Below are 56,767 nucleotides of genomic sequence, written 5' to 3'. Positions count from 1 at the left end.
GCCATCGAAGGCAAGGAAGCGGACCTGAACGCGTTCTGGGAAGTGTCGGCGCGCCGCGCCCAGGCGCTGGTGTTCACCTCGCGCAAGCTGCGCATCGCCCCGCCGGACATCGCCCACACCTTCGGCCTGTTCTGCGACATCGGCGTGCCGCTGCTGATGAACCGCTTCACCGACTACGCCGACACCTACGCCGACGCCTGCGACGAGGCCGCGCTGCCGTTCACCGCCGTCGAGGACCAGCGCTACAGCACCAACCACGCCGCCATCGGCTGCCTGCTGGCGCGCAACTGGGGGCTGTCGCCGGACGTTTCCTGGGCCATCCTGCTGCACCACGACTACCGCGTGCTCGACGACCCGGCCACCGACGACGCCGTGCGCTCGCTGGTGGCGCTGTCGCTGCTGGCCGAAAAGGGCATCGAACGCTTCCACGGCCGCCCCATGTCGTATGAATGGGAAAAAGGCGGCGCGCTGGCCTGCCAGCACCTCGGCCTGAGCGAGGACGAAACCGCCGACCTGCTCGACGAACTGCACGAAGCCTTCCACCACGAACGATAAGACACACCTACATGCCTAAGAACAAGCGCCCCGTACCGCGCAAATCCGCCAGCTCGCCGGAACTCAAGGACGAGCAGCAAACCACCGAACTGTGCGCGCTCGCGCTGGACCTGTCGGACGGTGAATTCAACAACGACATCGTGGCCGACAGCACCCGCGCCGAACTGGCGCAAAAGGCGCTCGACTTCCAGCGCCTGCTGCGCAAGCTGCTCAACCAGGGCAAGGACGAGGTGCTGTACGGCGCCATCGAGCTGGCGCGCGACGAATCGGTCGACGGCTACCGCTACCTGCGCAACGCCGTCGAGGAAGGCGCCGCCAGCCTGCTGCTGCGGCGCGAGGGCGCGCCCGAGATGGAGATCGACGCCTTCGCCATTCCGGTGTTCGTGCACAGCCAGGGCGGGCTCGACCCGGCGGCCGACTTCCAGGACGGCGACGCCTACGACGCGCTGCTCGCCAGCTTCAACGACGCCGGGCTGGAAAGCCCCAAGGCCAAGGTGGTGCTGGTCAGCCACGCCTACGACCTGACCGAGTTCGAACGGGTCAGCTACGGCCAGCTGCACAGCATGGTGCGCGAGGCGGCGCAGTCGCTGACGGAGAAGAAAATCGCCGCCGCGCCGGCGCTCGAGCGCAGCATGGCGGCCGGCTGGACGCCGGCCGGCTTCGGCCCGGACGACAGCGCCGTCGAATTGCGCTTCCTGCTCGGCTTCGCGCTCAAGCGCGCCGACGACGCCTTCTACAAGGTGCCGGCCGGCGAGAAGGCGGCCGACGCCTACTTCGCCAAGCGCGCCGAGCGCTACCAGAAATGGACCGAGCAGTACGGCGCGCTGGTGGCGCGCTGCCTGGGACGCGGCCGTGGCGCCGATCCCGCGCTTACGCTCAACTTCCTGTACCAGGACCTGTTCTTCGGCGCCCGCGCGCAGGGGCAGGCCGAGTACGACATGCTGCGCATCCTGTCCGAGCTCAACCAGGCGCTGGGATCGCACGCGCCGGAGCGGGTCAGCGCCATCATCGCGCCGACCGATGTCGATGATGAAATGCTGCTGCGCGTGCAATTGTCTGCCGGCGCCGACGTGCTGGCCACGTGCGACAAGCCGCTCGACATCACCGCCGACCTCGAAGTGGAGGTCGACGACCTGCGCGACGCGCTGGCCAGCATCGGCATCGAAGCGGTGTCGGTCGCGCTGCGCTTCGACGGCCAGGGGCAGCCGGTCGATGTGCGGCCGCTGGGGTGATTCGGGGCCGCTGGCGGCTCATGGCGGATTACGGCGTGCCGCCTAATCCGCCCTACGTGTCTCAGCGTGCCCCATGCTCCGCCGGCCGTTCCCGGCGGCCGCTGTCTTGCGCGTTAACGCGGAGACACGTAGGGCGGATTAGCGCGGCGTAATCCGCCACCGCGCCGCCCGCGACGCAACATGGATACCCGTTGACAGCACCGGATTAGCGGCAGATACTTTCCCCAAGCGGAACCCAGAGTCCGCTGCCTGGTGCGGCGCCGGCCTTGTGCTCCGCAGCAAAGGGAGACATGTCATGAAGCCATGGGCCATGCTCTGGTGCGCCGCCGCGCTCCTTGTCGGCGGCTGCGCCACCCAATCGCCGGCGCAACGCGCGCCCGCATCCGAACTATTCCACGACCAGCTGTTCAAGGCCCCCGCCGCGCCGATCGACACCAACGCCATCTTCGCCCTGAACGACCGCATGCGCGACTACCTCAAGCACGACCTCGGCCGGCACGGCGTCGGCCAGGACGCGCGCCGCGCGCTGTTCGACGCGCTCTACACGCGCGACCAGCTCAAGCTCGAATACGACTCGGCCATGACGCGCAACGCCGCCGAAACCTTCGACGCGCGCGCCGGCAACTGCCTATCGCTGGTGATCATGACGGCCGCGCTGGCGCGCGAGCTCAACTTCACGGTCCAGTTCCAGCAAATCCAGATGGACGAAAGCTGGAGCCGCTCGGGCAACCTGTACTTCGCCGCCAACCACGTCAACCTGGTGCTCGGCAAGAAGCGCACCTCCTACCTCGACGGCTACCAGGTCAACAACGCGAACGCGCTGACGGTCGACTTCATCCCGATCCCGCCCAAGGCGCGCGAAACCGCCCGCCTGCTCGAGGAACCGACCATCGTCGCCATGTACCTCAACAACCGCGCCGCCGAACTGCTGTCGGCCGGCAGCATCGACGACGCCTACTGGGCCGCGCGGCAAGCCGTCCAGGCGGACCCGGCCTTCATGAACGCCTACAACACGCTGGCCGTCATCTACCAGAACCACGGCGACCAGATGCAGGCCGAGCAGACGCTGCGCCACGCGCTGCGGTACGCGCCCAACAACACCATCTACCTGTCGAACCTGGCGCAGACGCTGGAGTCGCTGCAGCGTCCGGCCGAGGCGGCGGCGGTGCGCGAGCGGCTGGCGCGGCTCGAGCCTTACCCGCCGTTCCACTTCTTCCACCTGGGCATGGAGGCCATGCATCTCGGCGACTACGTGCGCGCCCGCAACCTGTTCGAGCGCGAGCTGGAGCGCGCGCCCGACTACCACGAGTTCCACTACTGGCTGGCGGTGAGCCACTACCAGCTGGGCAACCTGCGCGCCGCCGACAAGCACATGAAGAAGGCGCTGGAGAACAGCACCACGCGCGGGCAAAACGACCTGTACGCCGCCAAGCTCGACCGCATCCGCGCCTATGAAGCGAAAGTGATCAAGTAATGATATTCTGGAGGCAATGAAAGACAATGAACTCCTCGACCGCATCTTCTGGCACACGCTGACCGGCGCGCACGCCCGCCACGCCAGCGGCGACGGCGGCGCGCGGCGCTACACCGCCGGGTTCTCGCCCATCCTCGCCTTCGCCGACAGCGCCGCGCCGGACTTCGACGCGCTGCTTCCCCACTGCGCGCCGGGCGAACACTTCTACTGCGAAAACTGGACCGGCGCCGCCCCGCCCGGCTGGCGCATCGACGCGGAGACCACCATGTTCCGCATGGTGTGGGCCGGCGAAACGCCGGCCGAAGATCCCGCGCCCGAGGCGCTGCCGCTGCAAGCGCACCACGCGCAGCAGGCGCTGGAACTGGCCACCTTGTGCAAACCGGGACCGTTCGGCATCCGCACCATCGAACTGGGCGACTACTTCGGCTACTTCGACGGCGAGCGGCTGATGGCGATGGCCGGCGAGCGCCTGCGCGCGCCGGGGCTGTGCGAGATCAGCGGCGTGTGCACGCACCCGGACTACCAGGGACGCCGGCTGGCCAAGCAACTGATCGGCAAGCTGATCCGGCGCCACGCGCTGCGCGGCGACACGTCCTTCCTGCACGTGATGCGCGCCAACCCGGCGCACCAGGTCTATCTGCGCATGGGGTTCGAGGATTATCTGGAGACGGTGGTGCGGGTGGTGGTGCGGGAAGGCGCATGATTCGCCAAACCCGTTCGCTTGCGAGGCCAAGCCGCCCACCCTCTTCACCTTCGCGAATGCCGGGGGGCTATGTGCGGGATCTGCGCGTGCGCTGGGCGCTGGCGGAAGCCGGGGGCTCAAGCACCTCGACACTGTGCTGGCCGGGTGCTACTCTAATCACACCAACACCTCTACAAAACAGCCTATGTCTACCACATCACTCAAACTTTCAGAGGAACTCAAGCAGCGCGTTGTGACGGCGGCCGGCAAGCTGGGAATCAGCACGCACGCGTTCATGGTCGACGCGATCCGACAGGCAACCGATGAGGCCGAGCAACGTGCACAGTTTGTGGCAGAGGCTCATGCCGCGCGCGCTGACATGCAAAAAAGCGGATTGGGGTATGAGGCAGCCGACGTTCGCAGCTATCTGCGCGAACGACTCACCAACCAAAAATCTGAAAAACCTGTCGCGAAGTCATGGCGCAAGTAAGTTATTCGGATCAGGCGCTTGCCAACCTTGAATACATCAGCTGACTTTCTTTCCGATAACGGTTCCGATGCAATGGAAGCGCTCGATTTGATTGACGAAGCGATCGCAATCCTCGCCCGTCATCCTATGATTGGACGGTTAGTAGAATCGGGAATGCGTGAACTCGTTATATCCCGTAGCAAAACAGGCTATGTCGCGCTTTATGATTATGACCCGACCCACGATGCCATTCTGGTGCTCGCAATCCGTCATCAGCGCGAAGCGGGCTTCAAAAGGTAGCACCATAAATCTCGGAGTATTAAAGTACAACTCTCCAGCGCTCTAGCTTTTCCTCAAACGTCAGCGAAGCATGGGCGGGCGATGTCGACGGCAACACCACGGTGCGATAGCCCTCCGCCGCGAACTGCGGCGCGAACTTGCCCGAGGTCTGGCCGTTGAAGCCGACCGTCTCCAGCAACGGACACAACTCGCGCAACCGCGCGAAGTCGTTGGCCGCCGGCTTGCGGATCGCCGAGTCGAGACTCCCCTCGCGCTCGCACGCCCCCAGCACATCCCACAGCCCGAACCCATGCGCGAGCAGACGCGGCAGCCGCTGGGGGTACGGCAACGCCGCCAGCGGCTCGCCCGTCAACGCCGACAGGATCGGCCACAGCAAATTGCGCGGATGCGCGTAGTACTGCTGCGCGGCCAGCGAGGCGGCGCCGGGAAAGCTGCCCAGCACGAGGATGCGCGTGCGCGCGTCGATCACGGGCGCGAGGCCGGTCAGCGCGGAGGAAATCAAATCGGTGTCATCGGGCATGCCGGCATTTTACCGGAGCCGGCCACGGCGCGGCGCCCGCACAAGCGACCTCGGCCGCAGGCCCGAAAAACGGGTGTAGAATTTACCGGCGGCCAGACCGCGCCATAAAAACAATCGCAGGAGACCACCATGCCGCAACCGCGCACCATCGATCTGCTGCTCGCCAAGTACAGCGAGAGCCATCTGCATCCCACCAACGAAGTGATCCATTTCATCTGCGTGCCCGTCATCGTGTTCACCCTGCTCGGGCTGGTGTGGGCCATCCATCCGCTGGCGGCGGTGGCGGTGACCGTGGCCTCGCTGTGCTACTACTTCACGCTGTCCAAACCCTTCGCGCTGGGCATGCTGGTGATGGCCGCCGTCATGCTCGCCGTGCTGGCCGCGCTGCCGCAGCAGGCGGTCTTGCCGCTGTCGCTGGCGATCTTCGTGCTGGCGTGGATCGGCCAGTTCATCGGCCACAAAATCGAAGGTAAGAAGCCGTCGTTCTTCGACGACCTGCGCTTCCTGCTGATCGGGCCGCTGTTCGTGCTGGGCTTCCTGTACCGCCGCTTCCGGCTCGCCTACTAACTCGGGCTTGTCAACGAAGGGACCTCGCCAAAAAGATGGCCGCTAGGCAAGTTGCCAATAAGCCAGCTATACTTGTTCGATGTCCTCTCCATTGCTCTTCGTTATCGCCTGCCTAATCTGGGGCTCCACTTTCTTCGCCATCACCTTGCAATTGGGCGACGTCGCGCCGGCCGTCTCGGTGGCCTACCGCTTCGGCCTGGCCGCCGCCGCGCTGTTCGCCTGGTGCGCCGTGCGCGGCGACAAGCTGATGCTGCCATGGCGCGCCCAGCGCTGGCTGATGCTGCAGGGCGGCGCCACTTTCGCGCTCAGTTACATCTGCACGTATTCGTCCGAGCAATATCTGGTGTCCGGCCTGGTCGCGGTGCTGTTCGCGCTGATGGTGTTCTGGAGCCCCATCCTCAACCGCATCGCCTTCGGCACGCCGGTCAGCTGGCGCACCTGGAACGCCGGCATCATCGCCATCGCCGGCGTCACGCTGCTGTTCTTCCACTCGATCCGGGGCGCCTGGCACGACATCATGACCGGCGGCGAAGGCCATTTCCTGCTCGGCCTGGGGCTGGCGCTGACGGCCACCATCGCCAGCACCGTCGGCAACCTGATCGTCGTCAAGGTGCGCGTGGAGTCGTCCAACGTGCTGCTGACGATGGCCTGGTCGATGATGTGGGGCAGCCTGATCGTCGCCGCCTGGGTGCTCGCCAGCGGCCAGGCATTCACCCTGTCGAGCGAGCCGAAGTACTGGGGCGGCCTGCTCTACCTGTCGCTGTTCGGCTCGGTCATCGCGTTCGCCGCCTATTTCACCCTGATCCACCGCATCGGTTCGGACAAGGCCGTCTACATCGGCGTCGTCACGCCGGTGATCTCGGTGCTGTTGTCGATCCAGCTCGAACACTTCCGTCCCGGGCCGCTGGAATGGGCCGGCATGGTATTGTGTTTGGCGAGCGTCGCCTGGGCGCTCAAATCCGATTCCCCCGTCATAAAAGAAAGTGTAGAAGCAGCCTGATGAACAACTCCGACCTGACCATCCGCCCGGCCGAGCCGGCCGACGTCTCCGCCATTTTCGGCATGATCTTCGAGCTGGCGGTGTTTGAAAAACTCGAACACATGGTGGTGGCCAACGAGGCCATGCTGCACGAGAGCCTGTTCGGCGACAAGCCGGGCTGCGAGGCGCTGGTCGGCGAGGCCAACGGCGAGGTCGTCGCCTTCGCGCTGTTCTTCCACAACTTCTCCACCTTCCTGTGCAAGAAGGGGCTGTACCTGGAGGACTTGTACGTCAAGCAAGCCTGTCGTGGCCGGGGCTATGGCAAGCAGATGCTGGTGGCGCTGGCGCGGCTGGCGGTCGAGCGCGACTGCGGCCGCTTCGAATGGTCGGTGCTGGACTGGAACACCAACGCCATCAAGCTCTACGAGGGCATGGGCGCCACCGTCATGCCGGAGTGGCGCATCTGCCGCGTCACCGGCGAGGCGCTCACCGAGCTGTCGGCGCAAGCGTAAAAAAAATCCCACGCAGCGTCGCCGCTCGTGGGAGGAACCCGGTGTCAGTGGGAGGGAGATTGAATCAACGAGTTCACTATAGCCGCGCCGCCGGCGACTCGCCTCCCGCCTTACAAAACCTTACCCACCTTCAAATCTGCTTACATTTGCTTTACAAAAACGAACAGCTTGATTTAGCGAAAGATTGTCTGCGGGAATTACGGCCGATGTGAGCGGGACCGGACGGCGAACCGCTCCAGCAGCTCGAAGGCGGCCTGCGTCAGCAAGGCCAGCACGGCCGCCGGAATGGCGCCGGCCAGCAGCATGTCGTTGTCGTTCAGCGCCAGGCCGATGGTGATGCGCTCGCCGTAGCCGCCCGCGCCGATGAAGGCGGCGATGGTCGCCGTGCCCACGCTCATCACCGCCGCCGTTTTGACGCCGGCGAGGATCACCGGCAGCGCCAGCGGCAGCTCGACCAGCATCATGCGCTGCGACGGCCGCAAGCCCAGCGCCAACGCCGCCATGCGCAGCCCCGCCGACACCTGCAGCAGGCCGGTGCAGGTGTTGCGCACGATCGGCAACAGCGCGTAGACCACCAGCGCCACCAGCGCCGGCACGGTGCCTATGCGGCCCAGCAAGGGAATCAGCAGCGCCAGCAAGGCCAGCGACGGCACGGTTTGCAGCACACCCGTCAATCCCAGCACCAGTTGTCGCAGACGCGGAAACACCGCCGCCATCACGCCCAGCGGAATGCCGATCACGCACGCCATCGCCACCGCGAACAGCACCAGCGTCAAGTGCTGGCGCGTCAGCGGCCACAGATTGCGGTCGAATATCTTGGCCAGCAGGCCATCGCGCGCGGCCGGTGGCGCTTTGGCGTCAATGGCGACGGGCGCGGTTCCCGCTGCTTTGGCGCCGCGCGCCGCCAGCCACTCGCGCGCGACATTGGTAAAGCTCTTGCCGTCGATTTCGGCGGCGGCGTTCATGGCGATCATGTCGTCCGCGCCGATGCGTCCCTCCAGCTGACCGATCGCCTTCCACGCGGCGGGAAAGCGCCGCGCCGCGTCGAGCCGGTACAGCAACACCGCGTCATAGCGCGGGAAGTAGGCGCGGTCGTCGTCCAGCACACGCAGTCCGTACTGGCGTATCTTGGCGTCGGTCGAATAGATGTCGATGACGTCGACCTGGCGCTGCATCAAGGCCTCGTAGGCGATGCCGTGATCCAGTCCCTCCGGCCGCTGCTTCAATCCATAGCGCGCGGCCAGTCCCGGCCAGCCGTCGGCGCGGCCGATGAATTCATGCGAGAGCCCGAAACGCAGCTTGTCGCGCGCGACCAGATCGCTCAGCTTGTGCACGCCCTCGGCGTCGCCGCGCGTCGCCAGCGCGTAGGTGTTGTTGAACCCCAGCGGCACCGCCACGCCCAGCCCCATCGGCGCCAGCTCGCGCCGTATCTGCTCCAGCGGCGCGGCCTTCGTATGTTTGAGTATCTCGAGATCGATGGTGCCCAGGTACTCCGGATAGACATCGATGCGGCCCGCCTGCAAGGCCGCCAGCACGATGGCCGTGTTGCCCAGCCCTTGCAGGTGGACGACCTTGGCGTGCGGCGCGGCCGTCTGCGTCAGCACCTCGCCGAGGATATAGGATTCGGTGAAGCGCTTGGAGCCTACGTGCAGCGTGCCCCCGTCCTGCGCGGTGGCCGCGCCGCCGATCGACAGTCCAAGCGTTAAGAGCGCCCCGCCCAGCCAGCCCCGCATCAGGTCCCCACCCGCAGCATCGGCGCCTTCAGCGCCTGGCTGAGCGTCTCGTAGCTTTCCGACAGATGCGCCTTGACCTCGCGACTGGCCTGCCGCGCCATCGCGCCGCGCAGCTCGCGCTGCAACGTCAGCGCGTTCTCGCGTTGCAGGCTACGCGCGTCGGCCGGCATCGACGGCGTGGCGCGCAGCAGCATGACGGCGACGCGCTTCAGATGCTCGCGTTGAAGATTGCGGCGCATGCCGGTGATCTCCTTGCCGGTCTTGAGTTCGCTCCACACCGCGTCCTGAACGGTGGTGTACAACTCGTCGAGGCCCAGGCCAAGCTTGGGGTTGTCCAGCTTCTCGCGCGAATCGACCAGCCGTATGGCGACGGCGTCGGACATCAGCTGATCGAGCACGCCGGCCTGCAAGCCCAGCACCCTGCCACCCACCGACACGTCGGCCTTGCCACGCGTGGTGAAGGTATCGGCGCCCAGGCGGCTGATCATCGCCGGGGTAAAGGTGAAGCTGTCGGTCTTGAACAGGCTATTGGTCAGCATCTGCAACGCCGCCCGCTGGCGCGGCAGCGGCACCGGGGTGAAAGTGGCGCGGCCGGTGCCGGCATGATCGCGCAGATAGGTCACCCCGCCCACATACTTGACCACCACCGGCATCGTGCGCGCGAACTGCTGGAAGCCGTAGTCGAAGCTGCGGCGCAGCGATTCATAGCTCTCGCCGGGTTTGAGCGTGCGGTTTTGTATCCGGTCCCACAGCTCGCGCGAAATCGCCAGACGGCGCTGGAAATAGGCCAGCGGATCGCTGCCCAGATCGAACACGTTCACGTCCGGATCGGAGTTGAAACCTCCCGCATCCTGGTCGGTGCCGAAGGCCAGCAGCGGTTCATTCGACCGGGCGGCGATCCTCGCCAGCTCCTGCTTCTCCCGCGCCGGCTCGATCGGCTTGTATGCGTACTCGATCGCCCAGTAGTCGTAAGGCCCCAGCGCGGACGTCACATACTCGCCCTGCCGCTCCCCTTTGAGCGCCAGGTTGAACGGCGTGTAATCCATCACCGAGCCGGTCATGCCGTTTTGTTTCGTGAAGGCCGGGTCCTGCAACTGCTTGATGCTGTAGATCGTCGACGAGCGGAAGTTGTGCCGCAAACCCAGGGTGTGGCCCACCTCGTGCATGATCACCGAGCGCACATACGCCTGCGCCACGGCGTCGGCCTCGGGGCTGCCCATTTCCAGCTCGCCGCGCGCCTCCAGCAGGCCCATGGCAAAGCCCATCTCGTCCCCGGATTGGAGCATGTAGTCGCAACGGTCTTCGTGCGCGGCGCCGTCGCCATGGGACGCGAAAGCGGCCGTCCCGTCCATCGCATCCTCGCTCACCACGCGCCGCACGGTGCGCGAAAAGCCGTCGGACATGCCGATGTCGGCATCGAGTATCTCGCCGGTGCGCGGATCGACCTGGCGCGGTCCGATGGCGAAGCCGACATCGCTGCCGACGAACCAGCGCACCGACGCGTGGCGAGCGTCCATGGTGTCGAAGTGGTCGGCGGCGGTCTGCTGCTTGACCACCAGCGCGTTCTTGAAGCCGATCCGTTCGAACGCGGCGTTCCAGGCCAGGATGCCCTGGCGCACCGACTCGCGGTACTTCTCCGGGATGTTCGCGTCCATCCAGTAGACGATGGGCTGCTTCGGCTCCGACAACGCCTGCGCCGGGTCCTGCTTTTCCAGGCGCCAGCGCGACACCATGTGCACCGCCGCCGTCGGCGTCACGTCATCCGAAAAATCCTGGTTGGTGGTGACGAAATGACCGACGCGATCATCCGCGCGGCGGCTCGCCATCGGTTCGGCCGGCAGCGGCATGAACGTGTAGTAGAAACCCAGGAACATGCTGCGCGGGTCCGGCAGCGTGGTCGGCGGACTGGCGATCGCCGCCGGGACGGTGGGCATGACCGGCGGCGGCGCCGGTATGCGCGGCACCGCATAATGCGCGTTGACCTGGAATCCCGTCATGGTCTCGTCGCTGCGCACCGACGTGAAGCTGCTGTTGCGCGCATCCATCGCGTACGGCAAGCGGAAGGCCGATTCCAGCTTGGTGGAGAAGCCGGGAATGTCGCCGAACAGCAGAATGTTCGCGTCCACCAGCACCGACTGGTTTTTCGGATTGGGCCCGCTCGATACCGGCGTGATCGCCAGCAGGCTGTCCGAGAACCCCTGCGCCACCACCTTCGCCTCGGGCGTGCCGCCGATGGCCTTGAACTGCGTGTTCTTGGCGATCATCTGCACCAGGTTGCCGATGCGGTGGAACGTCACCACCCGGCTGAAGCCCATCTGGCTGCCGTACACGCCCCGCTCGCCCAGCCCGTTGGGCATGTTCACGGACATGAACAGCGGACGGTCGAACTGGTCGGGCCGCAGCTCGATCCAGACCTTTTCTTCTTTTTGATACAGGTTGAGGAAGCCAGCATGCTGCTTGGCGCCGCGCACCAGCTCCGCGAAAGGCCGGGTGGCAGCGGGAGGCGCCACGGCCGGCGCGGGTGCGGCGGCCGGTTGCAGCGGCGTGGTGGCGACCACCGGCACGTCGGTCGAGGGCGCCGGCGCCGGTGGCGCGGGTGGCGCCGGCGGCACCGGCTCCTGCGCGAACGCCAGCGCTTGCGCGCCAAATGACAGCAGAACGGCGACGCGCAGCGATTTCAGGGCAAACATGGTGTTCCTGTTACAGGTTGGGGAATCCGGATAATGTAACCGAAAGCCCCGGCAACGGAACGTTTTTTTTAACCTGCACGGCCTGTGAAACCCGCAGGGCCGAGCGGGGTCGTACCCCTCGGGGTACGACCCCTAAGTGGTGACGCGCGCGTATCGCTGAAGGCTGGCCGGGTTTTCACGCCCGTGGCGAACGCCATACGCCGGCGTTGACGACGCCCGCGCACGGATTCATGCCGATGGCGTAGGACAGGTCGGCCGGCCGGGCAATGCGCCACAGCGCGAAGTCGGCGCGCTTGCCCACTTCCAGGGTGCCGATATCGCCCTGCCGCCCCAGCGCGCGTGCCGCGTGCGCGGTGCAGCCGGCCAGCGCCTCGAGCGGCGTCAGTCGCCACAGCGTGCAGGCCATGTTCATCGCCAGCAGCAGGGACGTCATCGGCGACGTGCCGGGATTGCAGTCGGTGGCGACGGCCATCGGCACGCCGGCCGAGCGCAAGGCGGCCACCGGCGGCGGCGTGGTATCGCGCAGGAAGTAGTAGGCGCCCGGCAGCAGCACCGCCACCGTGCCGGCGGCGGCCATCGCGGCGATCCCATCGTCGGTCAAATGTTCGAGGTGGTCGGCCGACAGGCCGCCATAGCGCGCCACCAGTTGCGCGCCGCGCTGGTCGGACAGCTGCTCGGCGTGCAGCTTGACCGGCAAGCCATGGGCCCGCGCCGCCTGGAACACACGCTCGGTCTGATCGTGCGAAAACCCGATCCGCTCGCAGAAGGCGTCGACCGCATCGACCAGGCCCTCCCGGGCCAGCGGCGCGATCATGGCGCTGACTTCGGCGATGTAGTCGTCGGCGCGGCCGGCGAACTCCGGCGGCAGCGCATGCGCGCCAAGGAAGGTGGTGGCGACATCGACTGGATAGTCGCGGCCGATGCGGCGCGCCACGCGCAGCATCTTCGCCTCCGATTCCAGGGTCAGCCCGTAGCCGGATTTGATCTCTATCGTCGTCACGCCCTCGGCCAGCAGGCTGCGCACACGCGGCAGGCTTTGCGCCAGCAATTCATCCTCCGACGCGGCGCGGGTGGCGCGCACGGTGGACATGATGCCGCCGCCGGCGCGGGAGATATCCTCGTAGGTGGCGCCGTTCAGGCGCGCCTCGAATTCATCGCTGCGGTTGCCTGCATGGACGATGTGGGTGTGGCAGTCGATCAGGCCCGGCGTCAGCCAGCAGCCATCGCAGTCATGCGTGGCGGCCGCCCGCGCATCGTCCGGCAGCGCGGCCCGTGGTCCCAGCCATGCGATGCGGCCGTCCTTGACGGCGATGGCGGCATCGCGGATTTCGCCGTAGCCCCCGTCCATGGTGGCCAGGTGCACATTGGTAAACAACACATCCCACGCGGTCATGCCATGCCTTCGGATTATTCTAGTTATTGATGATGTCGACCACGAACACGGTCGCCTGCGCCGCCTCGATGCTCCACACCTCTTCGGATTCGATCACCAGCATGTCGTAGCGCACCATGGCGATGCGCTCGCGCGCGCTGCTGACGGACAGGCTTTCTCCGTCGGCCAGGAACACCAGGGTGGTGCTGGCGCGCCGGTTCAGCTCCAGCGTGCCGCGCACGACGCACGCTTCGAGCCGGTGGCGGCAACGGCCGCGCCGCGTCATCACATTGAAATCGGTGGTGTTGGCGCCGGTGACGGTGGCGTGCACCGCATCCTCGCCGGCGAACTCGATCAGCGGCTCGCTGGGGCTGAGCACCACGCGCTCGTCGCCGAAATCGAGCAGCACGCCGTCGCCGTCGACCAGCGCCAGCGTGCGGTCGATGCCGGGAAAGGCGGAGAACGGGCCGTCCTGGGTGATCGTCGCCAGGCTGACGCGCCAGTCGAAATCGTCAAAACCGGCGCCGGGGGGAGCGACGGCGATTTCCGTCGTGCTGCCGCCGCCGTTCTTCCATGGCGCGGGCATCAGGCTTGCATACTGGATCAGCTGGGTCATCGGAACTCCCTCAGTTCGGCCATCGTCTGCTTGAAGCGCGCAGCGATCGCCTGCTGCGCCACGTGCTGCTGGTTGCGTACTACCCACTGGCCGCCGACCATGACGTCCTTGACCAGATTGTCGTTGCCGCTGAAGACGAAACTGCCGAGTATCTCGTCCAGCGCCAAGCCATACAGATTCGGGTGATCGTCATCGAGCACGATCACGTCGGCGCGGCGTCCGGGCGCCAATGCGCCCACCGGCCGTCCCGCCGCCTGCGCGCCGCCGCGCAAGGCGCCCTGCCACAAAAAGTCGCCGACATTGCGCTCCGTGGCCGACACCGCGATATTGCGGCGCTGGTGCTGCAGGCGCTGGCCGTATTCCAGCCAGCGCAGTTCCTCCACCGGGCTTTGCGAAATATGGCTGTCGCTGCCGATGCCGAAGCGGCCGCCCGCCGCCAGGAAATCCTCCAGCGGGAACAGGCCGTCGCCCAGGTTCGCCTCGGTGGTCAGGCACAGGCCGGCCACCGCGCCGCTGCCCGCAATCCGGTCGACCTCGTCGCGCGTCAGATGGGTGGCGTGCACCAGGCACCAGCGCTCGTCGACGGCCACATGGTCGAACAGCCACTCGACCGGCCGGCGCCCGCTCCAGTCCAGCGACTGCCGCACCTCCGGCTGCTGCTCGGCGATGTGGATATGCACCGGGCGGTCCGGCGGCAATGCCGCCAGCACGGCGTTGATCTGCCCCACCGACGCCGCGCGCAGCGAATGCGGCGCCACGCCGACCTCGGTTTGCGCGTCGCGCAACGGTTCCAGCGCCTCGATCACGCGCAGCACATCCTCGACGTCGGTCTTGAAACGCTGCTGTTCGGGTTTCAGGGCGCTTTCGCCAAAACCTGAATAACTATACAACACCGGCAGCATCGTCACGCCGATTCCGGCCAACCGTGCGGCGGCCAGCACCCGCTCCGCCGTCTCGGCCGGGCGCGGATACATGGCGCCGTCCGGCGCCCGTTGCACATAGTGGAATTCGCACAGCGAGGTGTAGCCGTGGCGCAGGCATTCGGAGAACAGCTGGGCCGCGATGGCCTCGATGTGCGCGGGGGTGATGTTGCGGGCGAAGCGGTACATCAGGTCGCGCCAGGTCCAGAAACTGTCCTGGACGCCGCCGGCCTGGTGCGGCCCGGCCTTTTCCGTGCGCCCGCCCAGCGCCCGCTGGAAGCTGTGCGAATGCAGGTTGATCATGCCGGGCAGCGCATATTCGACGGTTTCGACGGTTTCGGCGCCCTCCACGGCGGCGCCTTCGCGCACCGCCGTGATGGCGCCCGCCGCGTCCCACTCGATCAGCACATCGGCGCGCCAGCCATCGGGCAGCAGTGCATTCCGGGCAAAGAGCTTGCTCATCGGCGCACCCAGTCGGCGGCCGCCTGCGTCATCTCGCGCAGCAGCCCCCTCACCTGCCCGGCGCGGTCGGTCCGGTAACCGTACGGCGCTTCCTCATCCATATAGGTCGACTGGCACATCTCCAGCTGGATCGCGTGCACGTTCGCACCCGGTTTGCCGTAGAAGCGCGTGATATGCCCGCCCTTGAAGCGGCCGTTGACGGCCACGCTGAAGCGCTGCTGCGCCAGCGCGCGCGACACCACCGCTTCGCTCAGCCCCGGCGCGCAGCTGACGCCGTCGGCGGTGCCGAAGTTCAGGTCCGGCAGCTTGCCCTCGAAGAAGCGCGGCACGTGGGAGGCGATCGAATGCGCGTCCCACAGCGCCACAGCGCCGTGCAGCGCCAGCAACCGGTCCAGCTCCGCGCGCAGACGCTCGTGATACGGTTTCCAGTAGAGGCCCAGGCGGCGCTCGACCTCGGCCTGGTCCGGCACGCGGCCCTCCAGGTACAGCGGCTCGCGATGGAAGGTATCGACCGGGCACAAACCCGTCGTGTCCTGCCCGGGGTACAGGTTGGTGTTCTCCGGCGGCCGGTTCAAATCGATGACGTAGCGCGACCAGCGCGCCGACAAGGTCGACGCCTCCATCTCGCCGAGGAAATCGTACAGGCGCGCCAGATGCCAGTCCGTGTCCTGCTTGTCGACCGCGGCCGGCGTCATCGCCGCCGCCACGTCGTCCGGAATGTCCGTGCCCACGTGCGGCATGGACACCAGCAAGGGAATGCTACCTGCGTTGAACTGATAATCCATGGCGCTCCCCGGTTATGGATGCAGCGATGTGAACAACTCCTTGCACGACGCGCTCAACTCGCCGCGCATGACCATGCCCTTGGCGGCCTCGATATCCGGCGCGAAGAAGCGGTCCTGGTCGTAGACGGCCACCTTCCGGCGCAGCTGCGCATGCACATGCTCCAGATGCGGCGAGGTCGTCAGCGGACGATGGAAATCGATCCCCTGCGCCGCCGCCAGCAGCTCGATACCGATGATCACCGCCGTATTCTGCGCCATGTCGTCCAGACGGCGCGCCGCGTACGTCGCCATGCTGACATGGTCCTCCTGGTTGGCGGAGGTCGGGATGGTGTCGACGCTGCCCGGATGGGCCAGCGACTTGTTCTCCGAAGCCAGCGCGGCGGCGGTGACATGGGCGATCATGAAGCCCGAATTCAGGCCCGGCTCGCGCACCAGGAACGGCGGCAGGCCGGACAAGGTGGCGTCGATCAGCAGCGCGATGCGGCGCTCCGAGATGCTGCCGATTTCGGCGATCGCCAGCGCCAGCGTGTCGGCGGCGAAGGCCACCGGCTCGGCGTGGAAATTACCGCCCGAGACCACCACCGACAGCTCGCCGTCCTTGAACAGCAGCGGATTGTCGGTCACGGCGTTGGCCTCGATCAGCAGGGTGCGGGCGGCGTTGCCGATGATGTCCCAGCAGGCGCCCATGACTTGCGGCTGGCAGCGCAGGCAGTACGGGTCTTGCACGCGCTCGTCGCCGACCAGGTGCGAGGCGCGGATCGCGCTGTCGCTCACCAGTTGGCGGTAGATCGACGCGGCGGCGATCTGGCCCGGCTGGCCGCGCACTTCGTGCACGCGGGCGTCGAACGGCGAATCGCTGCCCTTGGCGGCGTCCAGCGACAAGGCGCCGGAGACCATGCCCGCCTCCAGCAGCCGCTCGGCCATGAACAGGCCATGCAGCGCCAGCGCCGTCGAGACCTGGGTGCCGTTGATCAGCGCCAGACCCTCCTTGGCGGCCAGCACCACCGGCGCGATGCCGGCGGCCTTGAGCGCGTCGGCGGCCGGCGTGATCTCGCCATTGAAGCGCACGTCGCCCACGCCCAGCATGGCCAGGGTCATGTGCGACAGCGGCGCCAGGTCGCCCGAGGCGCCGACCGAACCCTTGGCCGGGATGGCGGGCATGATGCCGGCGTTGTACAGCGCGACCAGGGTCTCGACGATCAGCGGACGCACGCCGGAGTAACCGCGCGCCAGGCTGCCGATCTTCATCAGCATGATCAGGCGGCAGACGGCGTCCGACAACAGCTCGCCGGTGCCGACCGAATGCGACAGGATCAGGTTGCGCTGCAGCTGTTCCAGCTTGTCGTCCGGGATGCGGGTCTTGGCCAGCAGGCCGAAACCGGTGTTGATGCCGTAGGCGGCGTCGCCCTTGGCCACGATGGCGCGCACGGCGGCGGCGGATGCCTCGATCACCGGCCAGGCTTCGGCCGCCAGCGACAGCGGGCTGGCGGCGGTCCATACGGCGCGCAGTTCGGACAGCGTCATCGCGCCGGGCTTCAAGGTCAATGCATTGGTGGTCATGTAGGTTCTCTGTTTACTTGATCATCGGGAGATCGAGGCCGTTGCGCTTGGCGCAGGCGACCGCCGTCTCGTATCCCGCGTCGGCGTGGCGCATCACGCCGGTGCCGCTGTCGTTGACCAGCACCCGCGCCAGCCGGCGCGCGGCGGCATCGGTGCCGTCGGCGACGATCACCACCCCGGAGTGCTGCGAATAGCCCATGCCGACACCGCCGCCGTGGTGCAGCGACACCCACGTCGCGCCGCCGGCGGTGTTCAGCAAGGCGTTCAGCAGCGGCCAGTCGGAGACGGCGTCGGTGCCGTCCTTCATGCTCTCGGTCTCGCGGTTGGGGCTGGCGACCGAGCCGGTGTCCAGATGGTCGCGGCCGATGACGACCGGCGCTTTCAGCTCGCCGCTGCGCACCATCTCGTTGAAGGCCAGGCCGGCGATGTGGCGCTCGCCCAGTCCCAGCCAGCAGATGCGCGCCGGCAGGCCCTGGAAGGCGATGCGCTCGCGCGCCATGTCCAGCCAGCGGTGCACCTGCGCGTGGTGCGGGAACAGCTCCTTGATCTTGGCGTCGGTCTTGTAGATATCCTCCGGATCGCCGGACAGCGCCACCCAGCGGAACGGACCGCGTCCTTCGCAGAACTGCGGCCGGATATAGGCCGGCACGAAGCCCGGGAAGTCGAAGGCGTTTTGCACGCCGTGGTCGAACGCCACCTGGCGGATGTTATTACCGTAGTCGACCACCTTGGCGCCCAGGGTCTGGAAGTCTAGCATCGCTTGCACGTGCACCGCGCACGAGGCGGTGGCCGCGTCCTTCAGCGCCGCGTGGCGCGCCCCGTCGTGCTGCGCGGCCTTCCATTCGTCCACGCTCCAGCCTTGCGGCAGGTAGCCGTTGATCAGGTCATGGGCGGAAGTCTGGTCGGTGACGATGTCCGGGATGATGCCGCCGGCCTTGGCGCGGCGCACCAGTTCCGGCAGCACGTCGGCGGCATTGCCCAGCAGGCCGATCGAAATCGCGTCGCCATTGGCCTTGTGCAGTTTGATCATCTCCAGCGCCTCGTCGATGCTGGCGGCCTGCTTGTCCAGGTAGCGGGTGCGCAGGCGGAAGTCGATGCTGCTTTGCTGGCACTCGACGGTCAGCGACACCGCGCCGGCCATGGTCGCGGCCAGCGGCTGCGCGCCGCCCATGCCGCCCAGGCCCGCCGTCAGCACCCAGCGGCCTTTGAGGTCGCCGCCGAAATGCTGGCGGCCCGCCTCGGCGAAGGTTTCGTAGGTGCCCTGCACGATGCCCTGGGTGCCGATGTAGATCCAGCTGCCGGCGGTCATCTGGCCGTACATGAACAGGCCCTTGCGGTCCAGTTCATTGAAATGCTCCCAGTTGGCCCACTTCGGCACCAGGTTCGAATTGGCGATCAGCACCCGCGGCGCGTCCTCGTGGGTCTGGAACACGCCGACCGGCTTGCCGGACTGGATCAACAGGGTTTGATTGTCTTCCAGCTCGCGCAGCGAGGCCAGGATCTGGTCGTAGCATTCCCAGTTGCGCGCGGCGCGGCCGATGCCGCCGTACACCACCAGGTGCTTGGGATTTTCCGCCACTTCCTTGTCCAGATTGTTCTGGATCATGCGGTAGGCGGCCTCGGCGCCCCAGTTCTTGCAAGTCAGTTCCGGCCCGCGCGGCGCGCGTATCTCGCGGCTGGCGTCGAAACGGGGATCGTGGTCCAGATGGTTGCTACCGCTAACTGGGGTGGGCATGGTATCTCGCTCCTTGAATAAGTGGGACCGATGGCGTGCGGACCGCCGCACGCCATCGGCGCATTCTCAAAGCATAAGTTGTCTATACAACTAAGTCAACCTTTTTTACGCCTCCCCGCCGTCCGCTGCTCAGGCGTGGGTTTGCACGTCCAGGTACACGAGCGTCTGGTTCAACAACTGATAGGCCACTTCGCCGAACGTGACCGGGCCGCTCAGGTCACCTGTCTTGCGGCCCCGCAACTCGCCGTACAGATAGTTGAGGATGCAGTTGCAACTGAACTCCACGTCGCCGTGCCGGCCGTCGGCCAGCGCCTCGAAACCGTGCACATAGTCGCCCACGGGCGCCGCCTGACGATACTCGATTCCGGCGAACACCGGCGCATAGAAATGAACGGTGCGGCCGTCCTGGTCGACGTTCTGGAACGAGGTGTTGATCTGCGCGCCGTTGTAGTCGGCGACCAGCGGCAACTTCAGGTCGAGCTTCCGCGCCGCCATGTAGTCGGCCAGCACGGTTTCTTCGCCGTTGACGTAGCAGGTCGACGCGCTAAACCCGGTGGTGGCGAAGGTGATGACGTCGGCGTCCGGATTTTGCTTAAACAGGTTCAAGATATGCACCACCGCCATCTGCTCGTCCGGCAAGCTCACGTGCAAGGCCACCGCCTCGGCGTCGCGCAACGTGCCGTCGGCGCCATTGACCACCTTGGCGGTGGCGCTGTCGAGGTCGGACAGATGGACGCCGGCGATCCAGCCGACGATCGGCTTCATGAACATGTCGTCGTAGTCGCGGCCATGGTTGGCGTATTCGGTGTGCACGGCGCTCCTGGCCGGGATGATGACGACCGTGTAGCCGTTGGCCGGGGCGTCGGTGGCGATGTTTTTGATGGTGTCGAGCGTGTAGGTCTTGAGCGTGGTGGTGGTGGCGGCCGCGCGCGTCAGCTCGGTGGCGAAGAGCTTGTCGCGCGTCTCGATGCCGCCATCGTCGGCGATGAAATACGGGATGGTGCCGGCGATCCAGCTGCCCTTGGGCAGCCGCGCCAGCAGCGCTTCGTCACCGGCCAGGGCCAATACTTTTCCCGCGTCGATCAATGCCGTCGCTTCCTCGACGGTCAGCAGAGTAGATGTTTTCATGGCTTCCTTTTATTTCGAAATGATGGCAATTTCTTTTGCCAGAACGCGCTCGTATTTGACGAAGAACCCATGGAGTTCCGCGACCGTCTTTTCCAGTTCGCCTGGATCCTGCGCGCTTGAAAACCGCGTCACCGCGCGTTTGAGAAACATCTGCAAACCAAAATTGTCCGTCTTCAATTCAAGCTTGCCGGTGACAATGTCTTTCCACTTTCTATTGCTTTTATCGAGCATGTCGCTCCCCCCCTGAAATATAGATGCTGACGATGGCGAGATCGTCAGTCCGGGCGGCCCGATGACTTCGTCCTCATCTTGATGCCGCATGGAAATAGTAAAAAATGGGGAGTGAAAAACATTTGATCCAGATCAAAATGGACCTGAAGCGTGCGAGTTGGCTGCACGACGCGCAACACTCGTTGCGAAAGAGGAATAATTGAATTTCCGGCCAGTGTGGCGGTTCCAGCGGCGGCCGGGCGTGCCGGCCGCGCCGGTTATCACTTCTTGTACACCCGCTTGCCGCCCATCCAGGTCTGCAGCACCACGGTCTTGCCAATCTGCTCGGGCGCCACCTTGAAGATATCGCGGTCGATCAGGATGAAATCGGCCCATTTGCCCGGCTCCAGCGAACCGATGACGTTCTCCTGGTTGGCCGCGTAGGCCGCGTCCAGCGTGAAGCAGCGGAACGCCTCGTTCATCGTCATCGCCTGGTTCTTGTACCAGCCGCCGGCCGGCACGCCGGCGTTGTTCTGCCGCGTGACGGCGGCGTGCAAGCCTTCGAACGGATTGGGCGACTCCACCGGGAAGTCCGATCCGCAGGCGATCTTCGAACCCTGGTCCAAAAAGGTGCGCCAGGCGTAGGCGCCCTTGATGCGCTCCGGGCCGACGCGGTGTTCGGCCATGTTCTGGTCGGACGTCGCGTGCGTCGGCTGCATCGACGGGATCACCCCCAGTTTCTTGAAACGCGGGATGTCGTCCAATGCCACCACCTGCGCGTGTTCGATGCGGTGGCGCAGCTGCGCGTTGTTATATTTGGGGATCAGCTGCGCGTAGGCGTCGAGGATCTGGCGGTTGCCGGCGTCGCCGATGGCGTGGATATTGACCTGATAGCCGGCCTTCATCGCCTTGTTCATCTTCGCAAGCATCTCGTCGTTCGGGTGGAACAGCAGGCCCTTGGTCGACGGCATATCGCTGTAGGGCGACATCAAGGCCGCGCCACGGCTGCCCAGCGCGCCGTCCGCGTACAGCTTGACCGCCGCCAGCGCGTAGACGTCGTTGGCATAGGACTTGAGCGGGCCTTCCTTGGCCAGTTCGTCGAAGTCGGCGCCGGTGTCGCCGATCATCGCGTACACCCGCGCGGTCAGCTTGCCGTGGTCGGCGTAGTCGCGATACAGATCGTCCTGCGCCACCTTGATGCCGGCGTCGTGCACGCTCGTCAGCCCCACCCTGGCCAGCGCCGCCAGCGCGTTGTCCAAGGTGCCGCGCGCTTGCGCCGGCGTCGGCAGCGGCACCACCTTGTTCACCAGCTCCATGGCGCTGTCGACCAGCACCCCGGTCGGTTTGCCGTTGGCGTCGCGCTCGATCTTGCCGCCGGCCGGATCGGGCGTGTCCTTGCCGATGCCGGCCATCTCCAGCGCCTTGGTGTTGACCCAGCTGGCGTGGGCGTCGACCCGGTGCAGCAGCACCGGCCGGTCGTTGACCACGGCGTCGAGCTCGGCGGCGGTCGGGAAGCGGCCCAGCTTCCACACCTCCTGGTTCCAGCCGTAGCCGACGATCCAGGCGTTCTTCGGATGGTTCCGGCTGAATTCGGCCACCGCGCGCACCGCGCCACCCAGGCTCGTCGCGCCGAACAGGTCGACGCCGGAGGCGATCTCGCCCAGCTCGAACACGTGGCCGTGGGCGTCGATCAGCCCGGGCAGCAGGGTTTTGCCCTGGGCGTCGATGTGCTGCGCGTCCGGCAGCCTGGCCGCCGTGTCCTTCTCGCCGCCCACCACGATCACCCGCCCCAGATCGTCGAACCCCAGCGACGTGAAGCGCTGCAGGGTGCCCGCCGCCGTCAGCGTGTAGCCGTTGGCGTGGTCGATGATGGTGTCGGCGTGGGCCGGCGCCAGCAGGGTGGACAGGGCAAAAGTCATGGCCGCTGCCAGCGGGGAACGTTGCAAAGGGGCGGTACGCATCAAATCTCTCCATTCGGAAGCAAGATCAGAGTGTAACCAAGTTTGCGCCGGGGTCAATCGAACTCGCGCCGGGTGTCGGGGTTTTACACGCTGGCGCCCGGGCGGGAGGGGTACAATGGCGGATTCGCCGCTCTCAGAACGCCACACGTGTCCAGCCGCCTACTCTATATCCGCCTGCTCAACCAGTTCCGTCCCTACGCCGGGATCGTCGCCGTCACCCTGTTCGCGGTCGGTGTGGCGGCGGCCACCGACGTGCTGCTGATCAACCAGTTGAAGAACGTGATCGACGCGCTGGCGCCGGCCCACAACGCGGCCGGCGCCCCCGCCACCGGCATCCTCGCCTGGGTGCGGGAATTGCTCGCCCCCCTGCTGCCGAGCGACCCGGCGCGCGTGGCGCTGTGGACCATCCCGGCGGTGATCCTCGGCCTGGCGGTGATGCGCATGGTCTCCAGCTTCGTCGGCGAATACGGCGCCGCGTGGCTCAGCAGCCGCGTGCAGGCCAACCTGCGCGAGCAGATGTTCGCCCGCATCATGCGCCTGCCGAACGGCTACTTCGACCAGTCCTCGACCGGCACCACGCTCTCGCGCGTGGCCTTCGACGCCGCCCAGGTGTCGCAGGCCGTGCTCAACGTCGTCAACGTCGCCGTGCGCGATTCGGTGGCCACCATCGGCTACCTGATCACGCTGTTCGTCGTCGACTGGCAGCTGGCGGTGTTCTGCCTCGGCCTGCTGCCGCTGGTGGCGGCCATCGTCACCTTCACCGGGCGCCGCATGCGCCACCTGAGCAAAAGCGCGCAGGCGGCCATGGGCGACCTGACCAATGTGCTCGACGAGAGCATCAGCGGCCAGCGCGTGGTGAAGATCTTCGGCGGCCAGGAATACGAGCAGACCCGCTTCGACAGCGTGGTCAAGACCAACCGCCAGCTGGCCGTCAAGCACGCGGCGACGTCGGCGCTCAACTCGGGCATCATCATGCTGCTGATCGGAATCACGCTGTCGTCGTTGATCTACTTCGCGCTGATCCGCAACCAGGCCGGCGCGCTGTCGCCGGGCGACTTCGTCGCCTTCATGTCGGCGCTGATGGCGATGCAGTCGCCGATCAAGAACCTGACCAAGATTAACGAACCGATGCAGCGCGGCCTGGCCGCCGCCGAATCGGTGTTTGGCCTGATCGACACCGAGACCGAGGCCGACACCGGCACCAAAACGCTGGAGCGCGCCGAAGGCCGACTGCAATTGGAGAACGTCAGCTTCCACTATCGCGGCGCCGACGGCAAGCCGCTGTCGCCGGACGCGCGCCCCGCGCTGGACCGAGTCTCGCTCGATATCGCCGCCGGAGAGACGGTGGCGCTCGTCGGCAGCTCCGGCAGCGGCAAGACCACGCTGGCCGGCCTGCTGCCACGCTTCTACGACGTCAGTTCGGGTGGCATCAAGCTCGATGGCGTCGACCTGCGCGAATACACGCTGGCGTCGCTGCGCAGTCAGATCGCGCTGGTGAGCCAGGACGTGGTGCTGTTCAACGATACGCTGGCGGCCAACATCGCCTATGGCGACCCGGCACCGTCGATGGAGCGCATCGAGGCGGCGGCGCGCGCGGCGCACGCGCACGAATTCATCGAGCGCCAGCCGGGCGGCTACCTGGCGCCGGTGGGTGAAAATGGTTTGCGTCTGTCCGGCGGCCAGCGCCAGCGCCTGGCCATCGCCCGCGCCCTGTACAAGAACGCGCCGATCCTGATCCTCGACGAGGCCACCAGCGCGCTCGACACCGAATCGGAGCGGCTGGTGCAGTCGGCGCTGGAAGTGCTGATGAAGGGCCGCACCACGGTGGTCATCGCGCACCGCCTGTCGACCATCGAGAACGCCGACCGCATCGTGGTGCTCGACGGCGGCCGCATCGCCGAAGCGGGCAGCCACGCGGCGCTGCTGGCGCAAAACGGTATTTACTCGCGCTTATATCAGACGCAAAAAAGCGTCCAAATCGCTTAAAGCAGGCGCAGCGTCTGCTGCAGCTCGTCGAGCGCGGCCGGTTTGACCAGGTGGAAATCGAAGCCGGCGGCGGCGGTCTTCTCCCGGTCCTGCGCCGAGCCGAAGCCGGTGTGCGCGATCAGCCGGATGCGCGACAGCGCCGAATCGGCGCGCAGCATGCGCGCCAGCGCGTAGCCGTCGACGTTCGGCATGCCGATATCGAGGATCATCGCGTGCGGCGCGAAGTCGCGCGCGCTCGCCAGCGCGGTCGCGGCGTCGTGCGCCAGCCGCACCTCGTAGCCCAGAACCTGCAGCAGGTCGCTCAGCACCTCGCCCGAATCGATGTTGTCGTCGACCACCAGCAGCCGGTTCAGGCCCCTGGCCGCCGCCGGCACCGGCGCACCGGCGGCGCCGGCGAAAGGTGCCTCGGCCTGCGCCGTGCCGGGCGCGACCAGCACCGGCAGCTCGATGACGAAGCTACTGCCCTGGTCGGCGCCCGCGCTTTCGGCGTACACCGTCCCGCCATGCATCTGCACCATTTTCGACACCAGCGACAGGCCGATGCCCAGGCCGTCGTGCGCGCGGTCGTGCGCCGACGCGCCCTGCGCGAACATGTCGAAGATGCGCGGCAGGTTTTCGGTCGAGATGCCGATGCCATTGTCGCGCACGGCGATGCGCACGCGGTCCGGCGCCGGCAACGCCACCTCCAGCCGGATCTCGCCGCCGACGACGGTGAACTTGGCCGCGTTGTGCAGCAGGTTGCCGACCGCCTGCGCCAGCCGCACCGGGTCGCCGTGCAGGCGGATCGGCTGCGGCGGCACCGCCACCGTCAAGGTGTGACCGCGCGATTCCATCAGCGGCCGGGCCGTCTCCAGCGCCGGTTCGAGCACCGATTGCAACTCCAGGTCCTCCAGCTTCAACGCCAGCTTGCCCTCGGAGATGCGGGCCACGTCGAGCAAATCGTCCACCAGCCGCGCCAGATGGCCCACCTGGCGCATGATCACCTGGCGCGCCTTGCGGTGCACCTCCACCTGGCTGGCGTCGGCCACGCCCATCAGCGCGACCGCGTTGCGGATCGGGCTCAATGGGTTGCGCAGCTCGTGCGCCAGGGTCGCCAGGAAGTCGTTCTTGTTGTCGTCGGCCGCCCGCAGCAGGCCTTCCATGGTTTTACGCTGCGTGATGTCGCTGCTGATGCGGGCGATCCGGTACGGCGTGTGGCCGGCGTCGCGCACCTGGAAGGCGCGGTCGCGTACCCAGCGCAGGGTGCCGTCTGCCAGCAGCAGCCGGTACTCCTCGTCGTAATGCTCGCCGTGCTGCGCGCCCTCCCAGCGGGCGGCGACGGCGATGCGGTCGTCGGCATGGATGGCGTTGAGCCAGTCGCCGGTGTTTTGCTGCAGCTGCGCCGCCGCCCGTCCCCAGAAGGAATCGTAGGCGTTGTTCACGTACAGCACGGCACGGCTTTGCAGGTCGAACATCCAGAACACGTCCTCGATGTTCTCGGTCAGCTGGCGGAAGCGCTCCTCGCTGTTGCGCAGCTCCGTCTGCGTGCGCTGAAGGCGCAGCAGCGCATTGACGTTGGCCACCAGCTCGTCGGCCTCGATCGGCGCGGCCAGGTAGTTGTCGGCGCCGCCCTCCAGGCCGCGGATCTTGTCGTCGCGCCCCGTCAGCGCGGCCGACGTTTGCAGCACCAGCACGCCGGCCGTCAGCGGATCGTTCTTGATGCGGCGACACACCTCGATGCCGTTGATGTCGGGCAGCTTAACGTCCAGCAGCACCAGCGCCGGCAGCATCTGGCGCGTCAGCGCCAGGCCGTCGGTGCCGTTGGCCGCCTCCACCACCCGGAAGCCGGCGCCGTGCAGGATGCGCGTCTTGACGTAGCGCGCGCCGTCGTTGTCGTCGACATTCAGGATCAATATGCTGTCATTGTTCATGGAGTTGTCCTTCATGGCGCGTCGTCGATGGCGCCCTCGGGCCGGCGCGGCAGGTGCAGCGAAAAGGTCGAACCGGCGCCGATCACGCTGGCCACGTCCACCGAGCCGCCCAGCAGCTGCGCCAGCTGGCGGCACAGCGGCAGCCCCAGGCCGGTGCCCTTGGCGCCGGCCTGCAGCGGATGGGCGATCTGGCTGAATTCCTCGAAAATCAGTTGCAGGTTGTCGGCCTCGATGCCGATGCCGGTGTCGCTGACGGTGAACGTGACCTGGTCGCCGCCATGGTCGTGCAGCGCCACCTCCACCTGGCCGGCCTGGGTGAACTTGAGCGCGTTGGAGATGAAGTTGCGCAGGATCTGCGCCACCTTGGGCTCGTCCGACAGCAGCGGGCGTGGCGCGGCGGGCGCGACGAACACCAGTTCCACGTCGGGATTGCGCGTCAGCGGCCGCAGCATGCCCTTGAGGGTGCTGAACAGATTGTCGATGTCGATCGGCGCGATCACCAGTTCGACCTTGCCCGCCTCGATCTTGGCCAGGTCCAGCAGGTCGTTGACCAGCTCCGACAGGTCGAAGGCGGCGCTGGCGATGAAGCCGACCTGGCGCTCCTGCTCGGGGGTCAGGTCGCCGTCCATGCGGTCGAGCAGCAGCTTGGCCAGCGCCCGGATCGAACTCAGTGGCGTGCGCAGTTCGTGGCTGGTGTTGGACAGGAAGCGCGACTTCATCTCGTCGGCCTTGCGCAGGCGCTCGGCCTTTTCCTCGATCTCGGCGTACAGCGCCACCACGCCGCGGTTGGTGTCCTCCAGCTCGCGCGTGAGCGACAGCAGGTCGTCCTGGCGTTCGCGCAGCTCGGCCAGGGCGGCCCCCAGCTCGCGGTTTTGCTGCTGCATCTCCGAATACGTGTTCTGCACCGGGCTGGCCGCCAGCTCGGCGCCGATGCGCGCCAGGCCGGCGGCGTCGATGCGCTGGCCGGCCGGCAGATCCTTGCGCATGACCACCGTCAGGCCGCCGCCGTCCGCGTGTTCGACCTCGCAGTCGTCCATCAGCCGCCGGGCGGTGAGGACGGCGTTGTCGAACTGCGCGGCCGCCGATTCGGGCTCCAGGCCCGCCGCCGTCGACACTGGCGGCGGCGCCGACGCCGGCCGGGCCTCGGCGCGGATCGACACCGTCAGTCGCGCGACCGGACCGCGCTGGTCGAGCGCGAACTGCCCGCGCCCGCCGGACAGCCGGCCGTAGGCGCAGCGCGCCACCTCGGAGACCGCCGTCGCCACCCGCACCTGGTCCTGCACGCCGAAGCCGAGCAGGCCGGAGATCTGGCGCGCGCGCTGGCGCACCAGCACCACGTCAGGCTCGCTGTCGATGCCGACTTGCAGGATGCGGGTAAGCGACATCAGCGTTCTCCCGGACAGCGTTGCACCAGCACGCAGGCGTCGTCGCGCACGCGCGCGTGGTCGCGCAGCAGCACCGCCGCCACGATGGCCGGGTCGCACGCGGCCAGGCCCGGATACTGCGCCAGGTCCCACTGGGTGGCGATGCCGTCGCTGGCCAGGATCACCAGCGCGCCGGGCGGACATGGCAGCACGAACTCCTGCACCTTGCGGATGTTGTGGCCGACGATGCCGTTGTGCGACATCATCTGGCGGCGCTCGTCGCCGTCGATAATGCAGGCGCCGATGTTGCCGACGCCGGCGAACGACAGCTCGCGCGCCTCCAGGTCCAGCAGCGCGACCGCCTGCGCCGCGCCGCGGGTGGGCCGCAGCGCCGCGTGGCACACTTCGATCTGCTGGGCCGGACGCATGCCCGGCTGCAGCGCCACCGTATCGACGGCGGCGCGGCCGGCCTTGGCCGCCTCCGGTCCGTGTCCGAGGCCGTCGACCACCATCAGCGCGATGGCGTGGCGCTGGCGCGCCACCAGCCAGGCGTCGCCGCTGTCGGCCTCGCCGGCCAGCGGCAGGCACACCGCGCCCGACAAGGACGGCGACGCCGGCGAACCGCCGCCCGTGCGCGGCCACAGCCGCATGCAGAACACCGCGCCCTTGCCCGGAAGGGCGTAGACGTCGAATTCGTCGGCCAGGCGGCGCATCGCCCCCAGGCCGGTGCCGGCGGTGCCGGCGCTGGAGACGCCGTCGCGCAGCGCCTGGCCCAGGTTGGCGATGCCGGGCCCCTTGTCGAGCGCCAGCACCTCGATGCCGGCGGTCTCGCCGCTAAACACCGGCAACAGCGCGATGCGCCCCTCGCCGGCGTGCTTCAGGATGTTGGTGGCGGCCTCGCTGATGACGATGGCCACCTGGCCGCTGCGCACGTCGTCGAAGCCGGCGTCCTGCGCCAGGCGCTGGCCGCAACGGCGGGCGGTGGCGATGTCACTCGGATGAACAATCGAAATCCACTGCTGACCGTCGAACGAACTGGCTATTTTTTCCATTTGACGACCGCGACCGCGGTGCCCTCTCCGCTACGTGAATCGATGTCGAACTCGTCAACAAGCCTTTTGGCGCCGCCCAGGCCGAGGCCCAGGCCGCCGCCGCTGGTGTAACCGTCGCGCAGCGCCTGCGTGACGTCGGCGATGCCGGGACCGTCGTCGGCGAACACCAGCCGCAGACCCTGGCGCACGCCGTCCGTCAATTGCTGCGCGACAACCATGCCGCCGCCGCCATATTTAATGGTGTTGCGCGCCAGCTCGCTGGCCGCCGTCACCAGCTTGGTCTGCTCGACCAGGCTCAGTTTGAGCGCCAGCGCCTGCTCGCGCACCACCCGGCGCACGGCCACGACATGCTCGTCGGTACGCAGCGGCAAGGTCTGGCTGGTGCGCACCAGCCGGTCCGCTTCCAGCAACGGCGAGGCGAAGCGGACCGGGTCCGCTAACGGCGCACCGTTCATTGATAACTCTTGCCGAGCAGCGACATGCCTTTTTCGACATTGAGCGCGGTTTTCACGCCTGGCAAGGTCAAGCCCAGCTCGACCAGGGTGATGGCGACGGCCGGCTGCATGCCCACCAGCACCGTCTGGGCGTCGAGCACGCGCGCCATCGCCGCCGTGTTGCTGATCATGCGGCCGATGAAGGAGTCGACCAGGTCGAGCGCCGAGATATCGATCAGCACGCCCTTGGCCTGGTCCTTGACGATGCGCTCGGTCAGGTCGTCCTGCAACGTCATCGCCAGGCGGTCATGCATGTCGACCTGGATCGTCACCAGCAGCAGGTCGCCGATGCGCAGAATAGGTATGCGTTCCATCGGCGGCTCAGGCTTTGCGGCTGATGGTCGAGCCGACCCGCGCCAGCGCCACGATGAAGGCGTCGGCCAGGGTCGCCTTGGTCACCACGTCGTCCAGGTTCACGCCCAGGTGGACGATGGTCTGGGCGATCTGCGGGCGGATGCCGCTGATGATGCAGTCGGCGCCCATCAGGCGGGCGGCGGCGATGGTCTTCATCAGATGCTGGGCCACCAGGGTGTCGACGGTCGGCACGCCGGTGATGTCGATGATGGCGATGGCGGCGCCGGTTTCGACGATCTTCTCGAGCAGGCTCTCCATCACCACCTGGGTGCGGGCGCTGTCGAGGGTGCCGATCAGCGGCAGCGCCAGGATGTCGGTCCACAGCTTTACGACCGGCGTCGACAGCTCCAGCAGCTCCTGCTGCTGGCGCACGATGATCTGGTCGCGGCTCTTCTGGAACACCTCGATGGTGAACAGGCCAAGCTTGTCGAGCAGGGTGCTGACGTTCCACAGCGCCTCGGCCAGCAGTTCCGGCTCGGCCGCCAGCGACTGGCGCAGGCTGCCGAACAGCGACTGCTTGAGCGAGAACACGAAGGTCGCCGTCTCGCTCGGCGTCGAGCCCTGCTTGGCGCGCTGGCCCGAGATCTCGGTCAACTGGTCGCGCACCTCGTCCCAGGCGCGGCCCTCGATGCTGTCGAAGCCGCCGCCCAGGGTGGCCTCCGGCAGCAATGCCAGCAACTGCCGGCAGTGCCGCCGCAATTGCTCCTGCGAAGCACTGTCGCTGCGGAAGGCCATGCTTTCCAAATTGGTGATCCAGTCGGCGCCGATGTCGGCCTGGTGCTGTTGTATCAGGGCGCTGATACGGCGCGCGTTATCGTTGGTGGTCATCAAATCCCCGGAGTGGTTTCCTGCAAATTAAGTAGTAGCAACTAATAGTAACAAGCATTGCGCCTTTTCGATGTTCAATTGACCACGCGCGCGCAGCCGCGCGGGCAGCATAACAGGTGGACGGGCGGTGTGGAGGGAAAATCGAAGGAATCTTCGAATATCAGGTGGCGTCGTGGAAAATGATACCCAAGGTATGGCGCAGCGGCCCGGCATTGGCGCCGGCGGCGGCAGCGGCCACCGCGCGCACCCGGCTGACGCCGTGCCGCATGGCGACCCGGTAGACCCCGCGCGCGCCCTGCACCGGCCGGTGGTTGACGGGGAAAATCACCATGTCGCCGCGGCGCAACGGCACCACCTCCACCCGCGACTGCATGCGCGGGCGCTGCTCGGTCAGCACGAACTCGCCGCCGCCGAAATCTTTTCCCGGCTCGCTCAGCAAAATGGCCGCCTGCAGCGGGAACACGTGTTCGCCGTACAGGTCCTGGTGCAGGCAGTTGTAGTCCCCCGCCCCGTATTGCAGCAGCAGCGGCGTCGGGCGGTTCTGGCCGGCGGCGTGGCAGCGCGCCAGGAAGGCGGCGTGGTCGGCCGGGAAGCGGGTGTCGATGTCCATCGCCTCGTGCCAGCGATTGGCGATGGCGGCCAACGGGCCGTACAGCGCCTGCCGCAGCGCCGAGATCATCGACGGCAGCGGGTAGCGGAAGTACTGGTACTCGCCGCTGCCGAAGCCGTGGCGCGCCATCACCACGCGGCTGCGGAACAGCTGCGCTTGGGCGTACTGCGCCGCCATGGCGGCGCTTTCGTCGGCGCCCAGCATGCCGGGGACGATCGCGTGGCCGTGCGCGTTGAGTTCATCGGCGATGGCTTGCCAGTCCAGCCCCGCCACGTGCACGGCGATGCCGGCCGCCGCCCCCACCGCCCGGCGCGCGTTGGCCAGCGCCAGCGCATCGTCCGCGGGGACGGCGGCGGCGCCGGCCGGCGCCACGCTGACCGGCGGCGTCTTGCGCGGCTGGCGCGCCGGCGCGCCGGCGCTGAAATCGAACTCCCCGTTGTCGCTACTCATGACCCGGCCGCTCCCTGTCCAACAACGCCGCCTTGCGGTCCACGCCCCAGCGGTAGCCGGAGATCGAGCCATCGTTGCGCACCACCCGGTGGCAGGGAATCGCCACCGCCAGCGCGTTGGCGGCGCAGGCGCCGGCCACCGCGCGCGCGCCCTTGGGCGAGCCCACCAGCTCCGCCAGCTCGGCGTAGCTGACCGTGCGGCCGGCCGGTATCCCGCGCAGCACCTGCCACACCCGCTGCTGGAACGCCGTCCCGCGCACGTCCAGCGGCAGATCGAGGCCGATGTCGGGCCGTTCGACCATGCCCACCACGCGCGAGACCACCTGTTCATACTCCGCCTCGGCGCCGATCAGCTCCGCCCTGGGAAAGCGGTCCTGCAGGTCGCGCACCAGGAAGTCGGGATCGTCGTCGATCAGGATCGCGCAAATGCCCCGCGCGGTGCTGGCCACCAGGATCGCGCCCAGCGAACAGGCGCCGATGGCGAAGCGGATCACCGTGCCGGCGCCGCCGGCGCGGAAGGCGGTCGGCGTCATGCCCAGCACCGCCGGCGAGCTGGCGTAAAAGCGGCCGCTGGAATTGAAGCCGGCGTCGTAGATCGCCTCGGTGACCGACGCCTGCCGCGTCAACCCGTCCTGCACCCGCCGCGCGCGCCGCGCCTGGGCGTACGCTTTCGGGGTGATCCCGGTCACCGCCTTGAACAGCCGGTGGAAATGGAAGCGGCTGACGCCGACGGCGGCGGCCAGGCTGTCGAGGTCGGGCGCCTCGTCGGCGGCGTCGATCAGGCGGCAAGCCTCCGCCACCAGCGCGGCCCGGCGCTCGGCCAGCGGCGGCTGCTCGGGCTTGCAGCGCAGGCAGGGCCGGAAACCGGCTTGCAGCGCCTCCTCGCGGCTGTCGTGGAAGGCCACGTTCTTGCGCAGCGCCGGCCGCGCGCCGCACGACGGCCGGCAGTACACGCCGGTGCTGCGCACCGAATACCAGAATACGCCGTCGGCGCCGGCGTCGCGCCGCCGCACCGCCTCCCAGCGCGACTGCTCGTCGGCGTAGGGGACGCCCGTTTTGGCCGTTTTGTCGATTACCTTGTCCATCGCGGACTCCATCGTTGAATTGGAATGATGCCATCCTATCGGGCGGCGCGTGGCGGCACACTCCAGGTCTTGCTTTTGAATTGCTTTTGAATTGCTTTTGCATCGGTGCTTTGAATTGTACCCGTGCCGGATGCTAAAATGCCCGCTCCGCCGCCCGCGGAGGCGCGCCAGGAGAACCCGTTTGAACGATCAAAGCGATCAACAGCAGCAAGACAATTCGCCGGCCGGCCCGGACGGCACCCCTATTTTCCAGCGCATCAAAGACCATTTGCTGGCGCAGATCGCGGCCGGCGTCTGGAAGGAAGGCGACGTGATCCCGTCCGAACAGGCGCTGGTCAAACAATTCGGCGTCTCCCGCATGACCGTCAACCGCGCCGTGCGCGAGCTCACGGCCGAACAGGTGCTGACGCGCCGCCAGGGCTCCGGCACCTACGTCGCCCAGCAAAAATACCAGGCCACGCTGCTGGAGATCAAATCGATCGCCGACGAGGTGCGCGCGCGCGGCCACGTCCACCGCAGCAGTCTGCAACAACTCGAACGCGGCAAGGCCAGCGATCTGATGGCCAAGCAGTTCGACCTGCCGGCCGGCCACCCGCTGTTCCATTCGGTGATCATCCATTTCGAGAACGGCGTGCCGATCCAGGTCGAGGACCGCTGGGTCAACCCGCTGTGCGCGCCCGACTACATGGAACAGGACTTCGCCAGCACCACCCCCAACGAATACCTGATGAAGGCGGCGCCGCTGCAGGGCGCCACCTACAGCATCGAGGCGCTGGCCACGCCGCGCGACATCGCCGACATGCTGGCCATCGACACCCGCCAGGCCTGCCTGGTGCTCAAGCGCCAGACGCTGTCGGGCGGGCGCATCGCCAGCATCGCCACCATGTGGCACCCCGGCCACCGCTACCAGTTCGCCGGCAGCTTCGCCCAATAAGCGGCGGCGCCGGCGCGTGACTCCCAGCCGGCAAGTCGCGCCGCGCGCCGCTTTCTCACCGAATGTCACGCCCGGTGCCGGATGGGGGGCGTTTTAGGGCGTCAAATGTGTCTTTTTCCAGACGCGGCGGCCCCGCCACGACGCAATTCCCTTCTTTTCTTGTCGATGAGATCACGGCGGTTAAAACTGCTATAGTTGGCTGCCTCCAGGCCCCCACTGTCATCGGAAAGGGAAGCTCTTGTTGCACAGCCGTCCCCGCGTTCGCCCGAGCTCCTGGCGCCGTTTTCCGCGCAAGGTGGCGGCGCTCGTCCTGATGCTGGCCGGCGCGCTCCACGGCGCCCTGGCCGCCGAAAAAGTCACCATCCAGCTCAAATGGCGGCACCAGTTCCAGTTCGCCGGCTACTACGCCGCGCAGGACCAGGGCTACTATCGCGACGCCGGCCTCGATGTCACCCTGGCCGAGGCGGTGCCCGGCGGCGACCCGCTGCAAAACGTCGCCGGCGGCGGCGCCCAGTACGGCGTCGGCAACACCGGCTTGCTGCTGGCGCGCGGCGCCGGCCAGCCGGTGGTGGTGCTGGCCTCGATCTTCCAGCATTCCGGCGCGGCGCTGCTGGTGCGCCGTGGCCCCGACGGCAAGCCGCGCCCGTGGGCCGGCAGCCGCGTCATGTTGGCGCCGAACAACGAAGAACTGACCGTCTACCTGAAGAAGCTGGGGGTGCGCAGCGACAGCGTGTACCAACTCGCCCACACCCACAACTACGACGACCTGCTGCAGGGCCGCGTCGACGCCATGTCGGTCTACACCACCGAGGCGCCGTTCGTCCTCGAACGCACCAGCCTGTCCTATGAGATCCAGTCGCCGCGCGCCATCGGCCTCGATTTCTACGGCGACGTGCTCTATACCACCGAAAGCGAATTGCGCGAGCATCCGGCGCGCGCGCGCGCGGTGCGCGAGGCGACCCTGCGCGGCTGGCGCTACGCCATGGCCCACCAGGGCGAAATCGCCGACCTGATACGGGCCCGCTACCCGGAGCGCAGCAACCGCGAGCTGCTGATGTTCGAGGCGCGCCAGATCGCCTCGCTGCTGGAACAGGACCTGATCGAACCGGGCTACAGCAACCCGGAACGCTGGAGCGCCATCGCCCGCGCCTACGCCCAGCAAGGCATGCTGCCGGCCGACTTCAAGCTCGACGGCTTCCTGTACCAGCCCGAGGGACCGAATCGCCTGCTGCGCTACGGCGGCTTCGCGCTCGGCGCGCTGCTGCTGCTGGTGACCGTGGGCGGCGCCTGGCGCCTGCGCAAACAATCGGCCGCGCTGAGCGCCGCGCGCGCCGAACAAAACAGCGCCGAACGCATCGCCGGCCTGGCGCTGGAAGGCTCCGGCGCCGGCATGTGGGAATGGCGCATCGATACCGGCGCGCTGAAACTGTCGGCGCGCTATTGCGAACTGCTCGGCTACGGGACGTCCGCGCCGGCGCCGGCGCAACCGCCCGCACAGCCGTTCGCGCAGTCGATGGAGCAATGGCGCGGCCACGTCCATCCCGACGACCTGGCGCAGGTCGAACGCGGCATCCAGGACTGCCTGGGCGCCCCGCCCGACGGCAACGTCCAGATCAACAGCGAGCACCGCATGCGCTGCAAGAACGGCGCCTGGAAGTGGGTGCTCATGCGCGGCATGGTGATCGGGCGCGACGCCGCCGGCAAGCCGCTGCGCGCGGTCGGCACCCTGGCCGACATCAGCGACCGCGCCGCCGCCGAGCAGGCGCGCCTGTGCGCCGTGGTCGACGCCACGCCGGGCGCGGTGCTGATCGCCGACAAGAGCGGGCGGGTGCGCCACGCCAACCCCGCCTGCGCCGCCAGCTTCGGCTACGACGGCGACATGGCCGGGCGCTCGGTCGACCAGCTGGCGCCGGAGGCGATGCGCAGCAACGGCCGCGGACGCGAGCTGTTCGCCCGTCCCAACCTGCCGGGCCGGGTGCTGAGCGCCCACCGCGCCGACGGCAGCACCTTCCCGGCCATGGTCCATATCTCGCAGGTGGAGCTGGGCGGCCAGGAACTGGTGATCATGGCGCTGCGCGACATGACCCAGCGCCAGCGCGCCGAGGAGGCGCTGCAGGCGAGCTCCGAGCGCTACCGCCTGATCGTGCAGACCGCCGCCGAGGGCATCTGGATGAGCGACGCCGACGACCGCACCACCTTCGTCAATCCGACCATGGCGCGCATGCTCGACTACGACGTCGAGCAGATCATGGGCCGCGCCATGACCGACTTCATGGACGCCGACGGCCGCCTGCAGCTGCACCACCACCTGCAACGGCGCCTGGCCGGCGAGGCGATCCAGGGCGACGTCAGCTTCCGCCGCAGCGACGGCAGCACCGTCTGGTGCCTGCTGTCGACCACCGTCATCAATTCCGACGCCGGCCATTACGCCGGCACCCTGGCCATGCTGACCGACATCACGGCGCGCCGCCAGGCCGAGGGCGCGCTGCGCGGCTCGAGCCAGCGCCTGGCGTCGATCTTCAACGCCGTCACCAACGGCCTGGTGATGGTCGACGGCAACGGCGCCATCCTCGAGCGCAACGCCGCCGCCGCGCGCATGCTGGCGCACGCGCTGCCGATCGAGTCCAAGGGCGGCGACGGCGGCGGCCTGTGGTGCGGCGTGCGCGAGGACGGCACGCGCTTCGACGCCGCCAGCCATCCGGTGCGCCTGGCCATCGTCACCGGCCTGTCGGTGCGCGACGTGGTGATGGGCATCGCCCAGCCCGACGGCGCGATGCACTGGCTGTCGGTCAACGCCGAACCGATTCCCGACCAGGGCGGCGCCGTGCCGCTGGTGGTGGCCAGCCTGACCGACATCACCGACCGCAAACGCGGCGAGGACGCGCTGCGCGAGTTGAACGAGCATCTGGAGGAGCGCGTCGCCCAGCGCACCCGCGAGCTCGACCAGGCGCGCCAGGTGGCCGAGGAGGCCAGCCAGACCAAGGGCCAGTTCCTGGCCAACATGAGCCACGAGATCCGCACGCCGATGAACGGCGTGATCGGCATGGCCTACCTGGCGCTCAAGACCGACCTCGATCCGCGCCAGCGCGACTACCTGGAAAAGATCCGCTTCGCCGGCGAGCACCTGCTGGGCATCATCGACGACATCCTCGACATCTCCAAGATCGAGGCCGGCAAGCTGGCGATCGAACAGGTCGACTTCGCGCTCGAACACGTGATCCAGACCCTGACCACGGTGGTCGCGCCCAAGGCCGCCAGCCGGGAGCTGGAACTGGTGTTCGACCTCGATCCGACCCTGCCCAAGGTGCTGCGCGGCGACCCGCTGCGGCTCGGCCAGGTGCTGATCAACTACACCAACAACGCCATCAAGTTCAGCGAAAAAGGCCGGATCGACGTGCGCGTGCGCCAGGTCGTCGGCGACGCCACCGGCTGCCTGCTGCGCTTCGAGGTGAGCGACTGCGGCATCGGCCTGTCCGAACGCGAGATCGAGAAGCTGTTCCAGTCGTTCCAGCAGGCCGACACCTCCACCACGCGCGAATACGGCGGCACCGGCCTCGGGTTGTCGATCTGCAAGCAATTGGCGCAACTGATGGGCGGCGAGGTCGGGGTGCGCAGCCGGCCGGGCCACGGCAGCACCTTCTGGTTCACCGCCCGCCTGGGCGTGTCGAGCGCCAGCGTGCCGGCACTGATCGACCGCGTCAAGGACGCCGCCGCCGAGCTGCTGGCGTCCTCGCGCAGCGCGGCGGTGATGGCCGCGCTCAAGAACGCCCGCATCCTGCTGGTCGAGGACAACACCTTCAACCAGCAGATCGCGCTGGAGATGCTGGAGGAGGTCGGCTCGTCGGTGTGCCTGGCCGCCAACGGCATGGAGGCGCTCGAGCTGCTGCGCCAGACCGCCTTCGACTGCGTGCTGATGGACGTGCAGATGCCACTGATGGACGGTCTGGAGGCGACCCGCCGCATCCGCGCCGACCCGCGCCTGGCCGACATCCGGGTGCTGGCCATGACGGCGACGGCCACCAGCGAGGACCGGGTGCGCTGCATCGAGGCCGGCATGGACGATTTCATCTCCAAGCCGATCCAGCCGGCGCTGATGTACCAGACCATCGCCAACTGGCTGCCCGAGCGCGACACCCCGCGCGAACGGCCGGCGGCGCCGGCGCGGCCGGCCTTCAAGACCACGCTGGGCGGCGATCCGGCGGTGATCGACCTGTCGATCCTGGCCAAGCTGCTGGGCTACCACCCGCACAAGGTGCGCAAGTTCGCCTTCAAGTTCCTGCAAAACAGCCAGGACGTCATCACCCGCATGGAGGCGGCGCTGCGGCGCGGCGACATGACGACGGTGCGCGACCTGAGCCACCGCCTGAAGTCGCCGGCGCGCACCGTGGGCGCGCTGGGCATGGGCGAGCTGCTGCACGAGCTCGAGGAGCTGCCGCTGGACGATCCGGCCGGCGCGGCCAGGGCGCGGGCGCTGCTGGCCGACCTGTGGCCGCTGCTGGAAAAGATCACCGAGCAGATCATGACCAACACCACCTTCGCCGACGACAATTGAGGCCTTTCGACAATCCGCCGCACATTTTTAAAAAATGGGTTATTATTTGAGCCATCCCCGCCTGCCGACCTTGTTGCCATCCCATCCAAGACATTGAATTCGCGCAATTGGCCACCATCTGTTGCCTGTAACCGGCAACGTTGTAGGCGATTGCGGACAACATGGCATAATCTCCAGGCGTTATTGACCCACAGACCTCGATTGAGGAATATATGAGCGAAAATATCAAACACATCACCGATACTTCTTTTGACGCCGACGTCCTGAAGTCCGACCGTCCCGTGCTGGTCGACTTCTGGGCCGAATGGTGCGGTCCTTGCAAGAGCATCGCCCCGATCCTGGAAGAAGTGGCCAAGGAATACGACGGCAAGATCCTGATCGCCAAGATGGACGTCGATTCGAACCAGGCGGTGCCCGCCAAGTTCGGCATCCGCGGCATCCCGACCCTGATCCTGTTCAAGAACGGCGTTCCCGCCGCTCAAAAAGTGGGCGCGATGGCAAAAGGTCAACTGACTTCTTTCATCGACAGCAATATCTAAGTACGATAGTATTTGCCTGCATCGACGGTGCCGCGCCCGCGGCGCCGTCGCTCACCAGGCGGAAAACGATGGCCCGGCCAGACCGCGGCCCGTTTTATAATTAAACAGACAACACCACGCAGTTCCCTCCCCTACCTTTACTTTCCCGTCACGGGACACTCAACACATATGCATCTATCTGAATTAAAGGCCCTACACGTCTCGGCATTGCTGGAGATGGCCATCGGTCTTGATATCGACAACGCGGCGCGTTTGCGCAAACAGGAACTGATGTTCGCGATCCTGAAAAAGCGCGCGAAATCCGGTGAACAGATCTTCGGCGACGGCGCCCTGGAAGTGCTGCCCGACGGCTTCGGCTTCCTGCGCTCGCCGGACGCCAGCTACATGGCCTCCACCGACGATATCTACATTTCCCCCTCCCAGATCCGCCGCTTCAACCTGCACACCGGCGATTCGATCGAGGGCGAAGTGCGGACCCCCAAGGATGGCGAGCGCTACTTCGCGCTGGTCAAGGTCGACAAGGTCAACGGCGAATCGCCGGAAGCCTCGAAACACCGCATATTGTTCGAGAACCTGACGCCGCTGCACCCGAACGAGCCGCTGCGCCTGGAACGTGACATCAACGGCACCGAAAACATCACCGGCCGCATCGTCGACCTGATCGCGCCGATCGGCAAGGGCCAGCGCGGCCTGCTGGTGGCGTCGCCGAAGTCCGGCAAGTCGGTGCTGCTGCAGCACATCGCCCACGCGATCACCGCCAACCACCCGGACGTGACCCTGATCGTGCTGCTGATCGACGAACGCCCGGAGGAAGTGACCGAGATGCAGCGTTCGGTGCGCGGCGAAGTGGTCGCCTCGACCTTCGACGAACCGGCCACCCGCCACGTGCAGGTCGCCGAGATGGTGCTGGAAAAAGCCAAGCGCCTGGTCGAGATGAAAAAAGACGTGGTCATCCTGCTCGACTCGATCACCCGCCTGGCGCGCGCCTACAACACCGTGATCCCGGCCTCGGGCAAGGTGCTGACCGGTGGTGTCGACGCCAACGCGCTGCAGCGTCCGAAGCGTTTCTTCGGCGCCGCCCGCAACATCGAGGAAGGCGGCTCGCTGACCATCGTCGCCACCGCGCTGATCGAGACCGGTTCGCGCATGGATGACGTCATCTACGAGGAATTCAAGGGTACCGGCAACATGGAGGTGCACCTGGAGCGCCGCCTGGCCGAGAAACGCGTCTACCCGGCGATCAACCTGAACAAATCGGGCACCCGCCGCGAGGAACTGCTGATCAAGCCGGACCAGCTGCAGAAGATCTGGATCCTGCGCAAGTTGCTGTACTCGATGGACGAGATCGAGGCGATGGAGTTCATCCTCGACAAGATGAAGGCCACTAAAAACAACGGTGAGTTCTTCGACATGATGCGCCGGGGCGGATAACCCTTCCCTCATCATGACAAACAGGCAACCTCGGTTGCCTGTTTCCGTTTACGGCTGTATAATCCCCGGTCGCACTATCTAAACCACTGGCAAGTGATCGGCAATCGGGTCAAGAAGCAGGATCGACCGACGAAGTGCTGTTTGGCTACCTAACCTACCGAGGCTTCAACATGAAACCAGAAATCCATCCAGAATACCGCGAAGTCGTGTTCCACGACCTGTCGTGCGACTTCAAATTCGTTACCCGTTCGACCATCCAGACCCGCGAAAAGATCCAGCACGAAGGTAAAGAATACCCGCTGATCAAGATCGAGGTGTCGGCTGAATCGCACCCGTTCTACACCGGCAAGCACAAAATCGTCGACACCGCTGGCCGCGTTGAGAAATTCCGCCAGAAATTCGGCGCCGTCGGTTCGAAGACCCAAATCGCCCAAGGTTAATTCCTTCCCGCGATCGAAAAAAGCAGCCTCTGGCTGCTTTTTTTGTTTGTCGGCCTCGCCGCTCGCCGGTTTTCCTTCATACTCCCGTCTACCTCAATTTGCACACTGATCGATGAAGCCAGTCCGTCTTCCCGCCGCCGCCACCCTGGCATTGCCACGCTGGGCCCTGTTCGCCCTGGGCCTGCTCTACATCCTGCCCGGCCTGATCGGCCGCGACCCGTGGAAGAACGACGATGCCGCCAGCTTCGGCATCATGTGGACGATGGCGCACGGCACCTGGCAGGACTGGCTGTGGCCCAACATCGCCGGCCTGTCGATGCCCGACGAGGGCCCGCTGGCGTTCTGGATCGGCGCGCTCGGCATCAAGCTGTTCGGCTGGCTGCTGGGCGACGTCATGGCCGCCCGCGTCGGCACCGTCGCCATCTTCCTGATCGGCGTGTCGTCGCTGTGGTTCGCCACCTTCAACCTGGGCCGCCGCCAGGACGCCCAACCGCTGCGCCTGGCCTTCGGCGGCCAGCCCGAGCCGGACGACTTCGGCCGCACGCTGGCCGACGCCGCCGTCCTGATCTACCTCGGCTGCCTGGGCTTGCTGCTGCACAGCCACGAAACCACCTCCGAGGCGCTGCAGGTGTCGCTGACGGCGTTCATGCTGTACCGCACCGTGCGCTACGTCGAGGCGCCGTCGCTGCGCAATGCCGCCCTCAGCGGCCTGGCGATCGGCCTGCTGACCCTGACGCGCGGCTGGGTCACGCCGGTGTTCCTCATGCTGGCGGTGTTCGCCTGCACCCGCCTGCTGGCCCAGCCGGTCCTACGCGCGCTGCGCGACCTCGGCCTGGCGCTGCTGGTGGCGGCCGCCGTGGCCGCCGTGTGGCTGGTGCCGGCCGAGGCGCTGCGGCCCTACGACCAGCAGCCGCTGCAGGCGTGGATGGGCTGGAACCTGAACCAGGTCGCGCTGCCCACCATCGCCGCCTTCAAATACTTCTTCCGGGTCGGGGTCTGGTTCTTCTGGCCGGCCTGGCCGTTCGCCGGCTGGGCCGTCTGGGCCTGGCGCCGCCAGCGCTTGGCGCTGCACATCGTCGTGCCGCTGGCCTTCGTCACCATGGGTACGCTGCTGAGCTTGTCCACCGAGGTGCCCGAGCAGGGCCAGTTGCTGGTGCTGCTGCCGCCGCTGGCCGTCATGGCCGCCTTCGGCCTGCTGACGATGAAGCGCGGCGCCATCAACGCCATCGACTGGTTCTCGGTCATGGCGCTGACCTTGTGCGGGGCCGTCATCTGGCTGTTCTGGATCGCCAAGCTGACCGGCTGGCCGGCGCAGTTCGCCAAGAACGCGTTGAAACTGGTGCCGGGGTTCACGCCGGAGGTGGGCTTGGTGGCCGTGCCGGTGGCGCTGCTGGCCACCGCCGGCTGGTTCGTGCTGGTGCACTGGCGCGTGTCGCGCCGTCCGACCGTGCTATGGCGCGCCGTGGTGCTGTCGTCCGGCGGCGTGATCCTGATCTGGATCCTGCTGATGACATTGTTCCTGCCGGACGTCAACTACAGCAAGAGCTACGCCAGCGTGGCGCGCCAGATCGCCGAGAAGATTCCGTCGAAGGCCGATTGCATCGAAACGAATGTGGGACCGGCGCAACGCGCCTCGTTCGCGTATTACGCGCAACTGCCGTTCACCGGTGTCGAGGGCGGGCGCTGCAACCTGTTGTTGCTGCAGGACAGCACCAAGGTGCGCGACAACCGCGAGATCCAGCCGCAGCATCGCGGCAAACAGTGGGTATTGATCTGGGAAGGTCGCCGCCCGGCAGACCGCTCCGAGCGCTTCCGCCTGTACCGCCGGGTCGACTAAAAGAGAAAAGCGTGGCGCGCCGGCGGCCGCTACGCCGCCGCCCGCCCCGCGCGAGGCCGCATCAGCGGCGCGCCATCATCATCGTGTTGGCGGGCAGCTTGGCGGCCATCGGCAGCTTTTCAAAGTTGCTGATGCCGACCGTTTGCGCCTCGTCGCTAAAGACGATGCGGGTGCCCTCCTCGGTGACGAACTCGGTCGGCGAGGCGGCGAAGATGCGCACGCGCTGGCCCTTGTCGATCTGCGTGTAGTAATGGTTGCCGCTCTGCGTGAACCGCAGGACCTGGCCATTGGTCAACTGGTAGGCGTTTTTGAAATCGGCGAACTCGCCCGGCGTCACGTAGTAGCGGGCCGGCTTGGCCTTGATCTGCACGCTGCTGTCGTCGGCGCGGGCGGCGGACATCGAGGTGAGGACGAGGGCGGCGGCGGCGATGCTGAACAGGGTCTTTTTCATGGTGTGCTCCGTAAGGTTGTCGGTTCAATAAACTGCTCGGGGATCACCGCTGGAATGTGCTGTTCAGCGGCTGACGTGATCACATTAACAAAAGCCGCCGCCGATATCCGGCGTTTGCGACGAGCTGTAAAACGACGGTCTTCAAAAGCAAAAAAACGCGACGAACGGAATGCGCCCGGGGCCGCCCCGCACCGGCGGCCGCGCGCGCCGCCGGCTGTTGCGCGAGACGCTTATTTGTTGAGCAAACGCGAGACAAAACGAAAAAGGACCGCTATAGTTCGCATAGGACGAGTTGCCGCACGGCATGTTAGTTTCACAAGATTCGGCCCACGATAACCCTTAGCAACACCCGGCTGCGCCACACCGCGCACCGGCAACGGCGGCCTCGGCTGCTGCGCCCCACTCCCGCGCACCAGCCCGACACTCAGCTGCCCACTCCAGGTTGGATAGCACATGTTTACTCTTCACAAACTTCAATCCGCACTCCGCAACAATTACGTCCGCGCCGCGTTGCTGCTGCTGGCGGTCGCCGCCGCCGCGCTGTTCAGCTGGCGCAGCGACGTGCCGCAGGACACCGGCCCGATCATGCGTTCGCAGGACATTTCGCAGATCACCGCGCTGGCGGCGCAGCGCGAGAAGCTGGAATACCTGATGGTGGCCGCGCCGCTGTCGGAGGCACCGCGCTATATCTTCAAGCTCAAGGGCGACCCGATGCTGCGCGTGATCAAGGTGCCGAGCACCTCGCACCTGAGCCTGGAGCGCGAAGTCCTGCTGCGCAATAACATTCCCTATTCCATCGCGCGCGAGGACTACCTGGCGTCGCACAAGGCGGTGCTGGTCGACGAGGACGACAGCAAGCTGGCGCGCGCCGGCGGCTTCCTGCGCCGCCACGCGGTCGATATCCTGCTGATCGGCCTGGTGCTGTTCCTGCTGCGCCATGGCATCCCCGGCACCGGCGTCAGCGCCACCGTGCTCAATCCCGAGCAGCTCAAGGGCAATATGGACGACCTGATCGGCATGGAAGATATCAAACAGGAAGTGCTGCACCTGGAGGACATGATCCGCAACCGCGCGGTGTACCGCGAGCACGACATCGACAAGCCGTTCAACGTCATGCTCACCGGCCCGGCCGGCACCGGCAAGACCAAGCTGGCCGGCTACCTGGCCAAGCGCCTCAACGTGCCGCTGATCCAGGCGTCGGCCTCGGCGCTCGAATCGGGCTACATCGGCGGCGGCTCCAAGGCGCTGCACGCGCTGCACCGCAAGGCCTGCGCGCGCGGCAGCTGCATCATCTTCCTTGACGAGGCGCAGGGCTTGTTCATGCCGCGCGGGCGCGGCGAAAAGAAATGGGAAGACGACACCGCCAACACGCTGCTGGGCCTGCTCGACGGCGTGCGCAGCGACCAGGGCGCCGGCGTCATCTGGGTGGTGGCCTCCAACTTCGACGACGCCTCCTCGCAGATGGACGAGGCGATGCTGCGCCGCTTCTCCGTCAAGATCAACTTCCGCCTGCCCAACAAGGGCGAGCGTAGCGAACTGCTGCGCTCCTTCCTGTCGCGCAAAGCGGAGGGCTGCGTCGACTGGGACGCGCTCAACCTCGACCACGTGGCCGAGATCACCGCCAACCTCAGCCCGGCGCTGTTGCAGACGGTGGTCGAGCGCGCCAGCATGATCGCCATCCAGGAAAAGACCATCATCAACACCGACCTGATGTTCCGCGCCTTCGAGCGCGCCACCATCGGCCTGACCGACCGCGCCACCACGGCCGAGAAGACCCGCCAGCGCGAACGGGTCGCGCTGCACGAGCTGGGCCACTTCTTCATGCAGATCGATCCGTGGCTGCGCGAGGGCCTGCCGCTGGCCGAGGTGAAGGAACGCTCGCCGCTGCTCAAGATCAGCACCGAGTCGGTGTCCAAGCTCGGCGCGCTCGGCTATGTGCTGTCGGCGTCGGACGACGTCGCGCTCCGCACGCTCGAGGAGCTCGAGCGCGACGTGATCCAGCTGTACGGCGGCGTGGCGGCGGAGGAGTTGTTTTATGGCGCGCGCGGCATCTCGGTCGGCAGCCAGAACGACATCCAGAAGGCCACCTCGATGCTCGACATGATGGTCAACAAGCTGTCGATGTACTCGCGCTCCAAGCTGGACTACTCGCAATTCAAGAACAAGGAAAACGACCTCGACCAGGTTCAGGCCAAGGCGGACGAGCTCTACACGTACACCTTGCAATCGATCAACGACTACCGCGAGCAGATCAGCGAACTCAAGGATGTACTGATGGACCAGTATGTGCTGTCGAAGGACGCCATCTTCGCGCTGCTGGAGCAGCAGCATCAACAGCGTTTGTTGAAGGCCGCATAACGGTTAGCGGCTGACGACGAAGATCATCTGCGAGATGTTGGCTGCCGCGAGCAGCCACATCGCGAACTCGACCCGGCCCACGCGCCGCTCAGCCCTATCGACGCTGGCGGACAAATGCCCGACCATGACGGACAGCGCCGTTAACTCCGCACGCAGTAGGGAAAGCTCATGCTCGAGCGTTTGAACCCGTGCCACCAACGCATTCAGCCGCTCCTCCAGCACCGCCACTTTAAAGGTCAACGCCGCCACTTCCTTGCGCAAGGCGGCCACTTCCCTGCGCAAAGCGGCCAACTGTTCCCCGTGGTTGCCCAGTCTGCGCTCAAGCGCATCCAGGCGCTCGCCGTGCTCCGCCAGCTGTGCGCCATGCGTTTCCAACTGCTCGCCATGGGCCGCTTTGACCAACTCGGCCAGCGCATCGACCCGCGCCGCCAGCATATCCACTTTCTGCGACAATTCCATCGCGCCCTCCGCCCCTTGCGGTGCATGATTGAAGTTTATACGGTTTACGGGAATATGTCGGTCGTTCATGCATCCATTGTGACGCCTGGAAAAACGGACTCATCCGAAGAAAACGGCGCCGTTTGATCTGCGTCGAACGGGGGTGTGGGCTGCCCGGGATGATAGGTCACTTGCTTAAAAACCAAATAGTGCGGATCAAGGCTTGCGGCTGCGGGGCAAATCAGTGATAATGCGGGTCGCGTTGCCGGGATGGCGGAATAGGTAGACGCACGGGACTCAAAATCCCGCGCCGCAAGGCGTGCCGGTTCGATTCCGGCTCCCGGCACCACTATACATATGTCAATATGAATCAAATCGCCTCACACACTCTCGAAACCCGCATGCCTCCTAGGCAGAGCGGGTTTTTTGTTATGTCGTGGCGTCTCATGAAATCTTATCCCAGCTCAACACTTGGGCGGTACCTCTGGCGGTACCTCTCAGGACTACGGATTAAGTACCGTCACTCCGACTGGTACGTCCGTAGGCTCCCTAGAGCTTCTAAAAAGGATAAGATTTATGGCTTTGACCGATACCTTCGTTCGCCAAGTTAAACCTATTGGTAACAGCAATAAGAAGTATCAAGATGGTGACGGCATGTACTTGCTCGTCAAATCTGCTGGCAAATACTGGCGCTTCGATTACCGTTTCAACGGTAGCCGGAAAACTGCTGCGTTCGGCACTTACCCGGAGGTGACCTTGGCGAAGGCCCGTCAGCGCCTTCAAGACGCTCGGGCACTGCTGGCCGATGGTGTCGATCCATCGAGTGCAAAACGCGCCAAAAAGCAGGAGCAAATTCTGCTTGAACAACAGACGTTTGAATCGATCGCGCGGGAATGGCTGATCAAGACCAAGGTACTCCGGGCGGAAACGACGCAGATTAAGGTAGAAAGCTGGCTGACCCGCAATATCTTCCCACACATTGGCAGCTTGGCCGTTTCGCAGATCAAGCCGCGTGATGTACTGCTGGCAGTCCAGCGCCTGGAGGCCCGGGGCGCTATCGAATCCGCGCACCGGGTAAAACAGTTGTGTGGCCAAGTTTTCCGCTACGCCGTCGCTTTGGGGCTGGCCGAACGCGATGTGACTCAGGACCTCCGTGGCGCACTTTCACCCGTTCCGCCAAACCACTACGCCGCAATCACCGATCCTGGTGAGGTTGCCTTGCTCATGCGCGCTATTCATGGGTATTCCGGTCACCAATATGCTGCGGCCGCGCTGAAGTTGTCGCCCCTCCTCTTCGTCCGCCCCGGCGAATTGCGCAGCGCTGAATGGCGTGAAATTGACCTCGCAGCTGGCGAGTGGCGCATCCCCGGAGCCAAAATGAAGATGAAGAATGACCATATTGTCCCGTTGGCAACCCAAGCCGTTGCGATTTTGACGCGCCTAAATACGATGACCGGGCACGGCCGGTACGTTTTCCCGAGCATTCGCACTGAAGACCGCTGCATGAGCGAAAACACCATCAATGCCTGTCTACGCGGCTTGGGGTACGCAAAAGAGGTCATGACGGCGCACGGCTTTCGAGCCACTGCTCGTACAATCCTCGACGAGGTGCTGGAGGAGCGCGTGGACTTGATTGAACACCAGCTCGCGCACGCTGTGAAAGACGTCAACGGCCGGGCGTACAACCGCACCGCGCACCTCCCCGCCCGTCGGTTGATGATGCAGCGCTGGGCAGATTATCTTGATGGACTGCGCGCCGGTGCTGACGTTATCAAAATGATTGCATAGCGGGAGCCAAGATGAGCGAAAATACAAAAAAGAACAGAGGCGTCTTGGCGCGGGAGCGCCCGAGTGGACGATACATTTCGGATTATGAGCGGGGTCTGGCGTCGACGCTCTTGGATACCTACACAGCTGCGCTTAGCAGCCCCGATAGACGTTATTGCCCCAATCCTGATGATCCTGAAGAAGAGCAGGTCACGCTGTATGCTGACCAAGTTGTCGACTACTTGCTCGCCGACTTGGCCCGCATAAGAGACCACGGCACTTTGCATTTCTCGGAAATCGATACGAACGCCATCCTGATCCGCGCATTCGTACGTGAACGACGCGCTGCGGGTGATACGTATGAGAAAGCTGTTGAAGCAGGGGCGCAACGCTACCCAATGGGGGAGCGCACAATTCGACGCGTGGTCAAGGCCAAAAGCTGACAGAGTTTGGCCGTGACCACCACAGCCGCAACTGGTGTAATGGATTCCTCACCGCTTCATAGCGGATCATGTGAAGGAAACCAATGACCACCCGTATCATCCGCATCGCAGACATCGCGACGACCCCCACCAAGGCCGGCATCCTGCCGGTCAGTCCTGCGACCGTCTGGCGCTGGGTCCGCGACGGCAAGTTCCCGCAGCCGTTCAAACTCAGCGCAGGCGTCACCGCGTGGCGTCTGTCAGACGTCGAGCAGTTCATCGCGGCCAGCTCGGTCACGACCGCGTAATCACAAGCGCGGGCCGATACTCATGACCTACCCAATTACCTACCGACCTACCCAGCCGCCGTAACAAGCAATCCGGGCACAAGCCCAATCTTCGCATTTAGAAATTATCGCCCCGTTGCGAGGGGTACTTTTACGCCTAAATTAGGCAGAATAGATCACTCATGAACATTAGTAACATCGCATCTGTCCCAGCCGTTACAGCTGGTTTCCCTGTAACTAAGCACGCTGAGGCAGCGTGCGACAAGAAATATCCAGTCCAGTTGAAAGAATGGCTGGAGCGTCGAGCTTTCACCATGAGCATGCAAGCGTTTGGCATGTGCGTTGCGCCCGTGCGCTCGGGTCGCCTGCACGCCCTTAAAGATCACGTGGCAGACGTTGCGACACAACTGATTGCGGAGGATGACTCGGCTATTGATACGCTCCGCAGCGCGCCGCTGGAATTCAAGCGTGAGGTTCTGCGCTACATGCAAATCATCCCAGCAGCGATTGCTGCGGCGTTCCTGGGCGTGTCCGAAAAGAACCTCACCAACTGGCAGCAATGCTGGTCGATCTTCGGGAAAAGCTACGCTGGTGCACACTGCTACTCGCTTAAAGAGCTGCACATGATCGCGGAAAATCGCGGCCAGATCTATACCGGTCTCGTCTCTGACGATATTCGCGCAGTAGCAAGCGTCGCTGATACCGCGCTCGACGAAGTTGTCATGGTAGAGGAAGAAGTCGCAGCAGCATTCGTCGATATGAGCCGCATAGAGATCCATGCCGAACTCCCACGTAACGCACTGATGCGGCGCCCGTACCGCCTGGCCGACCTGGAAAAAATCCGTGTCGCCAAGCTGAACGCTTCCGCCTAGACCTCAACCGACGTGGGCTGGGAGGTCCACGTCATTCTCGGAGAATTAATGAGTACTAATCAACCAATCGTCGCCTCTGACGATAACCAGCCGAATATCGGCGCCGCCGTGACCGTTCTGACCAACAGCGTTGGCAACCTGACCAAGACCTTCTCGAAGCCGAACGGCAAGATCGAAAAAAAATCCGCCGCCTTCCTCAAAGAAGGTTTCTTTAACGTGTTCATCGTCGCTACCCTGAAAGCGCTCGACATCTTGCTTAGCGGCCTGAAACCGAACCAAGCAGTGACGTACGGCCGGCCAGAGCTGGATGCGGGCAACGTAACCGTTCAAAGCTCCATCACGCCACCACCGGATACCGTGTTCCGCACACGTGACTACTTCGCGTTCAGCACCGGACCGGGCATCTTGATGTTGGATTACGACCCACCGAAGAATGCGCCGGCGGTCTCGCAGTACGAGCTGATCGCCATGCTGCACAAGGCGTGCCCTGCGCTGAAAGGCGTGGGTATGCTATGGCGCCCAAGCTCTTCGTCCGGTGTGGATGGGGCGGAAATTCGCGGGCAGCGCTTGTACATTCAAGTGAGCGACGCGAGCCAAATTCCACGCATCGGTCAGGTGCTGTTCGACCGCTTGTGGCTGGGAGGATTCGGCTACTACACCATCAGTAAGTCGGGCCAGTTGCTGGAGCGAGGCCCCATTGACACCGCAGTATGGCGCCCAGAAGGGATGGACTTCGCTGCGGCTCCGGTTCTGGGCGCGGGCGTCACCCGTACGCAATACGACAGTATGGTCATCGACGGATGCATGTTACAGGTTGCTGACTGCGAGGACCTGTCCGCATCTGAAGCAGTCGAGCTGAAGAAAATCAAGGATGGCGCACGCAAGGCCATCCAGCCCGAAGTACTCGCAGTGAAGAGCCAGTACATCGAAGAGGAAAAATCGAAAATGCCCGTTCGCTTGAAGCAACTGGGCATCGAGTCGGACGACAAAGCAATTGGCGCAATGATCGAGCGCGCGGTCAACCAGCGCGTGCTGATGGGCGACTGGCTGTTGACTACGCAAGACGGCAAGGCGGTTACGGTGGGTATGGTGATGGACAAGCCGGAAAAGTACCACAGCACCCGTTTCGCAGATCCGCTGGAGCCTGACTATGATCTGCGCGTCGCAGTTGCGAACTTGCACAGCGGCGGCCGTCCATACATCTACTCGCACGCCCACCACGGCGTGCGGTACGACCTGGACCGTGCGCCATCAGTCGTGGGGGTGAACAATGCGGAACTGCCACGGATGGTGGATCAGACCGCCGTCATCCTCAAAAAATCAAGCCAGATTTACGAGCGCGCTGGCGCAATGGTTTACGTGAATGGTGACGGCAAAATCATCCCTGCCAAGCCGCAATGGTTGGCCGTACAGATTCAGCGCCTGTGCCGCTTCGAGGGCTGGGACAACCGTAAGAGTGAGCTGGTCGCTGTCGCTTGCCCAGCAGCGGTCATCCAAGGCTTGTTGACCGATGCCGCAAACCTGCGCATGAACAAACTCACTGCTGTGCGCAACGCACCGACGATGGATTGCGATGGCCGCCTGATCGTGGTGCCCGGCTACGACGAGAAGACGGCCCTGCTGCTTACCAATGACCAGGACGGAAACTGGCCGGCTGTGCCCTCGTCTCCGACTCACATGCAACTCAAAGCAGCATTTGCTGAGCTGTGGGTGCCGTTCAGCCAGTTTCCATATGCGTCTACCGCCGACATGTCCGTCGCACTGGCCGCCGTGCTGACATCGGCCGTGCGGAGCTGCTTGCGTACCGCGCCCGGATTCGGTTTCAGCGCGACAGCAGCAGGTACTGGCAAAACGCTGCTTGCGCAGTGCATCGGCGCGCTGTATGACGGTGTAGCTCCCGCAGTCAGCCCGCCATGCCCAGACGAAGCTGAGTGGTCCAAGAGCCTGTTCAGTGCCGCAATGGGTGGCTCCGGCACGATGCTGTTCGACAATGCCGAGCACGCTATCGAATCAGCATCACTGTGTGCCGTCACGACAGCGCCATCAATCAAAAGCCGCGTGCTCGGCGAGTCCCGCGAGGCTGAGGCGGAACACCGTATGCTGGTTCTCGCCACGGGTAACGGGTTGCAATTCGTGGGCGACCTGAACCGGCGCTTCTTCATCTGTCGGTTGGACGCGAAAATGGAAGCGTCGACGGTGTCCGCGCGCGAATTTCAACTTGAACCCTTGGGCTACTGCCTCAAGCATCGCCTCAAGTTGATCGCCGCCGCGCTGACTCTGATTCAAGGTTATGCCTGCGCAGGATTACCGCGTGTTTGCGATGGCCTGGCGTCGATGGATGACTGGAACAAGTTGGTCCGCTCGGCCATTGTCTGGCTGGTGCACCAAGGCGTCCTGGATGGCTTCGTCGACCCCAAAGCGGCGCTGATTCGTGACGGTCAGAACGACCCCGATGCCGCGCAGTTGATGGGCGTGCTGGAGATCGTGAAGAGCGCCTTCGGCACCGGCACCCGCTTTACCGTTGCTGATCTGGTCAAGCGTTCAGGGAAAGCGCAGGGAGGAAGCCGTGACATCCTGCTCGATATCGCCGGCGACCGTGGCGACATAAGCACCCGAAAGTTGGGGCAGTTCTTCCAAAAGCGTGAAGGGCGCATCATGAACGGCATGCGTATCAAGCGAGGCCCGTTGGATCGCCAGAAAACGGCCACCTGGGAGGTGACCATGAACTAACCACCTCGACAACGCCCCGGATGCGGGGATGTGCAGGGACCTTTTAACCCCGAATGAACTTTGATTTTATTATTTTATTGATATGGTGATACATCCGCCAGTGGTGGAAATGATCCCCGCACATCCCCGCAAGCCCTGCAACAACGAAAATCTGACGGTCGAATTGCTGGTGGCCGGCCAGAATAGAGATCAAAACCGATTCAAAATTATCCTTACGGAGAATGTATGGCCATTTGTACGAAACCTGCGCCACAGAGCGCACAAATCGAAGTATCCGCCGACGGCGTCCGCGCCATCCCAACCGACATCGGCATCAAGCTGGTACGTGACCTGTTTGAAGGCATCGGCGTTGATCGCCTGCGTGAAGATCGCTACTTCATGAATTTGTCTTTCGAGGATGTCAGCGAGCTGGTAGATGATGAACTCACCGAGGCCGTCGCGGTCGGCCTCGACTATCTGGCTGCTGAGCCTGCCAACGAGCGCTCTGCTGTGAAGGCTGCGCTGGTAGCGCGTGTAGAAGCTCAACTCGGTGATCTGAACGAACGCCTCCACTTCCGCGTAGGCGCCTACCACAGCAAGGCGTGCCCGAAGCCGGCGATGCCTGCCGCCTAGTCGTCGCAGGACCTTGCTCAACCCGCGAACCGCGCATGAAGGTGCCCGGTTCGCTTTTTATTTTGGTGGTGAAGATGAAGAAACCCAAAGCACCCCGAGTACCGGTCCTTGAGGCCGCATTCGAGATCAACTTGGCCAAGATCCTGCGCGCCGCAAAGGCGTCTAGCAGCTCCCTGGTGACATTGGACGACGGCGAGGTGCGCACCGTCGTGGCGCTGACCGAAACGCGCCTGGCGGTCCATCTGGGCGGCCGGGTGTGGATGGCGGATATCGTGGCCGTTCCCTGTCTGAATGACCGGGTACGCCCGCTCCTCAAGTGCCCTCGCGCGCATGAGGGGAATTTTCAATCGCTTTACTTCCGTGGCGGCGAGCTGGCTTGCCGGCATTGTCATGCGCTTCGGTATCGGAGCACGCTCGCGTCGTCAGCGGCGGACCGCGCCCGACTTGCTCGGCTAAAGCTTGTAGACCGTATGGGCGGACTTCCAGGAAACGCAATACCCGAGCGGCTACCCAAGGGTTGGCGCGTCCGATACCGGCGCCTGGCGGGCCGCTTATCGACCCTGACGAGCCTGCATCACGATCAAATGCGCCATTGGTTGAACCGTGACCGGTCTTGAGCGATGCGGCTGGCTCGGCGCACGCGGATCGACCGCATCACCCGATACGATTGCCATAGAAATCGCACTGCGCCGTACTCGCCGCACTGGTGTGGGTGTTTGCCCGTCGCAAGCTTGCAGCCAAGGGCATGCGCTGCATGCATGGCGCCGCAGAGGAGAGCGCGCGCCTTGCTCGGCTCAAGCTTTTAGACCGCATGGGAGAAATTACTGGCGGCGCTATACCGTTGGCTTGGCAAGCACGCTAGAAGCGCGTGGCGCGCCGCTTGGGTGTTCTGACGGCGGTCCACCATGGCGAAATGGGTCGGTGGCTGGAGTCTAGCCATATTGAGCGAGCGGGCTGATGCTGGTCAAGATTACTGACGGCATCACTAACGCGAGTGATCGTCGATGCACAACGGCTACCTCGGCCTGGCCACCGATTAGGTAGCCCAGCGGGCACTGCTGCGGCCTCGACGCCCATGCGTCATAGTCATGTTCGTCAGAAGCGGGAGCGGAGCCTATGTAGAGCGCGTGGGGCTAACCCGATCATGCTGCTAGGCCGGGTCAACAGCAACGATGTTGGGAAGCACCGCGCCGGGCTGACGTATCGCTGACAACACGTTACCTTCGGCACGCGAAGATCTACTATGCCCATCCGCAATCATCTCCAAGTGCAGGACTGGAATTCAAGGCGCTCTACTATTTGGCCGCAGACTTTGCCGTGGTTATTGGAATCACCGTGTACAGCCGGCGCGCGCCGATGTCTCCGGGACCAAACGATTCCTAGTGGAAATATGAATCGTCACGCCACTTTTCTGATGAATTCTGGCAGTCCCGGCGGAAGGGGTGACTTAGTCGCCATCATTCCACACGTAATGGCTTGCGTGTTCACTCTTATATTTTTTCCGAGGTGAGCAAACCATTTAGATTGCTCAGATTTTCGATCAGCGGCTAATAACTCAATCCACTTCATCATAAAAGCCATCGCAAATTTTCCCCGATGCCTAAGTTTAGCATCCAAACCGTCAAATTCCCCTTGCAATTTGTCAATTTCCTCTTCCTTAGGCTCTCTCTCTAGCGGGATAAATTCGGCGCACCGCAATCCGGTCAACGAAACGCTGTCAAGCGTCACCGTGATGAAATCAGACATTTTTTTTGAGATGCCGCCGACAACCTGAATGTCCAGTTTTCTTGCCATAAATATCCGCATATTTACATCACGCATACAAGTAAGAAATTCCATATAGAGACGGTTAAATTCCGTTTCCAAAGCTTGTCGCAGTTCCGGCTGCGCATGGCATTCCAAGTCGTTCTTCAATAACTCTTGCAAAACTTCAGTTTCGACTAGATAATTTTCCACAGAATATGCATCCGTCATAAAAATTCTTTCACACCGCGCATTCCCCTGCAATTCATCGAAATCCCTGTCCACAGCAAACAGAATCCCTTTTGATAAATTGTTTCGATCTGCATCAACCGCTCTTTTTAGCTCTAGGACTTTCTTCTTCCCGCCGCACGGAAACGGCTCGTACTTAAACCCAGGATCAATCCTATTAATCCATTGCGAATAAATCCATTTATCTTCCCTTCCTTCAAATGCCAATATCAACTTATCTTTAACGGAGGCACGCAGTTTAGCCAAGCTCATCTTAAGAACTGCTCTGCTTTCCTTAGCCTGTATCATATTATGAAGGTAAACGTCACTCATCATTGTACTCTTCGTCATTCGATTCAGGACTAGACTTAAACGCTATTTCTATCGATTTAGCGTACGGCTCCAATTCGTTATCGAAAACAAATGGTGAATGTGTAATCGCAATAAGCTGAGAACAGGAGGGAGCAACTAATATGTCTTTTAAAATTCGACGCTGCCATTCTAGCGACAACGAAAGCTCCGGCTCGTCTATTAAAACAATTTTTTCACCTTCGTAGAGGTATAGGCGGGCGAAAAGAGAAATCATTTGTTTCTCACCCGAAGAGAGCGCGTCAACAGAAACGTCTCGATTTCTAATTAAGCTGCGGACGCGAACTTGTAGCGTCCTCTTGTCAAGATGAAGATATTTAGAATCGGGAATAGACGATGGCCCGTGCAAACTGTTCTCGAGCAATTGACCGTCGTCCTCCTGTAGATAGGAATTGCAGTTGCTGACAAATTCCTCAACCATCTTTTCGGTATCGCGTGTCGCGTCGACCACTTTATTGAGCTTACCTAAAAAGTATTGTAGGAATTTATTAACCTCCTCTGAGCTGCCGCCATCATTGTAAATTTTGTCGATATCTGGAATGATGACGTCGTCGTAATGAGAATAACGGCGATTTTCTTTATCTCTTAGACGCGAAAAGAAAACGTTCAAAGACTCTTTATCAGGACGTTGCGACTCACGAAGGTCTTCACGTTCAAAAGTGCCGTCGACCAGCTCACTTATTATATTTGCACTTATCTCACGGTAACCAATGTTGGAAGCCGACTGTACCTTATTGTTCAGCTCTGCAAGTCTACTAGTAATATCGCCGAGACCAAAATATATATCACTGCTAAATAGTGCGCGTCTTGGAAGCCCTAGCTTAGATTGGATACTTGCCTCTTTACGGGAAGGATCGCGCGGGCGAGATTCTTTATTGGAAATCGATAACTCAATACGACGATAGGTGGGCAGATAAACAATCTCAACGTTATTCAGCGCGATTGATATCTTATCAGATAAATTCGACAAAAAAGGAAGGTCTTTGCGCCTCGAGGCCAGCAAACGGTCACAAATTTTCCGGGCCTCCATCCTGTTGTAAGACATTTTTTGATAAACTGTATAGAAAATATCGGACGACGAAGGCTCTATAACTATTTGATTGCGAACTTTTTCATAGTCGCCCAAGAGATAATCCGAAAAATCGACGGGATCAATACCAAATCTTTGGGCAAATGCGCTTAATTCGGAATTAGGGTCAACCTGAGAAAGTGGGGTTAACGCTTCCTTATCCAGCTCTAAAATCTCATTCAGACCGCGCAATTTGCACGTTATCTTTGAAAATTGAATGTCTGTCAGTCGGTGAAACTCTCTCCGCAAAAATGCATTCAACGCAGCCAGCAACGTAGTTTTTCCTGAGCCGTTTTTCGCGATTAGAACGGTTGCCGCGTAAGTAGAGCTAAGCGTGAGAGTGCGATAACCATACAACTCTTCGATCTCAAACCTTTCTATTAACGCCGGCCGACCCGCTGCTTCCGCTGCCGCGCCTAGTTGCACCTGTTCTTCAGTAATTGTCATTTTGCAACTTTCCGTGAGTTTAGTCATTGCCGTCAGTCTATCTTGGCTGTCGGCCAAGTGTATACCTTGCATTTTACTTACCCTCATGCAGCGCAGCGCAAAGAGTTCGGCAAGATGCTTAGTAAGTTCAGGGTGGCGGATACGCTAGTGGTCTCGAAGCTTGATCGCCTCGGCCGCGATGCTCCTGACGTGCTGGCGACGATCAAGTCATTGGCGGCACTGCATGTCGAGGTTACGGTGCTCCAGCTCGGGAAGCTCGACCTGACTTCGCCGGCCGGCAAGCTGATGCTGGCAATGTTAGCCGCCGTAGCAGAGATGGAGCGCGACCTGATTGTCGAGCGCACTCAGGCCGGGCTTGCCAGGGCTAAGGCTGAAGGAAGACGCTGGGCAGGCCTGCGAAAACGACGCCTGAGCAGCGCGTAGCGATGGCTGAGGGGTATGCGGCGAAGCAGAGCGTTAGCGCCTTGGCGCGGCAGTATGGCATTTCCAGGTCGACAGTCTTGAGTATAGTTCAGCCGCAGCATTAAAAGATTCTTGCCTAGTGGAATTGCGAGTATTCTGTAGTCTACCAAATAGCGCAAAAGGCAACCTGTGGATGTCAGACTCAACAAAACAATAAGTACTGTTCGCTCTTGGAAGGACCTCGA

The 56,767-nt window shown here is 64.4% G+C and carries 51 protein-coding genes and 1 tRNA gene (2 of these 52 only partly in view); 28 read left to right on the top strand and 24 right to left on the bottom strand.

Annotated features, from left to right (window positions below; all coding sequences use genetic code 11):
- From MRBLMU1_RS30635 to MRBLMU1_RS30610, 6 genes are all read left to right on the top strand, one after another.
- A protein-coding gene (locus MRBLMU1_RS30635) for an HDOD domain-containing protein (protein ID WP_363510017.1) crosses the window boundary here: on the top strand, window positions 1-555 show its 3' portion. 312 nt of this gene lie to the left of the window's left edge; the window shows 555 of its 867 coding nt (coding positions 313-867); its start codon lies off the left edge, out of view; it ends in the stop codon at window positions 553-555.
- An 11-nt stretch (window positions 556-566) separates the two neighbouring features.
- On the top strand, window positions 567-1,787 hold the full coding sequence (locus MRBLMU1_RS30630) for a hypothetical protein (RefSeq protein ID WP_363510015.1): 1,221 nt from the start codon (window positions 567-569) through the stop codon (window positions 1,785-1,787).
- Between the two features lie 295 nt (window positions 1,788-2,082).
- Window positions 2,083-3,261, top strand: coding sequence for a tetratricopeptide repeat protein (locus MRBLMU1_RS30625; RefSeq protein WP_363510013.1), 1,179 nt, complete (start codon window positions 2,083-2,085; stop codon window positions 3,259-3,261).
- A 16-nt stretch (window positions 3,262-3,277) separates the two neighbouring features.
- The gene (locus MRBLMU1_RS30620) at window positions 3,278-3,964 is read left to right on the top strand and encodes a GNAT family N-acetyltransferase (RefSeq protein WP_363510011.1); all 687 of its coding nucleotides are present in this window, start codon (window positions 3,278-3,280) and stop codon (window positions 3,962-3,964) included.
- A gap of 184 nt (window positions 3,965-4,148) precedes the next feature.
- Window positions 4,149-4,433, top strand: coding sequence for a CopG family ribbon-helix-helix protein (locus MRBLMU1_RS30615; protein ID WP_363510009.1), 285 nt, complete (start codon window positions 4,149-4,151; stop codon window positions 4,431-4,433).
- 18 nt (window positions 4,434-4,451) lie between these two features.
- Window positions 4,452-4,712, top strand: a complete 261-nt coding sequence (locus MRBLMU1_RS30610) for a type II toxin-antitoxin system RelE/ParE family toxin (RefSeq protein ID WP_363510007.1) — start codon at window positions 4,452-4,454, stop codon at window positions 4,710-4,712.
- A gap of 19 nt (window positions 4,713-4,731) precedes the next feature.
- Here the strand turns inward: MRBLMU1_RS30610 and MRBLMU1_RS30605 are convergent, their stop codons facing one another.
- Window positions 4,732-5,232, bottom strand: a complete 501-nt coding sequence (locus tag MRBLMU1_RS30605) for a DNA-deoxyinosine glycosylase (protein WP_363510005.1) — start codon at window positions 5,230-5,232, stop codon at window positions 4,732-4,734.
- Window positions 5,233-5,361: 129 nt separating this feature from the next.
- On the opposite strand from MRBLMU1_RS30605, the gene MRBLMU1_RS30600 reads away from it, so the two are divergent.
- The 3 genes from MRBLMU1_RS30600 to MRBLMU1_RS30590 all read left to right on the top strand — a co-directional run bounded on the left by MRBLMU1_RS30600 (window position 5,362) and on the right by MRBLMU1_RS30590 (window position 7,290).
- Window positions 5,362-5,799, top strand: a complete 438-nt coding sequence (locus MRBLMU1_RS30600) for a DUF962 domain-containing protein (protein ID WP_363510003.1) — start codon at window positions 5,362-5,364, stop codon at window positions 5,797-5,799.
- Between the two features lie 79 nt (window positions 5,800-5,878).
- Complete coding sequence (locus MRBLMU1_RS30595; RefSeq protein WP_363510001.1) at window positions 5,879-6,799, top strand: DMT family transporter; 921 nt, start codon at window positions 5,879-5,881, stop codon at window positions 6,797-6,799.
- Complete coding sequence (locus tag MRBLMU1_RS30590) at window positions 6,799-7,290, top strand: GNAT family N-acetyltransferase (protein ID WP_363509999.1); 492 nt, start codon at window positions 6,799-6,801, stop codon at window positions 7,288-7,290. Before MRBLMU1_RS30595 ends, MRBLMU1_RS30590 begins: the two co-directional genes overlap by 1 nt.
- A gap of 197 nt (window positions 7,291-7,487) precedes the next feature.
- On the opposite strand, the gene MRBLMU1_RS30585 is transcribed toward MRBLMU1_RS30590, so the two are convergent.
- The 11 genes from MRBLMU1_RS30585 to MRBLMU1_RS30535 all read right to left on the bottom strand — a co-directional run bounded on the left by MRBLMU1_RS30585 (window position 7,488) and on the right by MRBLMU1_RS30535 (window position 22,420).
- Window positions 7,488-9,023 (bottom strand): glycine betaine ABC transporter substrate-binding protein, encoded by a 1,536-nt coding sequence (locus MRBLMU1_RS30585; protein ID WP_363509997.1) that lies wholly within the window; start codon window positions 9,021-9,023, stop codon window positions 7,488-7,490.
- Window positions 9,023-11,713 (bottom strand): zinc-dependent metalloprotease, encoded by a 2,691-nt coding sequence (locus MRBLMU1_RS30580; protein ID WP_363509995.1) that lies wholly within the window; start codon window positions 11,711-11,713, stop codon window positions 9,023-9,025. Before MRBLMU1_RS30580 ends, MRBLMU1_RS30585 begins: the two co-directional genes overlap by 1 nt.
- A 175-nt stretch (window positions 11,714-11,888) precedes the next feature.
- Window positions 11,889-13,106, bottom strand: coding sequence for an imidazolonepropionase (hutI, locus tag MRBLMU1_RS30575; RefSeq protein WP_363509993.1), 1,218 nt, complete (start codon window positions 13,104-13,106; stop codon window positions 11,889-11,891).
- Between the two features lie 19 nt (window positions 13,107-13,125).
- Window positions 13,126-13,701: a HutD family protein gene (locus tag MRBLMU1_RS30570; RefSeq protein WP_363509991.1), complete on the bottom strand. Its 576-nt coding sequence runs from the start codon at window positions 13,699-13,701 to the stop codon at window positions 13,126-13,128.
- Window positions 13,698-15,083, bottom strand: coding sequence for a formimidoylglutamate deiminase (locus MRBLMU1_RS30565; RefSeq protein WP_363509989.1), 1,386 nt, complete (start codon window positions 15,081-15,083; stop codon window positions 13,698-13,700). The genes MRBLMU1_RS30570 and MRBLMU1_RS30565 overlap by 4 nt, the downstream gene beginning before the upstream one ends.
- Window positions 15,080-15,868, bottom strand: a complete 789-nt coding sequence (gene hutG, locus MRBLMU1_RS30560; RefSeq protein ID WP_363509987.1) for an N-formylglutamate deformylase — start codon at window positions 15,866-15,868, stop codon at window positions 15,080-15,082. Before hutG ends, MRBLMU1_RS30565 begins: the two co-directional genes overlap by 4 nt.
- A gap of 12 nt (window positions 15,869-15,880) precedes the next feature.
- Window positions 15,881-17,428 carry a histidine ammonia-lyase gene (gene hutH, locus MRBLMU1_RS30555; RefSeq protein ID WP_363509985.1) on the bottom strand — a complete coding sequence of 516 codons (1,548 nt, stop codon included), beginning with the start codon at window positions 17,426-17,428 and terminating at the stop codon, window positions 15,881-15,883.
- 13 nt (window positions 17,429-17,441) lie between these two features.
- A complete protein-coding gene (hutU, locus tag MRBLMU1_RS30550) occupies window positions 17,442-19,163 on the bottom strand; it encodes a urocanate hydratase (protein ID WP_363509983.1) in 1,722 nt (573 codons plus the stop codon).
- Between the two features lie 129 nt (window positions 19,164-19,292).
- The gene (locus MRBLMU1_RS30545; protein WP_363509981.1) at window positions 19,293-20,291 is read right to left on the bottom strand and encodes a DUF6976 family protein; all 999 of its coding nucleotides are present in this window, start codon (window positions 20,289-20,291) and stop codon (window positions 19,293-19,295) included.
- A gap of 9 nt (window positions 20,292-20,300) precedes the next feature.
- Window positions 20,301-20,522 carry a hypothetical protein gene (locus MRBLMU1_RS30540; RefSeq protein ID WP_363509979.1) on the bottom strand — a complete coding sequence of 74 codons (222 nt, stop codon included), beginning with the start codon at window positions 20,520-20,522 and terminating at the stop codon, window positions 20,301-20,303.
- A 260-nt stretch (window positions 20,523-20,782) separates the two neighbouring features.
- Window positions 20,783-22,420, bottom strand: a complete 1,638-nt coding sequence (locus MRBLMU1_RS30535; RefSeq protein ID WP_414646138.1) for an amidohydrolase — start codon at window positions 22,418-22,420, stop codon at window positions 20,783-20,785.
- 189 nt (window positions 22,421-22,609) lie between these two features.
- Here MRBLMU1_RS30535 and msbA point away from each other — a divergent pair, with 189 nt between their 5' ends.
- On the top strand, window positions 22,610-24,448 hold the full coding sequence (gene msbA / locus MRBLMU1_RS30530; RefSeq protein ID WP_363509975.1) for a lipid A export permease/ATP-binding protein MsbA: 1,839 nt from the start codon (window positions 22,610-22,612) through the stop codon (window positions 24,446-24,448).
- Here the strand turns inward: msbA and MRBLMU1_RS30525 are convergent.
- From MRBLMU1_RS30525 to ada, 8 genes are all read right to left on the bottom strand, one after another.
- The gene (locus tag MRBLMU1_RS30525; RefSeq protein ID WP_363509973.1) at window positions 24,445-26,358 is read right to left on the bottom strand and encodes a hybrid sensor histidine kinase/response regulator; all 1,914 of its coding nucleotides are present in this window, start codon (window positions 26,356-26,358) and stop codon (window positions 24,445-24,447) included. The two genes, msbA and MRBLMU1_RS30525, sit on opposite strands and share 4 nt — an antisense overlap.
- An 11-nt stretch (window positions 26,359-26,369) precedes the next feature.
- A complete protein-coding gene (locus tag MRBLMU1_RS30520) occupies window positions 26,370-27,743 on the bottom strand; it encodes a sensor histidine kinase (RefSeq protein ID WP_363509971.1) in 1,374 nt (457 codons plus the stop codon).
- Entirely contained in the window at window positions 27,743-28,774 is a 1,032-nt protein-coding gene (locus MRBLMU1_RS30515) for an ATP-binding SpoIIE family protein phosphatase (RefSeq protein ID WP_363509969.1), read from the bottom strand. Before MRBLMU1_RS30515 ends, MRBLMU1_RS30520 begins: the two co-directional genes overlap by 1 nt.
- Window positions 28,762-29,229, bottom strand: coding sequence for an anti-sigma regulatory factor (locus tag MRBLMU1_RS30510; RefSeq protein ID WP_363509967.1), 468 nt, complete (start codon window positions 29,227-29,229; stop codon window positions 28,762-28,764). Before MRBLMU1_RS30510 ends, MRBLMU1_RS30515 begins: the two co-directional genes overlap by 13 nt.
- A complete protein-coding gene (locus tag MRBLMU1_RS30505) occupies window positions 29,226-29,582 on the bottom strand; it encodes an STAS domain-containing protein (RefSeq protein ID WP_363509965.1) in 357 nt (118 codons plus the stop codon). Before MRBLMU1_RS30505 ends, MRBLMU1_RS30510 begins: the two co-directional genes overlap by 4 nt.
- Window positions 29,583-29,589: 7 nt before the next feature.
- On the bottom strand, window positions 29,590-30,450 hold the full coding sequence (locus MRBLMU1_RS30500) for an STAS domain-containing protein (RefSeq protein WP_363509963.1): 861 nt from the start codon (window positions 30,448-30,450) through the stop codon (window positions 29,590-29,592).
- 160 nt (window positions 30,451-30,610) lie between these two features.
- A complete protein-coding gene (locus MRBLMU1_RS30495; RefSeq protein ID WP_363509961.1) occupies window positions 30,611-31,510 on the bottom strand; it encodes a 2OG-Fe(II) oxygenase in 900 nt (299 codons plus the stop codon).
- Window positions 31,503-32,594 (bottom strand): bifunctional DNA-binding transcriptional regulator/O6-methylguanine-DNA methyltransferase Ada, encoded by a 1,092-nt coding sequence (gene ada, locus MRBLMU1_RS30490; RefSeq protein WP_363509959.1) that lies wholly within the window; start codon window positions 32,592-32,594, stop codon window positions 31,503-31,505. The genes MRBLMU1_RS30495 and ada overlap by 8 nt, the downstream gene beginning before the upstream one ends.
- 130 nt (window positions 32,595-32,724) lie before the next feature.
- On the opposite strand from ada, the gene hutC reads away from it, so the two are divergent.
- The 6 genes from hutC to MRBLMU1_RS30460 all read left to right on the top strand — a co-directional run bounded on the left by hutC (window position 32,725) and on the right by MRBLMU1_RS30460 (window position 42,327).
- Window positions 32,725-33,528: a histidine utilization repressor gene (gene hutC / locus MRBLMU1_RS30485; protein ID WP_414646137.1), complete on the top strand. Its 804-nt coding sequence runs from the start codon at window positions 32,725-32,727 to the stop codon at window positions 33,526-33,528.
- 241 nt (window positions 33,529-33,769) lie between these two features.
- The gene (locus MRBLMU1_RS30480; protein WP_363509955.1) at window positions 33,770-38,080 is read left to right on the top strand and encodes a PAS domain S-box protein; all 4,311 of its coding nucleotides are present in this window, start codon (window positions 33,770-33,772) and stop codon (window positions 38,078-38,080) included.
- Between the two features lie 212 nt (window positions 38,081-38,292).
- A complete protein-coding gene (gene trxA / locus MRBLMU1_RS30475) occupies window positions 38,293-38,619 on the top strand; it encodes a thioredoxin TrxA (protein WP_090317452.1) in 327 nt (108 codons plus the stop codon).
- Window positions 38,620-38,787: 168 nt separating this feature from the next.
- Window positions 38,788-40,050: a transcription termination factor Rho gene (rho, locus tag MRBLMU1_RS30470; protein ID WP_090317455.1), complete on the top strand. Its 1,263-nt coding sequence runs from the start codon at window positions 38,788-38,790 to the stop codon at window positions 40,048-40,050.
- Window positions 40,051-40,220: 170 nt separating this feature from the next.
- Entirely contained in the window at window positions 40,221-40,490 is a 270-nt protein-coding gene (locus tag MRBLMU1_RS30465) for a type B 50S ribosomal protein L31 (RefSeq protein WP_363509952.1), read from the top strand.
- Window positions 40,491-40,602: 112 nt separating this feature from the next.
- Window positions 40,603-42,327: an ArnT family glycosyltransferase gene (locus MRBLMU1_RS30460; RefSeq protein ID WP_363509950.1), complete on the top strand. Its 1,725-nt coding sequence runs from the start codon at window positions 40,603-40,605 to the stop codon at window positions 42,325-42,327.
- A 61-nt stretch (window positions 42,328-42,388) separates the two neighbouring features.
- On the opposite strand, the gene MRBLMU1_RS30455 is transcribed toward MRBLMU1_RS30460, so the two are convergent.
- Window positions 42,389-42,778, bottom strand: coding sequence for a gel scht (locus tag MRBLMU1_RS30455; RefSeq protein WP_363509948.1), 390 nt, complete (start codon window positions 42,776-42,778; stop codon window positions 42,389-42,391).
- Between the two features lie 453 nt (window positions 42,779-43,231).
- Here MRBLMU1_RS30455 and MRBLMU1_RS30450 point away from each other — a divergent pair, with 453 nt between their 5' ends.
- The gene (locus tag MRBLMU1_RS30450; protein WP_363509946.1) at window positions 43,232-45,136 is read left to right on the top strand and encodes an AAA family ATPase; all 1,905 of its coding nucleotides are present in this window, start codon (window positions 43,232-43,234) and stop codon (window positions 45,134-45,136) included.
- 3 nt (window positions 45,137-45,139) lie between these two features.
- Here the strand turns inward: MRBLMU1_RS30450 and MRBLMU1_RS30445 are convergent, their stop codons facing one another.
- Window positions 45,140-45,664: a hypothetical protein gene (locus MRBLMU1_RS30445; protein WP_363509944.1), complete on the bottom strand. Its 525-nt coding sequence runs from the start codon at window positions 45,662-45,664 to the stop codon at window positions 45,140-45,142.
- A gap of 174 nt (window positions 45,665-45,838) precedes the next feature.
- Between MRBLMU1_RS30445 and MRBLMU1_RS30440 the strand changes: the two genes are divergently transcribed.
- The 8 genes from MRBLMU1_RS30440 to MRBLMU1_RS30405 all read left to right on the top strand — a co-directional run bounded on the left by MRBLMU1_RS30440 (window position 45,839) and on the right by MRBLMU1_RS30405 (window position 52,881).
- Window positions 45,839-45,923 (top strand) — tRNA-Leu (locus MRBLMU1_RS30440).
- Window positions 45,924-46,150: 227 nt separating this feature from the next.
- Window positions 46,151-47,362, top strand: coding sequence for a tyrosine-type recombinase/integrase (locus MRBLMU1_RS30435; RefSeq protein WP_363509942.1), 1,212 nt, complete (start codon window positions 46,151-46,153; stop codon window positions 47,360-47,362).
- 11 nt (window positions 47,363-47,373) lie between these two features.
- Window positions 47,374-47,784, top strand: a complete 411-nt coding sequence (locus tag MRBLMU1_RS30430; RefSeq protein ID WP_363509940.1) for a hypothetical protein — start codon at window positions 47,374-47,376, stop codon at window positions 47,782-47,784.
- An 83-nt stretch (window positions 47,785-47,867) separates the two neighbouring features.
- Window positions 47,868-48,071 carry a helix-turn-helix transcriptional regulator gene (locus tag MRBLMU1_RS30425; RefSeq protein ID WP_363509938.1) on the top strand — a complete coding sequence of 68 codons (204 nt, stop codon included), beginning with the start codon at window positions 47,868-47,870 and terminating at the stop codon, window positions 48,069-48,071.
- Window positions 48,072-48,232: 161 nt separating this feature from the next.
- The gene (locus MRBLMU1_RS30420; RefSeq protein WP_363509936.1) at window positions 48,233-48,922 is read left to right on the top strand and encodes a hypothetical protein; all 690 of its coding nucleotides are present in this window, start codon (window positions 48,233-48,235) and stop codon (window positions 48,920-48,922) included.
- A gap of 48 nt (window positions 48,923-48,970) precedes the next feature.
- On the top strand, window positions 48,971-51,652 hold the full coding sequence (locus MRBLMU1_RS30415) for a hypothetical protein (protein ID WP_363509934.1): 2,682 nt from the start codon (window positions 48,971-48,973) through the stop codon (window positions 51,650-51,652).
- A 225-nt stretch (window positions 51,653-51,877) separates the two neighbouring features.
- Window positions 51,878-52,264 (top strand): hypothetical protein, encoded by a 387-nt coding sequence (locus MRBLMU1_RS30410; RefSeq protein WP_363509932.1) that lies wholly within the window; start codon window positions 51,878-51,880, stop codon window positions 52,262-52,264.
- 35 nt (window positions 52,265-52,299) lie between these two features.
- Complete coding sequence (locus MRBLMU1_RS30405; protein ID WP_363509930.1) at window positions 52,300-52,881, top strand: hypothetical protein; 582 nt, start codon at window positions 52,300-52,302, stop codon at window positions 52,879-52,881.
- Window positions 52,882-53,662: 781 nt separating this feature from the next.
- Here the strand turns inward: MRBLMU1_RS30405 and MRBLMU1_RS30400 are convergent.
- A complete protein-coding gene (locus tag MRBLMU1_RS30400; protein ID WP_363509928.1) occupies window positions 53,663-54,571 on the bottom strand; it encodes a DUF4435 domain-containing protein in 909 nt (302 codons plus the stop codon).
- The gene (locus tag MRBLMU1_RS30395) at window positions 54,561-56,177 is read right to left on the bottom strand and encodes an AAA family ATPase (protein ID WP_363509926.1); all 1,617 of its coding nucleotides are present in this window, start codon (window positions 56,175-56,177) and stop codon (window positions 54,561-54,563) included. Before MRBLMU1_RS30395 ends, MRBLMU1_RS30400 begins: the two co-directional genes overlap by 11 nt.
- A gap of 9 nt (window positions 56,178-56,186) precedes the next feature.
- Here MRBLMU1_RS30395 and MRBLMU1_RS30390 point away from each other — a divergent pair, with 9 nt between their 5' ends.
- From MRBLMU1_RS30390 to MRBLMU1_RS30380, 3 genes are all read left to right on the top strand, one after another.
- Complete coding sequence (locus tag MRBLMU1_RS30390; RefSeq protein ID WP_363509924.1) at window positions 56,187-56,543, top strand: recombinase family protein; 357 nt, start codon at window positions 56,187-56,189, stop codon at window positions 56,541-56,543.
- Window positions 56,544-56,545: 2 nt separating this feature from the next.
- Window positions 56,546-56,647 (top strand): helix-turn-helix domain-containing protein, encoded by a 102-nt coding sequence (locus MRBLMU1_RS30385; RefSeq protein ID WP_363509922.1) that lies wholly within the window; start codon window positions 56,546-56,548, stop codon window positions 56,645-56,647.
- 64 nt (window positions 56,648-56,711) lie between these two features.
- Window positions 56,712-56,767: the start of a hypothetical protein gene (locus tag MRBLMU1_RS30380; RefSeq protein ID WP_363509920.1), read on the top strand. It continues 1,564 nt past the right edge of the window; 56 of the gene's 1,620 nt are visible here — the first part of the coding sequence; it begins with the start codon at window positions 56,712-56,714; its stop codon lies off the right edge, out of view.

It is taken from the genome of Burkholderia sp. LMU1-1-1.1 (assembly GCF_040675865.1).
In the GTDB taxonomy this organism is placed as follows: domain Bacteria; phylum Pseudomonadota; class Gammaproteobacteria; order Burkholderiales; family Burkholderiaceae_D; genus Rugamonas.
This window is presented reverse-complemented; position numbering and strand designations above follow the sequence as displayed.

Excerpts from the sequence above, each read along its gene's own strand:
- MRBLMU1_RS30445 (WP_363509944.1), bottom strand. The coding sequence starts at position 45,664 with ATGAACGACCGACATATTCCCGTAAACCGTATAAACTTCAATCATGCA.
- MRBLMU1_RS30430 (WP_363509940.1), top strand. The coding sequence starts at position 47,374 with ATGAGCGAAAATACAAAAAAGAACAGAGGCGTCTTGGCGCGGGAGCGC.
- MRBLMU1_RS30565 (WP_363509989.1), bottom strand. The coding sequence starts at position 15,083 with ATGAGCAAGCTCTTTGCCCGGAATGCACTGCTGCCCGATGGCTGGCGC.
- MRBLMU1_RS30415 (WP_363509934.1), top strand. The coding sequence starts at position 48,971 with ATGAGTACTAATCAACCAATCGTCGCCTCTGACGATAACCAGCCGAAT.
- MRBLMU1_RS30630 (WP_363510015.1), top strand. The coding sequence starts at position 567 with ATGCCTAAGAACAAGCGCCCCGTACCGCGCAAATCCGCCAGCTCGCCG.
- MRBLMU1_RS30545 (WP_363509981.1), bottom strand. The coding sequence starts at position 20,291 with ATGAAAACATCTACTCTGCTGACCGTCGAGGAAGCGACGGCATTGATC.
- MRBLMU1_RS30420 (WP_363509936.1), top strand. The coding sequence starts at position 48,233 with ATGAACATTAGTAACATCGCATCTGTCCCAGCCGTTACAGCTGGTTTC.
- hutI (WP_363509993.1), bottom strand. The coding sequence starts at position 13,106 with ATGACCGCGTGGGATGTGTTGTTTACCAATGTGCACCTGGCCACCATG.
- hutC (WP_414646137.1), top strand. The coding sequence starts at position 32,725 with ATGCTAAAATGCCCGCTCCGCCGCCCGCGGAGGCGCGCCAGGAGAACC.
- MRBLMU1_RS30615 (WP_363510009.1), top strand. The coding sequence starts at position 4,149 with ATGTCTACCACATCACTCAAACTTTCAGAGGAACTCAAGCAGCGCGTT.
- MRBLMU1_RS30600 (WP_363510003.1), top strand. The coding sequence starts at position 5,362 with ATGCCGCAACCGCGCACCATCGATCTGCTGCTCGCCAAGTACAGCGAG.
- trxA (WP_090317452.1), top strand. The coding sequence starts at position 38,293 with ATGAGCGAAAATATCAAACACATCACCGATACTTCTTTTGACGCCGAC.
- MRBLMU1_RS30435 (WP_363509942.1), top strand. The coding sequence starts at position 46,151 with ATGGCTTTGACCGATACCTTCGTTCGCCAAGTTAAACCTATTGGTAAC.
- MRBLMU1_RS30585 (WP_363509997.1), bottom strand. The coding sequence starts at position 9,023 with ATGCGGGGCTGGCTGGGCGGGGCGCTCTTAACGCTTGGACTGTCGATC.
- MRBLMU1_RS30520 (WP_363509971.1), bottom strand. The coding sequence starts at position 27,743 with ATGTCGCTTACCCGCATCCTGCAAGTCGGCATCGACAGCGAGCCTGAC.
- MRBLMU1_RS30570 (WP_363509991.1), bottom strand. The coding sequence starts at position 13,701 with ATGACCCAGCTGATCCAGTATGCAAGCCTGATGCCCGCGCCATGGAAG.
- hutU (WP_363509983.1), bottom strand. The coding sequence starts at position 19,163 with ATGCCCACCCCAGTTAGCGGTAGCAACCATCTGGACCACGATCCCCGT.
- MRBLMU1_RS30500 (WP_363509963.1), bottom strand. The coding sequence starts at position 30,450 with ATGACCACCAACGATAACGCGCGCCGTATCAGCGCCCTGATACAACAG.
- MRBLMU1_RS30495 (WP_363509961.1), bottom strand. The coding sequence starts at position 31,510 with ATGAGTAGCGACAACGGGGAGTTCGATTTCAGCGCCGGCGCGCCGGCG.
- hutG (WP_363509987.1), bottom strand. The coding sequence starts at position 15,868 with ATGGATTATCAGTTCAACGCAGGTAGCATTCCCTTGCTGGTGTCCATG.
- MRBLMU1_RS30590 (WP_363509999.1), top strand. The coding sequence starts at position 6,799 with ATGAACAACTCCGACCTGACCATCCGCCCGGCCGAGCCGGCCGACGTC.
- MRBLMU1_RS30465 (WP_363509952.1), top strand. The coding sequence starts at position 40,221 with ATGAAACCAGAAATCCATCCAGAATACCGCGAAGTCGTGTTCCACGAC.
- MRBLMU1_RS30405 (WP_363509930.1), top strand. The coding sequence starts at position 52,300 with ATGAAGGTGCCCGGTTCGCTTTTTATTTTGGTGGTGAAGATGAAGAAA.
- MRBLMU1_RS30460 (WP_363509950.1), top strand. The coding sequence starts at position 40,603 with ATGAAGCCAGTCCGTCTTCCCGCCGCCGCCACCCTGGCATTGCCACGC.
- hutH (WP_363509985.1), bottom strand. The coding sequence starts at position 17,428 with ATGACCACCAATGCATTGACCTTGAAGCCCGGCGCGATGACGCTGTCC.
- MRBLMU1_RS30385 (WP_363509922.1), top strand. The coding sequence starts at position 56,546 with ATGGCTGAGGGGTATGCGGCGAAGCAGAGCGTTAGCGCCTTGGCGCGG.
- MRBLMU1_RS30605 (WP_363510005.1), bottom strand. The coding sequence starts at position 5,232 with ATGCCCGATGACACCGATTTGATTTCCTCCGCGCTGACCGGCCTCGCG.
- MRBLMU1_RS30510 (WP_363509967.1), bottom strand. The coding sequence starts at position 29,229 with ATGAACGGTGCGCCGTTAGCGGACCCGGTCCGCTTCGCCTCGCCGTTG.
- rho (WP_090317455.1), top strand. The coding sequence starts at position 38,788 with ATGCATCTATCTGAATTAAAGGCCCTACACGTCTCGGCATTGCTGGAG.
- MRBLMU1_RS30425 (WP_363509938.1), top strand. The coding sequence starts at position 47,868 with ATGACCACCCGTATCATCCGCATCGCAGACATCGCGACGACCCCCACC.
- MRBLMU1_RS30515 (WP_363509969.1), bottom strand. The coding sequence starts at position 28,774 with ATGGAAAAAATAGCCAGTTCGTTCGACGGTCAGCAGTGGATTTCGATT.
- MRBLMU1_RS30525 (WP_363509973.1), bottom strand. The coding sequence starts at position 26,358 with ATGAACAATGACAGCATATTGATCCTGAATGTCGACGACAACGACGGC.
- MRBLMU1_RS30410 (WP_363509932.1), top strand. The coding sequence starts at position 51,878 with ATGGCCATTTGTACGAAACCTGCGCCACAGAGCGCACAAATCGAAGTA.
- MRBLMU1_RS30400 (WP_363509928.1), bottom strand. The coding sequence starts at position 54,571 with ATGATGAGTGACGTTTACCTTCATAATATGATACAGGCTAAGGAAAGC.
- MRBLMU1_RS30580 (WP_363509995.1), bottom strand. The coding sequence starts at position 11,713 with ATGTTTGCCCTGAAATCGCTGCGCGTCGCCGTTCTGCTGTCATTTGGC.
- MRBLMU1_RS30625 (WP_363510013.1), top strand. The coding sequence starts at position 2,083 with ATGAAGCCATGGGCCATGCTCTGGTGCGCCGCCGCGCTCCTTGTCGGC.
- MRBLMU1_RS30455 (WP_363509948.1), bottom strand. The coding sequence starts at position 42,778 with ATGAAAAAGACCCTGTTCAGCATCGCCGCCGCCGCCCTCGTCCTCACC.
- MRBLMU1_RS30540 (WP_363509979.1), bottom strand. The coding sequence starts at position 20,522 with ATGCTCGATAAAAGCAATAGAAAGTGGAAAGACATTGTCACCGGCAAG.
- ada (WP_363509959.1), bottom strand. The coding sequence starts at position 32,594 with ATGGACAAGGTAATCGACAAAACGGCCAAAACGGGCGTCCCCTACGCC.
- MRBLMU1_RS30535 (WP_414646138.1), bottom strand. The coding sequence starts at position 22,420 with ATGACTTTTGCCCTGTCCACCCTGCTGGCGCCGGCCCACGCCGACACC.
- MRBLMU1_RS30620 (WP_363510011.1), top strand. The coding sequence starts at position 3,278 with ATGAAAGACAATGAACTCCTCGACCGCATCTTCTGGCACACGCTGACC.
- MRBLMU1_RS30450 (WP_363509946.1), top strand. The coding sequence starts at position 43,232 with ATGTTTACTCTTCACAAACTTCAATCCGCACTCCGCAACAATTACGTC.
- MRBLMU1_RS30505 (WP_363509965.1), bottom strand. The coding sequence starts at position 29,582 with ATGGAACGCATACCTATTCTGCGCATCGGCGACCTGCTGCTGGTGACG.
- MRBLMU1_RS30595 (WP_363510001.1), top strand. The coding sequence starts at position 5,879 with ATGTCCTCTCCATTGCTCTTCGTTATCGCCTGCCTAATCTGGGGCTCC.